This is a genomic window from Cupriavidus sp. FW305-26 (assembly GCF_058787975.1).
On record NZ_JBYTAH010000002.1, the window covers coordinates 55201 to 112026 of the forward strand.

General features: G+C 67.8%; 47 protein-coding genes and 1 pseudogene (2 of these 48 cut by a window edge). 18 read left to right on the top strand and 30 right to left on the bottom strand.

Annotated elements, in window-relative coordinates:
- Both pdxR and AC3WQZ_RS01880 read right to left on the bottom strand, forming a co-directional pair.
- Window positions 1-776 carry the beginning of a MocR-like pyridoxine biosynthesis transcription factor PdxR gene (gene pdxR, locus AC3WQZ_RS01875; RefSeq protein ID WP_011617530.1) on the bottom strand. The gene continues 787 nt to the left of window position 1, outside the view, so the window shows 776 of its 1563 coding nt (coding positions 1-776); its start codon is at window positions 774-776; its stop codon lies beyond the left edge, outside the window.
- Window positions 777-852: 76 nt separating this feature from the next.
- On the bottom strand, window positions 853-2289 hold the full coding sequence (locus AC3WQZ_RS01880; RefSeq protein WP_454749687.1) for an amino acid permease: 1437 nt from the start codon (window positions 2287-2289) through the stop codon (window positions 853-855).
- Window positions 2290-2623: 334 nt separating this feature from the next.
- Here AC3WQZ_RS01880 and AC3WQZ_RS01885 point away from each other — a divergent pair, with 334 nt between their 5' ends.
- Genes AC3WQZ_RS01885 through AC3WQZ_RS01895 form a run of 3 tightly spaced genes read left to right on the top strand, consistent with a single transcriptional unit; the run spans window position 2624 to window position 6237 of the window.
- Window positions 2624-3454: an IclR family transcriptional regulator gene (locus tag AC3WQZ_RS01885; protein WP_011617529.1), complete on the top strand. Its 831-nt coding sequence runs from the start codon at window positions 2624-2626 to the stop codon at window positions 3452-3454.
- A 48-nt stretch (window positions 3455-3502) separates the two neighbouring features.
- A complete protein-coding gene (locus AC3WQZ_RS01890; protein WP_492299948.1) occupies window positions 3503-4519 on the top strand; it encodes an AAA family ATPase in 1017 nt (338 codons plus the stop codon).
- Window positions 4516-6237, top strand: coding sequence for a cobaltochelatase CobT-related protein (locus AC3WQZ_RS01895; protein ID WP_058696514.1), 1722 nt, complete (start codon window positions 4516-4518; stop codon window positions 6235-6237). The genes AC3WQZ_RS01890 and AC3WQZ_RS01895 overlap by 4 nt, the downstream gene beginning before the upstream one ends.
- Before the next feature lie 103 nt (window positions 6238-6340).
- On the opposite strand, the gene AC3WQZ_RS01900 is transcribed toward AC3WQZ_RS01895, so the two are convergent.
- The 8 genes from AC3WQZ_RS01900 to AC3WQZ_RS01935 form a co-directional block, all read right to left on the bottom strand.
- Window positions 6341-7111 carry a TSUP family transporter gene (locus tag AC3WQZ_RS01900; protein ID WP_439669239.1) on the bottom strand — a complete coding sequence of 257 codons (771 nt, stop codon included), beginning with the start codon at window positions 7109-7111 and terminating at the stop codon, window positions 6341-6343.
- A complete protein-coding gene (gene pta, locus AC3WQZ_RS01905; RefSeq protein WP_011617519.1) occupies window positions 7108-8142 on the bottom strand; it encodes a phosphate acetyltransferase in 1035 nt (344 codons plus the stop codon). The genes AC3WQZ_RS01900 and pta overlap by 4 nt, the downstream gene beginning before the upstream one ends.
- Before the next feature lie 122 nt (window positions 8143-8264).
- The gene (gene xsc / locus AC3WQZ_RS01910; RefSeq protein ID WP_037023447.1) at window positions 8265-10031 is read right to left on the bottom strand and encodes a sulfoacetaldehyde acetyltransferase; all 1767 of its coding nucleotides are present in this window, start codon (window positions 10029-10031) and stop codon (window positions 8265-8267) included.
- Between the two features lie 402 nt (window positions 10032-10433).
- Window positions 10434-11609 carry a c-type cytochrome gene (locus tag AC3WQZ_RS01915; RefSeq protein ID WP_454749682.1) on the bottom strand — a complete coding sequence of 392 codons (1176 nt, stop codon included), beginning with the start codon at window positions 11607-11609 and terminating at the stop codon, window positions 10434-10436.
- Between the two features lie 31 nt (window positions 11610-11640).
- Window positions 11641-12519 (bottom strand): ABC transporter ATP-binding protein, encoded by an 879-nt coding sequence (locus AC3WQZ_RS01920; protein ID WP_454749681.1) that lies wholly within the window; start codon window positions 12517-12519, stop codon window positions 11641-11643.
- Window positions 12513-13571 (bottom strand): ABC transporter permease, encoded by a 1059-nt coding sequence (locus AC3WQZ_RS01925; protein ID WP_010810347.1) that lies wholly within the window; start codon window positions 13569-13571, stop codon window positions 12513-12515. Before AC3WQZ_RS01925 ends, AC3WQZ_RS01920 begins: the two co-directional genes overlap by 7 nt.
- A gap of 4 nt (window positions 13572-13575) precedes the next feature.
- On the bottom strand, window positions 13576-14592 hold the full coding sequence (locus AC3WQZ_RS01930) for an ABC transporter substrate-binding protein (protein WP_010810346.1): 1017 nt from the start codon (window positions 14590-14592) through the stop codon (window positions 13576-13578).
- Between the two features lie 41 nt (window positions 14593-14633).
- The gene (locus AC3WQZ_RS01935) at window positions 14634-15731 is read right to left on the bottom strand and encodes an LLM class flavin-dependent oxidoreductase (protein ID WP_010810345.1); all 1098 of its coding nucleotides are present in this window, start codon (window positions 15729-15731) and stop codon (window positions 14634-14636) included.
- A 228-nt stretch (window positions 15732-15959) separates the two neighbouring features.
- Between AC3WQZ_RS01935 and AC3WQZ_RS01940 the strand changes: the two genes are divergently transcribed.
- The 3 genes from AC3WQZ_RS01940 to AC3WQZ_RS01950 all read left to right on the top strand — a co-directional run bounded on the left by AC3WQZ_RS01940 (window position 15960) and on the right by AC3WQZ_RS01950 (window position 19521).
- The gene (locus tag AC3WQZ_RS01940) at window positions 15960-17171 is read left to right on the top strand and encodes an acyl-CoA dehydrogenase family protein (protein ID WP_058696512.1); all 1212 of its coding nucleotides are present in this window, start codon (window positions 15960-15962) and stop codon (window positions 17169-17171) included.
- A 113-nt stretch (window positions 17172-17284) separates the two neighbouring features.
- Window positions 17285-17902: a cysteine dioxygenase family protein gene (locus tag AC3WQZ_RS01945; protein WP_010810343.1), complete on the top strand. Its 618-nt coding sequence runs from the start codon at window positions 17285-17287 to the stop codon at window positions 17900-17902.
- A complete protein-coding gene (locus AC3WQZ_RS01950; RefSeq protein ID WP_058696511.1) occupies window positions 17899-19521 on the top strand; it encodes a rhodanese-related sulfurtransferase in 1623 nt (540 codons plus the stop codon). Before AC3WQZ_RS01945 ends, AC3WQZ_RS01950 begins: the two co-directional genes overlap by 4 nt.
- A gap of 139 nt (window positions 19522-19660) precedes the next feature.
- On the opposite strand, the pseudogene AC3WQZ_RS01955 reads toward AC3WQZ_RS01950, so the two are convergent.
- Together AC3WQZ_RS01955 and AC3WQZ_RS01960 are read right to left on the bottom strand one after the other, a co-directional pair.
- Window positions 19661-20016: pseudogene (locus AC3WQZ_RS01955) on the bottom strand (type II toxin-antitoxin system PemK/MazF family toxin).
- Window positions 20009-20239 (bottom strand): antitoxin of toxin-antitoxin stability system, encoded by a 231-nt coding sequence (locus AC3WQZ_RS01960; protein WP_058696510.1) that lies wholly within the window; start codon window positions 20237-20239, stop codon window positions 20009-20011. The pseudogene AC3WQZ_RS01955 and the gene AC3WQZ_RS01960 overlap by 8 nt, the downstream one beginning before the upstream one ends.
- A gap of 156 nt (window positions 20240-20395) precedes the next feature.
- Between AC3WQZ_RS01960 and AC3WQZ_RS01965 the strand changes: the two genes are divergently transcribed.
- The 4 genes from AC3WQZ_RS01965 to AC3WQZ_RS01980 all read left to right on the top strand — a co-directional run bounded on the left by AC3WQZ_RS01965 (window position 20396) and on the right by AC3WQZ_RS01980 (window position 26756).
- The gene (locus AC3WQZ_RS01965) at window positions 20396-20800 is read left to right on the top strand and encodes a hypothetical protein (protein WP_010810337.1); all 405 of its coding nucleotides are present in this window, start codon (window positions 20396-20398) and stop codon (window positions 20798-20800) included.
- A 215-nt stretch (window positions 20801-21015) separates the two neighbouring features.
- A complete protein-coding gene (locus tag AC3WQZ_RS01970; RefSeq protein WP_058696509.1) occupies window positions 21016-22470 on the top strand; it encodes a TolC family protein in 1455 nt (484 codons plus the stop codon).
- 2 nt (window positions 22471-22472) lie between these two features.
- Window positions 22473-23633 carry an efflux RND transporter periplasmic adaptor subunit gene (locus AC3WQZ_RS01975; protein WP_058696508.1) on the top strand — a complete coding sequence of 387 codons (1161 nt, stop codon included), beginning with the start codon at window positions 22473-22475 and terminating at the stop codon, window positions 23631-23633.
- A gap of 6 nt (window positions 23634-23639) precedes the next feature.
- Window positions 23640-26756: an efflux RND transporter permease subunit gene (locus AC3WQZ_RS01980; RefSeq protein WP_058696507.1), complete on the top strand. Its 3117-nt coding sequence runs from the start codon at window positions 23640-23642 to the stop codon at window positions 26754-26756.
- 161 nt (window positions 26757-26917) lie between these two features.
- Here the strand turns inward: AC3WQZ_RS01980 and AC3WQZ_RS01985 are convergent, their stop codons facing one another.
- Window positions 26918-27283 carry a mechanosensitive ion channel protein MscS gene (locus tag AC3WQZ_RS01985; protein ID WP_492299952.1) on the bottom strand — a complete coding sequence of 122 codons (366 nt, stop codon included), beginning with the start codon at window positions 27281-27283 and terminating at the stop codon, window positions 26918-26920.
- 115 nt (window positions 27284-27398) lie between these two features.
- Complete coding sequence (locus AC3WQZ_RS01990) at window positions 27399-29852, bottom strand: DUF3772 domain-containing protein (RefSeq protein WP_011617509.1); 2454 nt, start codon at window positions 29850-29852, stop codon at window positions 27399-27401.
- Window positions 29853-30298: 446 nt separating this feature from the next.
- Here AC3WQZ_RS01990 and AC3WQZ_RS01995 point away from each other — a divergent pair, with 446 nt between their 5' ends.
- A complete protein-coding gene (locus AC3WQZ_RS01995) occupies window positions 30299-30967 on the top strand; it encodes an alpha/beta hydrolase (protein ID WP_492299954.1) in 669 nt (222 codons plus the stop codon).
- 20 nt (window positions 30968-30987) lie between these two features.
- On the opposite strand, the gene AC3WQZ_RS02000 is transcribed toward AC3WQZ_RS01995, so the two are convergent.
- The 3 genes from AC3WQZ_RS02000 to AC3WQZ_RS02010 form a co-directional block, all read right to left on the bottom strand.
- Entirely contained in the window at window positions 30988-31713 is a 726-nt protein-coding gene (locus AC3WQZ_RS02000; RefSeq protein ID WP_011617507.1) for a GntR family transcriptional regulator, read from the bottom strand.
- Window positions 31714-31781: 68 nt separating this feature from the next.
- Complete coding sequence (locus tag AC3WQZ_RS02005; protein ID WP_010810329.1) at window positions 31782-33110, bottom strand: MFS transporter; 1329 nt, start codon at window positions 33108-33110, stop codon at window positions 31782-31784.
- 129 nt (window positions 33111-33239) lie between these two features.
- Complete coding sequence (locus AC3WQZ_RS02010) at window positions 33240-34895, bottom strand: GMC family oxidoreductase (protein WP_010810328.1); 1656 nt, start codon at window positions 34893-34895, stop codon at window positions 33240-33242.
- 130 nt (window positions 34896-35025) lie between these two features.
- Here AC3WQZ_RS02010 and AC3WQZ_RS02015 point away from each other — a divergent pair, with 130 nt between their 5' ends.
- A complete protein-coding gene (locus AC3WQZ_RS02015) occupies window positions 35026-35850 on the top strand; it encodes an IclR family transcriptional regulator (protein ID WP_492299955.1) in 825 nt (274 codons plus the stop codon).
- A gap of 18 nt (window positions 35851-35868) precedes the next feature.
- On the opposite strand, the gene AC3WQZ_RS02020 is transcribed toward AC3WQZ_RS02015, so the two are convergent.
- Entirely contained in the window at window positions 35869-36912 is a 1044-nt protein-coding gene (locus tag AC3WQZ_RS02020; protein WP_234788061.1) for a LysR family transcriptional regulator, read from the bottom strand.
- 135 nt (window positions 36913-37047) lie between these two features.
- On the opposite strand from AC3WQZ_RS02020, the gene AC3WQZ_RS02025 reads away from it, so the two are divergent.
- Genes AC3WQZ_RS02025 through AC3WQZ_RS02035 form a run of 3 tightly spaced genes read left to right on the top strand, consistent with a single transcriptional unit; the run spans window position 37048 to window position 40589 of the window.
- Window positions 37048-38037, top strand: coding sequence for a Bug family tripartite tricarboxylate transporter substrate binding protein (locus tag AC3WQZ_RS02025; RefSeq protein WP_439671996.1), 990 nt, complete (start codon window positions 37048-37050; stop codon window positions 38035-38037).
- A 26-nt stretch (window positions 38038-38063) separates the two neighbouring features.
- Complete coding sequence (locus tag AC3WQZ_RS02030) at window positions 38064-39563, top strand: M81 family metallopeptidase (RefSeq protein WP_492299957.1); 1500 nt, start codon at window positions 38064-38066, stop codon at window positions 39561-39563.
- 33 nt (window positions 39564-39596) lie between these two features.
- Complete coding sequence (locus tag AC3WQZ_RS02035; protein WP_010810323.1) at window positions 39597-40589, top strand: tripartite tricarboxylate transporter substrate-binding protein; 993 nt, start codon at window positions 39597-39599, stop codon at window positions 40587-40589.
- A gap of 43 nt (window positions 40590-40632) precedes the next feature.
- On the opposite strand, the gene AC3WQZ_RS02040 is transcribed toward AC3WQZ_RS02035, so the two are convergent.
- Genes AC3WQZ_RS02040 through AC3WQZ_RS02075 form a run of 8 tightly spaced genes read right to left on the bottom strand, consistent with a single transcriptional unit; the run spans window position 40633 to window position 49668 of the window.
- Window positions 40633-41271: a uracil-DNA glycosylase family protein gene (locus tag AC3WQZ_RS02040; protein WP_058696502.1), complete on the bottom strand. Its 639-nt coding sequence runs from the start codon at window positions 41269-41271 to the stop codon at window positions 40633-40635.
- A 3-nt stretch (window positions 41272-41274) separates the two neighbouring features.
- Window positions 41275-42099, bottom strand: a complete 825-nt coding sequence (locus tag AC3WQZ_RS02045) for an IclR family transcriptional regulator (RefSeq protein WP_010810310.1) — start codon at window positions 42097-42099, stop codon at window positions 41275-41277.
- 37 nt (window positions 42100-42136) lie between these two features.
- Window positions 42137-43294, bottom strand: a complete 1158-nt coding sequence (locus AC3WQZ_RS02050; protein WP_439669233.1) for an alpha-hydroxy acid oxidase — start codon at window positions 43292-43294, stop codon at window positions 42137-42139.
- Window positions 43295-43307: 13 nt separating this feature from the next.
- A complete protein-coding gene (gene dapA / locus AC3WQZ_RS02055; RefSeq protein WP_439669232.1) occupies window positions 43308-44222 on the bottom strand; it encodes a 4-hydroxy-tetrahydrodipicolinate synthase in 915 nt (304 codons plus the stop codon).
- 11 nt (window positions 44223-44233) lie between these two features.
- On the bottom strand, window positions 44234-46003 hold the full coding sequence (locus AC3WQZ_RS02060) for an ABC transporter permease subunit (protein WP_058696499.1): 1770 nt from the start codon (window positions 46001-46003) through the stop codon (window positions 44234-44236).
- On the bottom strand, window positions 46000-47091 hold the full coding sequence (locus tag AC3WQZ_RS02065; protein WP_058696498.1) for an ABC transporter ATP-binding protein: 1092 nt from the start codon (window positions 47089-47091) through the stop codon (window positions 46000-46002). The genes AC3WQZ_RS02060 and AC3WQZ_RS02065 overlap by 4 nt, the downstream gene beginning before the upstream one ends.
- 38 nt (window positions 47092-47129) lie before the next feature.
- Entirely contained in the window at window positions 47130-48215 is a 1086-nt protein-coding gene (locus AC3WQZ_RS02070; protein ID WP_011617495.1) for an ABC transporter substrate-binding protein, read from the bottom strand.
- Window positions 48216-48234: 19 nt separating this feature from the next.
- Complete coding sequence (locus AC3WQZ_RS02075; RefSeq protein ID WP_058696497.1) at window positions 48235-49668, bottom strand: FAD-binding oxidoreductase; 1434 nt, start codon at window positions 49666-49668, stop codon at window positions 48235-48237.
- Window positions 49669-49895: 227 nt separating this feature from the next.
- Between AC3WQZ_RS02075 and AC3WQZ_RS02080 the strand changes: the two genes are divergently transcribed.
- A complete protein-coding gene (locus tag AC3WQZ_RS02080) occupies window positions 49896-51089 on the top strand; it encodes an acyl-CoA dehydrogenase family protein (RefSeq protein ID WP_010810303.1) in 1194 nt (397 codons plus the stop codon).
- Between the two features lie 41 nt (window positions 51090-51130).
- A complete protein-coding gene (locus AC3WQZ_RS02085) occupies window positions 51131-51949 on the top strand; it encodes an IclR family transcriptional regulator (protein ID WP_010810302.1) in 819 nt (272 codons plus the stop codon).
- Window positions 51950-51966: 17 nt separating this feature from the next.
- On the opposite strand, the gene AC3WQZ_RS02090 is transcribed toward AC3WQZ_RS02085, so the two are convergent.
- The 3 genes from AC3WQZ_RS02090 to AC3WQZ_RS02100 are packed head-to-tail and all read right to left on the bottom strand — an operon-like array spanning window position 51967 to window position 54716.
- Window positions 51967-52317 carry an AtuA-related protein gene (locus AC3WQZ_RS02090; RefSeq protein WP_010810301.1) on the bottom strand — a complete coding sequence of 117 codons (351 nt, stop codon included), beginning with the start codon at window positions 52315-52317 and terminating at the stop codon, window positions 51967-51969.
- Between the two features lie 9 nt (window positions 52318-52326).
- On the bottom strand, window positions 52327-53682 hold the full coding sequence (locus AC3WQZ_RS02095; protein WP_492299959.1) for an acyclic terpene utilization AtuA family protein: 1356 nt from the start codon (window positions 53680-53682) through the stop codon (window positions 52327-52329).
- 38 nt (window positions 53683-53720) lie between these two features.
- Window positions 53721-54716, bottom strand: coding sequence for a Bug family tripartite tricarboxylate transporter substrate binding protein (locus tag AC3WQZ_RS02100; RefSeq protein WP_454749669.1), 996 nt, complete (start codon window positions 54714-54716; stop codon window positions 53721-53723).
- Window positions 54717-55198: 482 nt separating this feature from the next.
- On the opposite strand from AC3WQZ_RS02100, the gene AC3WQZ_RS02105 reads away from it, so the two are divergent.
- Complete coding sequence (locus AC3WQZ_RS02105; RefSeq protein WP_010810297.1) at window positions 55199-56203, top strand: tripartite tricarboxylate transporter substrate-binding protein; 1005 nt, start codon at window positions 55199-55201, stop codon at window positions 56201-56203.
- A gap of 517 nt (window positions 56204-56720) precedes the next feature.
- Here the strand turns inward: AC3WQZ_RS02105 and AC3WQZ_RS02110 are convergent.
- Window positions 56721-56826: the final stretch of a tripartite tricarboxylate transporter substrate binding protein gene (locus AC3WQZ_RS02110; protein ID WP_010810296.1), read on the bottom strand. The gene runs 899 nt beyond the window's last position; only the last 106 of its 1005 coding nucleotides appear in the window; its start codon lies beyond the right edge, outside the window — the gene reads right to left on this strand; its stop codon occupies window positions 56721-56723.

Below are 56826 nucleotides of genomic sequence, written 5' to 3' on the forward strand. Positions count from 1 at the left end.
CCGTCGACCGGCAGCGGCACCAGGTGGGAGGTGTGCGAGCCAAAGATATTGCGTGCGTCCGGATAGCCGGGGTCCTCGATCCCCACCGGCGTGTCGGGGCTGACCAGCAGGTCGGCCAGCAGGTACAGCGCCTGCTGCGCGCCCACGGTCACCACGATCTCGTCGGCGCCGGCCCACACGCCGCGGCGCGGCAGCACGCGGGTGCGGATCTGCTGCACCAGCGATTCGTCGTCGCGCAGGATCATGTCCTGGGCCCAGTCGTGGATGTCGAGCACGCTGAGCGCCTTCAGGCAGCATTCTCGCCAGTCCGCCGTGGGGAACAGCACCGGGTCGTACTGGCCGTAGATGAAGGGATAGGGGTAGTCGCGCCAGTTGGCGCGCTTGACGATATTGCGCTGCTGCGTGGGGCGGAACACAAAGCGCCGCTCCCAGTCCGGCTCGCCTGAGCGGGCGGGCACCGCCTCGCCGCGCAGCGAGGCCACGCCGCTCACGCGCGTGCCCAGGATCTCCGGGTTGACGAAGTAGCCGCTGCGCTCGCGCGCCACCAGGTAGCCTTCATCGACCAGCTGCTGGTAGGCCAGTACCACCGTGTTGCGCGCCACGCGCAGTTGCGCCGACAGCTCGCGGCTGCTGGGCAGCGGCTCGCCCTGCGGCAGCTGCTCGTCAAGGATGGCCGAGACCAGCATCTGGCGGATCTTGCCCTGCAGGCTCAGGCCCGAGTGGGCATGCTGCTGGAACAGCTGGGACCAGAGGGTGGTGGGAGACTTCAGGCTCATGGGGCAGGGGCGTTGCCTAGACGGCGAAGCGCGCCAGCATACCGCACCGGCGCGCCACGTCAGTCATGGTCAGTCATCAATACTCATGCAGGTCCGGGCGCGGCATCTCCGCCAGCGGCACTACCGGATCCACGCTACCGCGAAACAGTTGCCGCGCGGCGTAGGCCACCAGCAGGATGCCCAGGCTCACCACACCCAGCGCAAGCGGCGTGCGCTGGTCGGGGATGAAGGCCATCGCCACCACGATGCCGATCATGCCGACGATCGCCAGGTAGGTGAGGTACGGGTAGCACCACATGCGCACGCGCAGCTGGCCCGGCGCTTCGCGCTCCAGGCGGGAACGCAGGCGCAGCTGCGAGATCGCGATCAGGATGTAGACGAAGATCGCCACCGTGCCGTACGAGTTCACCAGGAAGGCAAACACCGTATCAGGCGAGACATAGGACATCACCACCGCACCGTAGCCGAACAGGGTCGCCACCAGGATGGCGCGCACCGGCACGCCGTTGCGGCTCACGCGGGCCAGCGACTTGGGGGCGTCGCCACGGCGGGTCAGCGCGAACAGCATGCGCGACGAGGCATAGAGGCCCGAGTTAAGCGCCGACAGCACCGCGGTCAGCACGATCGCGTTCATGATCTGCGCGGCCGCCGGCACGCCCATCACGTTCAGCGCGCTGACGTACGGCGTGGCGATGCTGTTGGAGTTCCACGGTACCAGGCAGACCACCAGCAGGATCGAACCCACATAGAAAACCAGCACGCGCGTGATCACCGAGCTGGTGGCCTTGGCCACTGCCTTCTGCGGCTCGGCGGTCTCGGCGGCGGCGATGGTGACGATCTCGGCCCCGAAGTAGAAGCCCGTGGCGGCTACCGCTCCGGTCAGCACCGGTACGATGCCGTGCGGCATGAAGCCGCCGTTGGCGGTCAGGTTGGCCACCTGCATGCCATGGGCACCGGGCGCCAGGCCCAGCACATAGACGCCGGCGACGAACAGGAACACGATGATCGCGGCCACCTTGATCGACGCGAACCAGAACTCGAACTCGCCGAAGGACTTGACCGACACCAGGTTGGTCAGCGTCAGCATCACCAGCAGCACCAGGCTGATGATCCAGTTGGGCACGTCGGGCAGCCAGTAGCGCACCAGGTCGGCACCGGCCACGGCTTCCAGCGCCACCACGATGACCCAGAAGTACCAGTACATCCAGCCGGTCAGGAAGCCGGCCAGGTTGCCCACCGCCGGGCGGTCGCGCCAGGCTTCGCGCGCATACTCATAGAAACCGCCGGTGCCGGGCATGGCGCAGGCCATCTCGCCCAGCATGCGCATCACCAGCACCACCAGCAGGCCGGTGATCAGGAAGGAAAGGACCGCGGCCGGGCCGGCGGACTTGATGACGACGCCGCTGCCGACAAAGAGGCCTGCGCCGATCACGCCACCCAGCGCGATCATGGTCATGTGGCGTTGCTTCAGGCCGTGGGATAGCCCGTTGCCGGACTCTGGTTGTTGGATCATGTTGTGTCTCCTGTGCTGCGCTAGCTGTCGGTACTGCGTTGCAGCCAGTACAGCGTTTAAGGCAGGCGCCACGGCTTCTCTTCGGTATAGATGGCAGGGCAGTAATTGCCAGCCTGGGGCCGTGGTCGTTCAGTATTTGCAATCCCGGGGAGGGATGGCCTATCCGTACATGTCGACTTGTCTCCGGTGATCGCTTAAAAACTGGAACCAGAAGTTCCGAAAAATTGTTCTTTCACTGGAATGTAGGCCGTTCGCAGGGGAAGGTCAACCAGAAGTTTCGATAATTGATATGATTTGACTCTGAAAATGAAACTTACCTATGATGGAGCCAGGCATGAACGATATGCGCCTCGCCAAAAGTGACGCCAAGCCGGATGGAGACACGCCGGCACTGCGTTTGTTCGGCCTGCTCGAAGTCATCGCGGAGAAGGACCAGTCCTTCAACCTGCAGGCGCTGGTGGAAGAAACCGGACTGCCCAAGCCCACGCTGCACCGCATGCTGCAGCAGCTGGAGGCGGCGGGCCTGATCCAGCGCAACGGCGACGGGCGGCAATACGGCACCGGCCTGCGGCTGCGCCGGCTGGCGGAGAACCTGTTGCTCAACAGCACCTCGCACGGTGCGCGCCACATGGTGCTGCGCCGGCTGGTGGAAGAGGTGGGCGAGAGCTGCAACCTGACCGCGTTCTCCGGCGGCGAGGTGCTGTACCTGGACCGCGTGGAAACGGCGGCGCCGCTGCGCTTCTACCTGCATCCGGGCTCGCGCGTGCCCGCGCACTGCTCAGCCACGGGCAAGCTGTTCCTGGCGCAGCTGGCGCCGGCGCAGCGCCAGCGGCTGCTGGCCAACGTTGAGCTGGAACGCTACACGCAGAACACGCTGACCGACCACGCGCAGCTGGAAGCCGAACTGGAGCGCGTGAAGCGCGACGGCTACGCGATGGACGATGAAGAGTTCCTGCCGGGGCTGGTCTGCATCGGCGTGCTGGTGCCGGCCGTGGACGGCGGCAAGTCCAACCTTGGGCTGGCGCTGCAGGCCCCGGTGATGCGCGTGACGCGCGACAAGGTGCTGCAATTGCTGCCCGCGCTGCAGCGTGCGGCGGGCGCGCTGGCGGCGATCGAGGCCGACAGCGCCGGCAGCTGGCAGGGCGGCGCGGAAGAGGACGAATAGCGCGCACGGCGTCACGCGGATTGCTCCGCTTGCCGCAGTGCCGATGGCATGGCAGCAAGCAACAAGGAGCATGAGGTGACGCAAGACCAGTTTGGCAAGCCGGACCGGATGATTCCGGTGCGCAGCGCGTTCGGCATCGATTCCGGCCTGATGGTGCCGGCCTTCAGCCAGCGCGACGACCACGTGCCGGAGATCGATCCGGCCTACCGCTTCCAGCCCGAGGTGACGCTGGCAATCCTGTCCGGCTTCATGCGCGACCGGCGCGTGATGGTGCAGGGCCTGCACGGCAGCGGCAAGTCGACCCATATCGAGCAAGTCGCCGCGCGGCTGAACTGGCCTTGCGTGCGCGTCAACCTGGACGGGCATATCAGCCGGCTGGACCTGGTCGGCAAGGACGCCATCGTTATCCGCGACGGGCGCCAGGTCACCGAATTCCAGGAAGGCATCGTGCCGTGGGCGCTGCAGCGCCCGGTGGCGCTGATCTTCGACGAATACGACGCAGGCCGGCCTGATGTGATGTTCGTGATCCAGCGCATCCTGGAGCGCGACGGCAAGTTCACGCTGCTGGACCAGAACCGCGTGATCCGCCCGCATCCGTCTTTCCGTTTGTTTGCGACCTCCAATACCGTCGGCCTGGGCAACGCCAACGGCCTCTACCACGGCACCCAGCTGCTCAACCACGCGCAGATCGATCGCTGGAACGTGGTCGCCACGCTGGACTACCTGCCGCATGAAGAGGAGGCCGGCATCGTGCTGGCGCGCGTGCCGGAGCTGGACCACGACGCCGGGCGCGCGCTGGCCGATGCGATGGTGGCGCTGGCCGGGCTCACGCGCCGCGGGTTTGCCGCCGGCGATGTGTCGGCGCTGATGTCGCCGCGCACGGTGATCAGCTGGGCCGAGAACTGCCAGATCTTCCGCGACCCCGCGCTCGCCTTCCGGCTGACCTTCCTGAACAAGTGCGACGAAGCCGAGCGGCCGGTGGTGGCCGAGTACTACCAGCGTTGCTTTGGCCACCTGCCGGGCGAAGCCGCCGGCGTCAGCTCCGAGTCGGAGCCCGCGCGATGAGTGCGGCCACGGTCGCGCAGCAGTTGCGCCGGCGCCAGCGGCAGGATGAGCTGTCCGGTGCCGCGGTGCGCGCGATCACTGGCGATGCGGCGCTGCATTTCCGCGACGGCCAGCTCTGGCGCGCGATGCGCCCGGTGCCGCAGCATGCGCCGCACTTGCGCACGGACCTGGAAACAGACACCGCCACCTGCCTGCGCGGCGCGGCCGATGGTGCCGCCCTGCGCCAGGCGCATTCCGACGCCGCGCTGCATCGGCAGCTGTGCCCGGCAGATGCGGTCGAGCGCCTGGTCTTCGAACTGCTTGAGCAGCTGCGTTGCGAGACCCGCCTGCCGCGCGGCATGGCCGGCGTGGCGGCCAACCTGCGCCACCGCTTCATGGCGTGGTCGCGGGCCTTCCATCGCTCCGGGCTGACCGAGGGGCATCTCGGCATCCTGCTCTATACCGTGGCGCAGGTGTCGTGGTCGCGCCTGACGGGTGAGCCGGTGCTGGAAGAGACCGAAGACCTGATCGAAGCCACGCGCGCCGCCATCGTGCCGGTGCTCGGCACCGCGCTGGCCGGCCTGCGCGCGCAACGCCACGACCAGGCCGCCTACGCCGCGCACGCACTGGCGCTGGCGCGCGCGGTGGCGCAGATGATCCGTACCGAAGCCCCGCTTGCCGGCGAAGACGACGACAACGCAGCCTCGGCTGCGCGCGCCGGGTTTGCGCTGTGGCTGGATTTCGACGAACCGCCTGCGGAAGACTTTGCACTGGCCGACAGCGGCCACAGCCGCGTGCTGGCCGACGCCACCGACGGCTACCGCGTCTTCACCACCCGCTACGACCGCGAAGTGCGCGCCGCCACGCTGGTGCGCCGCGCCTTGCTGGACGAGTACCGCACGCGGCTTGACGCACGCATCGCGCGCGCTGGCGTGAACATCGCCCGGCTGGCGCGCCGGCTGCGCGCCGCGCTGTCGCAGCCGCGCGTGGACGGCTGGTCCTTCGGCGAGGAAAGCGGCCGTATCGACGGCCGCCGCCTGGCGCAGCTGGTCTGCTCCCCCTCCGAGCGCCGGCTCTTCCGCCTGGAAGCGCACAAGGCCCATGCCGACTGCGTGGTCGGCTTCCTGATCGACTGCTCCGGCTCGATGAAGGCGCAGGCCGAGCCGCTCACGCTGCTGATCGACATGCTCACGCGCGCACTCGACCAGGCCGGCGTGGCCACCGAGGTGCTCGGCTTCACCACCAACGCCTGGAACGGCGGCCGCACCCGCGCCGACTGGCTCGCGCGCGGCCGCCCGCAGCACCCTGGCCGGCTCAACGAGACCTGCCATATGGTGTTCAAGGACGCGCAGCGAAGCTGGCGGCGCGCGCGCACCGACATCGCCGCACTGCTCAAGGCCGACCTGTTCCGCGAAGGCGTGGACGGCGAGGCGGTGGAGTGGGCCTGCGCGCGGCTGCACGCCAGCGGCAAGGCGCGCCGCATCCTGGTGGTGGTGTCCGACGGCAGTCCCATGGATACCGCGACCGGGCAGGCCAACGACGCCTGCTACCTCGACAACCACCTGAAGGCCGTGGTGGCGCGGCATGAGGCGCTGCGGGATGTGGAAGTGCTGGGGCTGGGGGTAGGGCTGGACTTGAGCCCCTACTACCGGCACACGCTGGCGCTGGACCTGTCGCAGCCGGTGGACATGGCGATGCTGGATGAGGTGGCGGGTCTGGTGGGGGCGAGAAGACGCTGAGGGGCGGTGAGGGCGCGGACACGCATCAGTGTGCGCTGTCCGATATTTCGCGATGTACGCGTTACGCGTACATCGCACGGAACACGTACGGCGGCCGCGGCCGTTACATCACCCACCCCACCATCGCCGGCAGCATCAGGCTGACCCCGATCCCGATCAGCACGCCGAACGCAAGGCGTCGCGTCGTCATCGGCGAGAACGGCGGCGGAAAACGCCGCCCCAGCAATGTGGCGATCACCACCACCGGCACGGCAATGGCGGCCTGCACGCACACGGCGGCATCGAGCTGCCCCTGCCAGGCCGAGAACAGCGTGCGCACGGTGGAGGTCACGGTAAAGACCAGGATCAGCGCGCAACGGATTTCAACCGGCTTCATCGGCTGGCGGTAGAACTGGAAAATCAGCGGCGGGCCGGAGACGCCGAACATGCCGCTCAGCAGTCCGCCGAATACCCCGCTGACGAAGAAGGTGCCATCGCCGGAGCGTTGCGCCAGCGGCGCGGGCTTGAGTGCGGCGCTGAGGCCGCCATACAGGATCACGGCGCCCAGCAGCAGTTGCAGCAGGGTGGCTGCGCTGGAACTCAGGTACTCCAGCACCAGCACGCCGACCACTACCGACGGCAGGATGCCGATGGCTGCCGCGGCGACGGCGCGCCAGTCGATATGCTGCAGCTTGCCTGGCAGCGCGCAGGCGCTGTTGGCCAGCGTGACCAGGCTCACCACCGCGGCCACGGTGGCCACGGGCGCCAGCCCCAGTCCGCTGGTGACGCCCATCACGATCATGCCAAGGCCAAAGCCGGTCACCGTCTGGAAATAGGTGCCGGCACCGAGCAGGGCCTGCAGGCCCAGCAGCGGCAACAACAGTTCTGCCTTCATGCCGCCGCCTGCTCGCCCTTGCTGGCCTGTTCCGCGGTGGCTTGCGCCTGGACCACGGTGACGGCGATGACATGGAACACATCGTCCGCGCTGCAGCCGCGCGAGAGGTCGTTGGCGGGCTTGTTCAGCCCCTGCAGCATCGGCCCGATGGCCTTGGCGCCACCGACCCGCTCGGCCAGCTTGTAGCCGATATTGCCGGCTTCCAGGCTGGGGAACACCAGCACGTTGGCGTGGCCGTTCACCTGCGAATGCGCGACCTTGCGCGCGGCGATCTCGGCGACGATGGCGGCATCGAGCTGCACGTCGCCATCGATGGCCAGGTCCGGGCGTTGCGCGCGCACGCGCTCGGTGGCGGCCACCACCTTGTCCACTGCCGCATGGCTGGCGCTGCCGCTGGTCGAGAACGACAGCATGGCCACGCGCGGCTCTTCCATCAGCAGCGTGCGTGCGCTGTCGGCCGCGGCCATGGCGATATCGGCAAGCGCATCGGCATCCGGATCCACCACCAGCCCGCAGTCGGAGAAGATCAGCCCGCCCTTGAGCGTGTGGAAAGGCTCGCACAGCATCATCAGGAAGAAGCTCGACACCAGCCGGAAGCCGGGTGCCAGCCCGATCAGCTGGATCGCGTTGCGCACCACGTCGGCGGTGGTGTGGTCGGCGCCCGCCACCGAACCGTCGGCGTGGCCAAGGCGCACCATCAGGTTGGCGAAGCACAGCGGATCGAGCACGGCGCGCTTGGCTTCATCGAGCGTCATGCCCTTCTTCTGGCGCAGCGCAAAGAGTTGCTGCGCGAACGAGGGCGTGAGCGCCGAGGTCGATGGGTCGACCAGCGTCATGCCGTCCAGCCCGATGCCGTGGATGGCCGCGGCGGCGTTGATCTGGCGCGTGTTGCCGACCAGCACGATGCGCGCGATGCCTTCCTGCGACGCGCGCTGCGCGGCCTGCAGGATGCGCGGGTCTTCGGCCTCGCACAGCACGATGCGGCGAGGCGCGGCGCGGGCGCGGTCGATGATGCGGAGGATGGCTTTCATGGTGGTTGGCTCGGTAAAACTGAAAAAAGGGCCAGCGACCTGCGCTATGCCCTTGGTGTTCTCCCCTCTCCCGCAAGCGGGAGAGGGAGCACGCCGTCAGCTGGCGGTGTGCAGTACTTCGATCAGACGTAGTCCTTGTACTTGTCCAGGTAACGCACCGGCTTGGCCAGCGCATCGCGCCGGAACGGGTCGCCCAGTTCACGCGTGCACATGATCTCGATGATCGTGGTCTTGCCATGATTCATCTGCAGGTCGATGGCGCGCTTCAGGGCCGGGCCGACATCTTCCAGCCGATCCACCACGATGCCTTCCGCACCCATCGCCTTGGCGATGCCGGCAAAGCTTTGGTTGTCCAGCTCGCCCGCCACAAAGCGGCGGTTGTAGAAGTCCACCTGGTTCTTCTTCTCCGCGCCCCACTGGCGGTTGTGGAACACCACCGCGGTCACCGGGATGTTGTGGCGCACGCAGGTCATGGTTTCCATCAGGCTCATGCCCCAGGCGCCGTCACCGGCGTACGACACGGCCGGGCGGTGCGGTGCCGCGACCTTGGCGCCGATGATGGTCGGGAAGGCGTAACCGCAGTTGCCCCAGCTCATCGCCGCGAAGAAGCTGCGCGGCTTCTCGAAGCGCAGGTAGCTGTTGGCCACCGAGTTGATGTTGCCGATGTCGGTGGACACCATCACATCTTCCGGCATGGCCTTTTCCAGCTCGCGCAGCACCTGGCGCGGATGCAGGTAGTGGCCGCCAGTGGGTGTGCGCTCCTGCTTCTGCTCTTCGATCATGTCCAGGCTGTACGGGTCGCGCTCATGGGTCCAGTCGTCCAGCTCCTTCTCCCACGCGGCCTTTTCGTTGGCGATTTCGGTGGCGCGGGCCTCGCGGCTGGCGTCGCAGGCCAGCGTGCGGCCGGCCAGGCGCTGGCTCAGCGCGACCGCGGCGGCCTTGGCGTCGCCGCAGATGCCCACCGAGATCTTCTTCACCAGGCCCAGCATCTTGTGGTCGGCGTCGATCTGGATGATCTTGGCGTTCTTCGGCCAGTAGTCCATGCCGTGCTGCGGCAGCGTGCCGAACGGCCCCAGGCGCGAGCCCAGCGCGATCACCACGTCGGCGCGCGAGATCAGCTTCATCGCCGCCTTCGAACCCTGGTAGCCCAGCGGGCCGCACCACAGCGGGTGGCTGGCCGGGAACGAGTCGTTGTGCAGGTAGCTGTTGACCACCGGTGCGCCCAGGCGCTCGGCCAGGGCCTTGCACTCTTCGATCGCATCGGCCATCACCACGCCGCCGCCCGAGATGATCACCGGGAATTTGGCGTTGGCCAGCAGCTCGGCCGCTTCGTTCAGGCTCTGCTCGCCGCCGGGGCCGCGGTCGAGGCGGCGCGGCTGCGGGATCTCGACGTTGACCTTGCCGTAGAAGTGGTCACGCGGGATGTTCAGCTGGGTCGGGCCCATTTCCGCGGTGGCGCGGTCGAAGCAGCGGGCGGTGAACTCGGCCATGCGGGCCGGGTTGGTGACGTGGCCCTGGTACTTGGTGAACTCCTGGAACATCGGCAGCTGGTTGGCTTCCTGGAAGCCGCCCAGGCCAATGCCCATGGTGCCGGCCTCGGGCGTGACGATCACCACCGGGCTGTGGGCCCAGTAGGCAGCGGCGATCGAGGTCACGCAGTTGGAGATGCCGGGGCCGTTCTGGCCGATCACCACACCGTGGCGGCCCGACACGCGGGCGTAGCCGTCGGCCATGTGGCCGGCGCCTTGTTCGTGCACCACCGGGATCAGGCGGATGCCCGCCGGCGCGAAGATGTCCATCGCATCCATGAAGGCCGAGCCCATGATGCCGAACATGTCGGTCACGCCATTGGCGGCCAGCGTTTCAACGAAGGCTTCCGACGGGGTCATGGTCTGCGGGCCGGCCGGGACCTGGCTCTCCTTCGCGGCGGCCGAGCCACCGGAAACGGCGGGATTCGAGGTGGTATCGAGGTCGCGCATGGCGTTGTCTCCTGATGAGGGTCTTATAAAGTGGAACAGGACGTTCCGGAAAATTGCTTGTTGGAGGAAATGTAGGCGGAAGACTTCGGTTGGTCAATAGGAAGTTTTGTTTTACGGAATGAAATTGATGAAAAATTGAGACAAGATGCGGTTTTGAGTGCCTCGTACGGCATTTATAGGGGTCCGTTGGCCGTTCCAGAGCGGCGACGGAAGGTGCGCCGCGGGCGAGGGCTCACCTGCGGTGGCGGAAACAAGGGGGAGGAGGGTCAGGCGTGCGGCACTCGGATGGCTGCGTGCCGGCCTGGGGGCGGTTCAGTGAATGAAGCCGCCCTTGACGAAGCGCACCGGCTCGGCGTCCATGCGCAGGAGCAGCGCAGTCAGCCCGTCAGCCGCGGGCGAAGGCGCGCGCTGTGCGCCGGCGTCCGGTCCCGAGACGCAGACCAGGTCTGCGTCGGACCATTGCCGCCCCGGCGTGCCGCGGGCGCGCAGCCAGCCGCCGCGGTCGGCCAGCAGCTGGGTGCCGGCCAGGCGCGAAGGCGATTGCCCGGCGATTGCCGCCACGGCCTGCCAGGCATGCGAGGAGACCGCGGCGCAGCCGGCACGGAAGCGCGGCACCTGCGCCGGCGGTTGCCCGTCAGGCGTGACCAGCACGGTCAGGAAGCGGGGATCCTCGAACGGCAGCGATGCCATCCCGTCCACCGCCACCAGCCGCACGCGCTGGTCGCCGCGCCATTGCGACAGCGCCAGCGGCGCGGCATCGGCGCAGCGGATTGCCATCTCCGGCAGCCGCAACGGCACCGGCCAGTTGCCCTCGGCACCACCGCCGGCCGACAGCGCTTTCATGTAGTCGATCACAGCCCAGGCCTCGCGGAGGCCGAGCACATTGCCGAAGGCCGGCATGGTGGGCTGGCCGTGACGGTCGCGCATGCCGGCCAGCACATGCCAGAACAGCTCGCCATCGACGCGGCGCGCCAGCAGCGGGCTGACCAGCGTGGGCGGCCACTGCGCCAGGCTGGCGGCCAGCGGCCCTTCTCCGCGCCCGTCCGCGCCGTGGCAGCTGGCGCAATGCTGCGCATAGACCCGGGCGCCGAGCGCGATGGCATCGACGGAGAAGCGGGTAGGGCTGGCGTGGAAGCTGGTCGGCGCAGCCGGCACCAACAGCAGCGCTGCGCTGGGCCAGGGGGCCGCCACCAGGGCGAGCGCACCGGCGGCCAGCAGCACGCCGCGATGGCGTCGCCAGGCCAGCGCGGCGGTAATGGCCAGCACGGCAAAGACAAGGGCGCACAGGCTCAGGCCGACCTGGCGCGCGAGGCCCAGGTCGATCAGCAGGGTTTCGCCCGCCACGCGCCGTGCCCACGGCCAGGCTGGCTGGCCGTGGCTGTCGCCGGTCAGGCCAAGGGCATGCCATAGCGACAACAGGGCCAGCTGGAATTTCTCGATCAGAACCAGCAGTGCATTGAGCCATGCCTGCGGCGGCGGGCCGTTCATCTGGCGGCCCGCGAGGTGAAGCGCAACGCCATTACCAGCTCGCGTCCAGCCCCAGGTGGCGCAGCGCTTCGTGCCGCAGCCCGGTCAGCCGCGGATCGCCGCGATGGCGCGGGTAGGGCAGGTCGACCCGGATCTCCGCCGTGATGCGTGCCGGACGCTGGCTGAAGATGATCACGCGCTGCGCCAGGAACAGCGCTTCCTCCACGTCGTGCGTGACCAGCAGCGCCGAGAAGCGCGAGCGTTGCCACAGTTCGACCAGGTCGCTCTGCATTGCCAGCCGCGTCAGCGAATCCAGCTTGCCCAGCGGCTCGTCCAGCACCAGCAGGCGCGGATCGTTGACCAGCGCGCGCGCCAGCGCCACGCGCTGCGCCATGCCGCCCGAGAGCTGGTGCGGGAAGGCGCGGGCGAAGGTCTCCAGCCCTACGCGCCGCAACGCATCATCCACGCGCGGGCGCTGGCTTGCCAGCACGCCGCGTGCCTGCAAGCCCAGCGCGACGTTGTCCCAAACGCGCCGCCACGGGTACAGCGTGGGGTCCTGGAACACCACGATGCGCGACGGGTCAGGCTCGGCGATCGAGGTGCCGTCCTGCAGGATCTCGCCGGAGGAGGGCTGGTCCAGCCCTGCCACCAGCCGCAGCAGCGTGGACTTGCCGCAACCGCTGGGCCCCAGCAGCGCGACGAATTCGCCCGGTGCGACGCTCAGATCGACGTCGTCCAGCACCTGCAGCCCGTCGCTGCCGCTGCCGAACCAGTGGCTGACCTGATGGATGTCGATGCGGGCACCGGTCTGGGCTTCCGCGGTGTCGTCTGCCGCCGCGTTAACTCCCCTCTCCCGCGTGCGGGAGAGGGGAGCCTTCTTCACGTGCGTGTAGGGTCTCGATGCTTTCAACCGCTCAACAACACTCACCATTTCACCGTCCCCTTCTGCCACGACAGCACCCGGTCACGCGCCACGAACAGCAGCGTGATCACGCCCGAGAACAGCAGCGCCATCACGATCAGCGCCGCATACATATTGACGTAAGAAGCCCAGCCCTGCGCCCACGTCAGGTACCAGCCCAGGCCCGACTTCACGCCCATCATCTCCGCCGTCACCAGCACCGAGAACGAAGCGCCCAGACCCATGAACAGGCCGACGAATACCTGCGGCAGCGCCGCCGGGATCGCCACGCGCAGCACCAGGAACCAGCCCGAGGCGCCCATGGTGCGCGCCACGTCGTAGTAGCTCTTGTTGACGCCGGCCACGCCTGACCAGGTCAGCACCGCCACCGGGAAGGCGGTGGCCAGCGCGATCAGGAACACCGCGGCGGAATAGCTCGACGGGAAGAAGTAGAAGGTCAGCGGCAGCAGCGCGGTCGACGGCAGCGGGCCCAGCACGCGCAGCACCGGATGCACCCAGTAGCCGATGCGGCGCGACCAGCCGATCGACACGCCCACCAGGAAGCCGGCCAGCCCGCCATAGGCCACGCCCAGCCCGAGCAGCCTGAGCGTGTTCAGCGCGCTGTCGCCGAGGCGCCGCCAGTCGTCGGCATAGACCTCGATCAGCGCCTGTGGCGGCGCGAAGAAGGGCGTGGGCAGGATGGCGGTCTTGGCGGTCAGGATTTCCCACGCGGCCAGGGCCACGGGCAGCGCCACCAGCCACGGGCCGGCGGCGCGCAGCGTGGCCAGCGCGCGTTGCGCGGCCCGGACCCGCTGGCCGGCCAGCGCAACCAGTGCCAGCAACGCGGCGCCTGCCAGCGCCGCAATCCCCAGCTCTGTCGTATAGGCCCAGTCGCTGAAGCCCACCGCCTGGTTGGGCCACAGCCATGTCAGCGCGCCGAACGCGGCCCACGCCAGCGCGGCGAGGATGCCGGTGGCCCAGACCGGGCCGGACGCGCGCGCGCTTGCGGCGGCATGCGGCACGGGGGCCGCGGCTGGCTTGCGCGCAAGCCCGGCGTCGAATGCAGGTTGGCTTGTCGTCATGGCATCACCCCAGCACATTGGCGTAGACGTGCTGCGCCAGGCGTTTGGCATCGGTGGTCTTCTTCAGCACGCCGATGCGGCGGAAATCATCGGCGTAGAAGGCGATCTCGTCGCGCAGGTCGACGCCGGTCGGGTGGTGGGTATAGGTCAGCGTGGCGTAGAGCTTGCGCAGGTCTTCCGGATTGATCTTGGGCGAGTACCTGGCGAAGACCCTGGCGGCCTCGTTGGGGTTCTCGTTGACATAGTCGGTGGCCTGCACGATGGCGCGCGCCAGCGACGTGGCCGCGGGGCGGTCGTTGCGCACCAGTTCGCCGCGGGCGCCGACCACGCAGCAGACCTTGCGTGCGTACTCGCCGGTGAGGTTGGTGGCCAGTTCCACGTAGGCGCCGTTGGTGCGCTTTTCCAGCAGGTAGAGGTTGGGGTCGCCGTCGGCGATCGCCTGGATCTCGCCCTTGTCCACCGCCACGCCCAGCAGGTCGGCCGGGTACTGGCGCCAGGTGATGTCCTTGTCCGGGTCGATACCGTTCTTGGCCAGCAGGATGGTGAAGAAGTGTTTGCCCGGTGCCGCCAGGTCGCTGACGCCGACTGTCTTTCCCTTCAGCTGCTGCAGGCTGGTGACCCCCGCCGCTTTCGATCCCACCAGCCGCACGCAGCCGCCGTGCGAGCTGCCGATGATCTTGACGTCGAAGCCGGCTTCCAGCGGCTTGAGCCAGCGGTGGATCATGCCGACCGCGGCATCGGCCTTGCCGGTGGCGATCGATTCCAGCAACTGGTCGGTCGAGCCGCTGTAGTTGATCAGGTCGACCTGCAGGCCGTTCTTCTCGAAGAAGCCCTTCTCCTGCGCCACCACGATCGGCGTCAGGCAGAAGGCGTTCTGGTTCCACGCGAAGGTCAGCTTGCGCGGCGCCGACCAGGCCTGTCGGCCCAGGATCAGCGACGGCGCGGCGATGGCCGCGGCACCGGCCAGCCGCAGCACGCTGCGCCGGCGCGGGTCGGCGTGATTGTTGTTGTCCTGGCTCATGGCGAGACTCCCCGTCTTCGTTGTGTGGTGTGGCGAGGCCATCAGGCGGCCTTGCGCTCCGCCTGCTGCGTGGCATCGTGCTGCGCCACCAGCTCGCGCACGCGCGGGATCAGCTCGCGGCCATAGTCGATGGCGTCTTCCAGCGGATCGAAGCCGCGGATCAGGAAGGTGGTGACGCCCAGTTCGTAGTACGCGAGCAGGGCCTGCGCCACCTGCTCCGGCGTGCCGATCAGCCCGGTGGAGTTGGAGCGCCCGCCGGTCTCGCGCGCGATCGCGGTCCACAGGCGCTGGTCGACCCGGTCGCCTTGGTCGGCTGCAGCGAGCAGGCGCCGTGCGCCTTCGCTCTGTTGCGGGCCGCCGCGGCTGTAGCCGGCCTGCACGCGCAGGGCGCGGGTGTGCTCCAGGATGCTGTCGGCGCGGGCCCAGGCTTTTTCTTCGGTCTCGGCCAGCACCGGGCGGAACGACACCGAGAAGCGCACCGTGCGGCCGTGCTGCGCGGCTTCGGCACGCACGCGGCCGGTCAGCTCGCGCACCTGCTCGAGCGACTCGCCCCACAGCGCGTAGACGTCGGCATGCTTGCCGGCGACGGCCAGCGCCGCTTCCGAGGCGCCGCCGAAATAGATCGGCACATGCGGCTGCTGCGCGGGCTTGACCTCCGAGAAGCCTTGGGTAAAGCGGTAGAACCGGCCTTCATGGTCGAACGGCGCGGGCTCGGTCCAGATGCGGCGCAGGATGTGCAGGTACTCGTCGGTGCGCGCATAACGCTGGTCATGGTCGAGGAAGTCGCCGTCGCGCTGCTGCTCGCTGTCCGAGCCGCCCGAGATGAAATGCACCCCGAGGCGGCCGCCGCTGAACTGGTCGAGCGTGGCAATCTGGCGCGCGGCCAGCGTCGGCGCGGTAAAGCCGGGGCGGTGCGCCAGCATGAAATGGATGCGCTCGGTCACGCTGGCCGCGTAGGCGATGGTCAGCGTGGCCGACGGGCCGGTGGAATGGTGCGGCACCAGGATGCGGTCGAAGCCGGCCTGCTCGTGGGCCTGGGCAAACGCGCGCACATAGTCGCGATCGATCACCGGGCCTGACGGCGGATGGATCTCGGACTGCTTCTGGCTCTGGATCATGCCGATGAAATCGACGCTCATGCGCGTTCTCCTGTATTCGGTGAGGGCGGCAGCGTGACCGCCCGGATGGTGTTGGGCTGAGGCAGAAAGTACGACAGGCGCGCGCGCTCGCTAACGAATAAAAACGACGGTCCATATTCAATAAGCGTCGTTTTCGTAATGCGGTGCCGGCGCTACGCTAGGCGGCATTCGGTGCGGGCCGCGCGCCGGCAGCGCGCCTCGTCGTTGTCCTTCCCGGAGTCTTTTTCCATGTCATTAACGTCCACCCTGCGCAGGCTGCCCAGCAGCGAAGCGCGCCTTGGCGAGGTGCTGGCCGGGCTCTGCGCGCGCTTTGCCGCCAGTGCCGGCGCGCACGATGCCGCTGCCAGCTTTCCGCACGACAACTTTGCGCAGTTGCACGCCAATGGCCTGGTTGCGCAGGTGGTGCCGCACGCGCAGGGCGGCGGCGGGGCAGGCCTGGCGCAGGCGCGCCGCATCGTGGCCGCGGTGGCGGGCGGCGATGCCGCAACCGCGCTGGTGCTGACCATGACCTACCTGCAGCACCGCGCGATCGCCCGCGCCGATTCGCACTGGCCACAGACCGTGCGCGACCAGGTCTTTGCCAGTGCGGTGCAGGACGGTGCGCTGATCAACGCGCTGCGGGTGGAACCGGAACTGGGATCGCCGGCACGCGGCGGCCTGCCGGCCACGGTGGCCACGCGCGTGGCCGACGGCTGGCGCATCAGCGGGCGCAAGCTGTACAGCACCGGCATCCCGGCGCTGCGCTGGCTGGCGGTCTGGGCGCGCACCGATGAGCCTCAGCCGCGCGTGGGCGTGTTCCTGGTGCCCGGACCGGCGGCCGGCATCGCGGGCGTGCGCATCGTCGAAAACTGGAACCACCTTGGCCTGCGCGCTTCAGGCAGCCATGAGACCGTGCTCGACAACGTCTGGATCCCCCCTGACCACGCGGTCGATATCCGCCCGCCGTCAGCATGGGCGCCGACCGGTGCCAGCCAGGCCGACATCGACGCCAACGCCGACCAGCAGGGCTGGATGATCGTGCTGCTGGGCAGCCTCTATGACGCGGTGGCACGCGCTGCCGCCGCATGGATCGGCGATTTCGTTCGCGAGCGCGCGCCCGGCAGCCTGGGCGCACCGCTGGCCACGCTGCCGCGCGTTCAGGAAGCCATCGGCGAGATCGCCGCGTTGCTGCGGGCCAATCAGGTGTTGCTGGACGATGCCGCCGCGCGCACCGACGCGGGCGAGGCGCCCACGCCGGCCGACAGCGGGCTGCTCAAGTACACGGTGACCGGCAATGCGATCCGCGCGGTGGAACTGGCACTGCAGCTCTCCGGCAACCACGGCTTGAGCCGGAACAACCCGCTGGAGCGCCACTACCGCGACGTGCTGTGCAGCCGCATCCATACGCCGCAGAACGATTCCATCCTGGTCGCCGCCGGGCGGGCGCAGCTTGGCCTGTAAGCGCGGGCCTGCCTGGCCGTGCTATGTTTGCAGCAGCACCGCCCCGCGGAGGGCCGCAGCGCAGGCGCCCGCCGCGCCGGCAAACCAGAACGAGACACTCCGGAGTCATTCCCATGGGCAGCACCCCCACCCCCAACCCGCTCGCGCCGCTGCGCGACTTCATCACCGGCCTGGCCGCGCTGCTGGACCAGCAGCCGGACGAGCCCCGCATCCTGCGCGAAGGCGGGGCGCTGCTGGCAAGGCTGGTTGCGCGCGACGACTGGCTGCCCGATGCCTGGGCCCAGCCGCATCCCGAGTACTACCAGCAGCACCTGCTGCATTGCGATTCCGCCGAACGCTTCTCGGTCGTCAGCTTTGTCTGGGGACCGGGCCAGCGCACGCCCATCCACGACCACACCGTATGGGGCCTGATCGGCATGCTGCGCGGCGCGGAAGACTCGCAGCCATTCGTGCTCGACGCCGGCGGCCGGCCCGTGCCGCATGGCGACGCCGTGCGCCTGCTGCCCGGGCAGGTCGAGGCCGTGTCGCCCACGGTCGGCGATATCCACCGTGTCAACAACGTGCATGACGACCGCGTCTCGGTCAGCATCCACGTCTACGGCGCCAATATCGGCGCGGTGCGCCGTTCGGTCTATGCCGAGGATGGCACGCGCAAGCCCTTTATCTCCGGCTATTCCAACCAGACCCTGCCCAACCTGTGGGACCGCTCCCGCGAGGTTGCCCAGTCATGACCAAGATTACTGCTACGCAAGCTGCATCGGTTTTCCCGACCTATTCGCCCGAGGACGTGCGCAAGGCCCTGCTCAACCACGACGAAGTCGCACTGATCGATGTGCGCGAGGAAGACCCCTTCGCGCAGGAACACCCGCTGTGGGCGGCCAACTTCCCGCTGTCGAAGCTTGAGATCGAAGCGTGGGCGCGTATCCCGCGCCGCGACACGCTGATCGTCGTCTACGGCGAATACGCCGGCACCGACCTGGCGCCACGCGCCGCGGCCGTGCTGCGCGAGCTGGGCTATACGCGCGTGCATCTGCTGGAAGGCGGACTGCGTGCCTGGATCGACGGCGGCGGCGAGGTGTTCCGCGACGTCAACGTGCCGAGCAAGTCGTTCGGCGAAGTCGTCGAAGCCAGGCGCCACACGCCGTCGCTTGCCGCCGAGGAAGTGCAGGCATTGATCGACACCAAGGCCGATGTGGTGATCGTCGATGCGCGCCGCTTCGACGAGTACCAGACCATGAGCATTCCCACGGCGACCAGCGTGCCGGGCGCCGAACTGGTGCTGCGCGTGCGCGAGCTGGCGCCCGATCCGAACACGCGTGTGATCGTCAACTGCGCCGGGCGCACGCGCAGCATCATCGGCACCCAGTCGCTGGTCAACGCGGGCATTCCCAACCCGGTGGCGGCGCTGCGCAACGGCACCATCGGCTGGACCCTGGCTGGCCAGCAACTGGACCATGGCGCCAGCCGCCGCGCGCCCGCCGCGGTCAGCGATGCCAACCGCGACAGTGCCCGCCGTGGCGCGCGCGAGATCGCCGACCGGGCCGGCGTTCGCCGCATTGCGCTGGCCCAGATCGAAACGCTGCAGCAGCCCGGGCGCACTGTGTACCGCTTCGACGTGCGCACGCCTGAGGAATTCGCAGACAGCCACCTGCCGGGCTTTGTCAACGCGCCGGGCGGCCAGCTGGTGCAGGAGACCGATCATTCCGCTCCGGTGCGCGGTGCGCGCATCGTGCTGGCGGATGATGACGACGTGCGCGCCAGCATGACCGGCTCATGGCTGGCGCAGATGGGCTGGGACGTCTGGGTGGTGGAACCGGCGACAGCGGCGGAACGTAGCGAAACCGGCGCGGTCAGCGCACCGGTGCCGGCGTCAGCGCCGGTATCGACCGTCACTGCAGCCGAACTGGCCAAATGGATTGACGCAGGCGACGGCAGCACCGCTGTCCTCGACTTCACCACCAGCGCCAACTACGTCAAGCGCCATATTCCCGGCGCCTACTTCGTCATTCGCGCGCAGCTTGCGGACGCGCTGCCGCGCATCCCGCAGCCCAGGCGCTACGTGCTCACCTGCGGATCGAGCCTGCTGGCGCGCTTTGCCGCGGCCGACCTGCAGCGCCTGACGGATGCGGAAGTGCTGGTGCTGGAAGGCGGCACCCAGGCGTGGATTGCAGCGGGGCTGCCGCTGGAAAGCGGGGAAACGCGCCTGGCCTCGGAACGCACTGACCGCTACCGCCGGCCGTATGAGGGCACTGACAACCCGCGCGAGGCGATGCAGGGCTACCTGGACTGGGAGTTCGGCCTGATCGCGCAACTGGAGCGCGACGGGACGCATGGGTTCAGGGTGGCGTAGGGCGCGGTGGCAGGTCATGTTTTGAGCATGCCCGGGTAGTGCTCTTGCAGCCAGTTGTGCATGGCTGCCTCCCCATCCATCGCTGCATATCATGCACTGTCACTGCATGATATGCAGTGGTGCAGAGGCGAAAGGGAGCTCAAAGCTTAAGGAGGAGTCGCAATGCCTCCTCCACTTCACTCATGTAATCAGTCCCCAATCTCGCGACCGGCCGCCGATGAACCGGCGATTGGACACCGCTCGGACCTGATCGATCAGCAGGTCCGTCTCATAGGCCAGGCCAGGCAGCTTGCCCAGCGCGACCCGCAACGGAAAGCAATCCTCGCGCTCGATTTGTGATGTGCCCGGCACGATGATCGTGGTCGGGTGGCCGGCGTCGTTGAGCAAATCCGTCTGGATGACCAGCGCCGGCCGGTTGCGCTTGGCCGGCTCTTCCCGATGGGTCTGTGGGTTGAGGTCGACCTGCCAGATCTGCCCGCGTTTCAGCTCAGTCAAGCCCGTCTCCGGCCGATGCGTCCATTTCCTCGCTGGCGGCCAGGTGCTTTGCCGAGAGCTTGCGGGAAAGCACGGCGATACGGGAGGCTATTTCCCGTTCGTTCTTCTCGCGCACGGCGTCGCGGATGTAGTCGGAGGTTTTTTGTCCCGATGCCTTTGCCAGCGCGCGAGTCTGGTCGGCCAGTTCTTCGCCGGCGCGGAAGGACAAGGTCGTTCCTTGCAAGCCCTTTCAGGCGCCCGATCTCTCTACAGCAAGGGAACGAACGTAACGATTCCCTGTCAATCGTAATCGTTCAGTTACAATGCTGTCCTGCAGCATCCTGCCGGCCAGGCCCCCGACTGGGGACGGCCGGCGGATGCCGTCAATGCCCCCGATTCAATGCGACTGTTGTTCCTGCTGCTGACTGCCATGTGCCTGTCGCTGCTCTCCTTCGGAGCAGTGGCGGACGCGCGCGCGGCGCTGCAGGCGCAGGCCAGCGTTGACCTGGTGGACCTGGCGGCGGCACAGCCTGTCGACGACCTGGGCCGCATCATCGTGCCCGGCGACGACGGCTTGCATGACGACGATATCTGCGACGACCCGCCCCCCGGGTATTGCAATATCTGGTCGGCGGACCTGCTCGACCCCCTCGACCTGCTCGACGAGATCGAGGAATCCAGTGCCCTGATTGCCTTGCCGCCAGTGAAGCTGCTGCTGCCCTCCGGCGATGTCGCCCAGCATCCGCCTGGCCGCGCCGAGCCGCCGCCTTCGGCCTTCTTCCGGCCACCCATTTCCCGCGCCTGAGCGTTTCCTGCGCCCGCACCGCACGCGCTGCAGCATGCCGCCTCCGTGCCGCGGGCCGCGCCCCCTTGCCTGATATCGCCAGCCTGCCTGTTGCCTGACCGCGCGGGCAAGCCGCTGCCGTTGTGCGTCCTGCCGTGATCGCGTCCAAGCGACCGCTCGCCCGGGGCGGGCGGCAGCATGGCGACAGGCAGCCGTATTGCTTGCTTTCCCGACTCATGACAACAACCAAGCTGACCCTGATCGCGTCGCTTTCACTGATCGCGCTCGCCGCTGCACCGACCCATGCCGGCGCACAAGGCGGGGTGTCCCCGAAGCCAACGGACGCGGCCGGTGCCGCGCCAGCCGCCCCCGCGCCCCTGACCAAACCTGCTGCCGCACCCATGCCGGGCTCCGCCATCCTGGCGGCTGCGGCGGTGCCGAAGCCCGCATCCGCCGCAGCGGCCGGCGCCCAGGCGGGACCCGCCTACTCGCTGCCCCAACTGCTCGAGCTGGCCCAGTCCACCAACAAGGGCGTGGCCGCCGCCGAGGCCGGTGTCGATGCCGCCAGCGCGGCAATCAGCAGCGCACGTGCCTATCCCAACCCGCAGGTGGAAGTGATGTACGGCCGCTTGTCCGGCAAGCAGCCAGGCGTGACCAGCGGCAATGCGCCCAGCTACGCCGTGGTGCAGAAGCTGGACTACCCGCACCAGCGCAGTCTGCGCGAGGCCATGGCCACCCGCGGGCTGGAGTCGTCGCAGGCCATGCGGCAAGGCTTCCGGGCCGACCTGGCCGCCCGCGTGAAGACTGCCTACTACGACGTGCTGCGCCGCGAGAGCGAGCTGCATGCCGCCGAGGAAGACCTGGCGATGATGCGCCAGATCCATTCGCGGGCGCGCCTGCGCGTGGAGGTGGGCGAGGCGCCGCGCTATGAACTGATCAAGGCCGAAACCGAACTGCTGGCCTCGCAGAAGAGCCAGCAGACTGCCGGGCTGCGTGTCAACCAGGCCAAGGCAGCGCTGCGCCAGCAGGTGGGCGGTGCCATGCCGGGCCAGTTTGCGCTGGCCGGCACCCTGGGCCAGTCGCCCGACGTGCCGCCGCTGCCGGTGCTGCGCGACACCATGACCGCCAGCAATGCCGAGCTGGTCCAGCGCCGCATGGAGCTGGAGCGCGCGCAGCTGGGCGTGAACTACCAGAAGTCGCTGCGCTGGCCCGAGGTAGCGGTGCGCGCCAGCACCGACCGCCAGCCTGACAACAACGTCTCGCAGATCGGGCTGGTCCTGACCATTCCGCTGTGGGACCGCCGCAGCGGCCCGGTGGGCGAGGCCACGGCGCAGGCCACGCAGGCGCGCAGCGCCCTGGAAGCGCGCGAGTTCGAGCTGACGCAGGAGCTGGAAGCCGCCTACCGCCAGTACGAGATCAACCAGGCCCAGGTGACGGCGCTCGAGTCCGGCATCGTGCGCGAGGCCGAGTCGGCGCTGGGCGTGGCCGAGTCCGCCTACCGCTTCGGCGAGCGCGGCATCCTGGACTACCTCGATGCCCAGCGCGTGCTGCGCGGCGCGCGCAATGACCTGATTGCCGCCCAGTACGACCTCCAGGTGGCCGCCATCCAGATCGAAAAGCTCATGTCGACCGCCCCGGGCGCTACCGCAGCGCCGGGCCTGCAGCCGACCTCCACCATCGAACAGAAATAACCATGCGCCCCAATTTCCTGCTTTCTCTGACGGCCGCTGCTGTCCTGACGTTCAGCCTGGCGGCCTGCTCCGACAAACCTGAACCCGTCGCCGAAGCGCCCAAGCTGCCGCCTGGCGTGATCCAGCCCGAGGGCAACCTGCAGAAGGGGCTGAAGGTGGCGCCGGTGGCTACTTCCCCGTTCAGCGAGATGCTGCGCGTGGCCGGCCGCGTCGACTTCGACGAGCAACGCGTGGCCCGCATCGGCGCCAGCGTGACCGGCCGCGTGACCGACCTCTATGCCACCCTGGGCCAGGAAGTGAAGGCCGGCCAGGTGCTGGCGCGCCTGCACAGCAGCGAGCTGGGCGCGGCGCAGATGGCCTTCCTGAAGAGCGAGGCCCAGACCGAGCTGCAGGGGCGCAACGCCGAGCGCGCGCGCCAGCTGTTTGCCGCCGACGTGATCGGCCGCGGCGAGCTGCAGCGCCGCGAGAGCGAACTGGCGATTGCCTCGGCCGAGATGCGCGCCTACCGCGACCAGTTGCGCGTGCTGGGCATGTCGCAGGCATCGATCGCCGAGCTGGCCAGGAGCGGCAGCATCAACTCGCATTCGCCGGTGTTTTCCAGCATCAGCGGCACCGTGGTCGAGCGCAACGTGGCGCAAGGACAGGTGGTGCAGCCGGCCGATGCGCTCTACACCGTGGCCGACCTGTCGCGCGTGTGGGTGGTGGCCGAGGTACCCGAGCAGCAGGCCGCCCAGGTGGCCGAAGGGCAGAGCGTCGACATCGAGGTGCCTTCGCTTGGCAACGGTGCGGGCAGCAAGAGCATCACCGGCAAGCTGATCTACGTCGGCCGCACGGTCAACCCGCAGTCGCGCACGGTGCTGGTCCGCACCGAGCTGGAGAACCGCGAAGGCCGCCTCAAGCCTGCCATGCTGGCCAGCATGCTGATCGCCGGCAAGCCGGTCGACCAGCTGGTGATCCCGGCCGCCTCGGTGGTTCGCGACGGCAACGACGAGCTGGTCTATGTCGAGATGCCGGGCAACAAGTACCGCCTCACCAAGGTCAAGCTGGGCGCCGAGAGCGACGGCATGCGCGTGGTGCAGAACGGTGTGAAGGCCGGCGACCGCATCGTGGTCGATGGTGCCTTCCATCTCGACAACGAGCGCAAGCGCCTCGAGCAAGGGTAATCGGCCATGATGAAATCCCTAGTCGAAGCCGCCATCAAGCAGCGGCTGGTGGTGTGCGTGATTGCCGTGGTGCTGTTCTTCTTCGGCCTGCGCGCTGCCACCAAGCTGTCGGTGGATGCTTTCCCCGATGTCACCAACGTGCAGGTGCAGATCGCCACCGAAGCCGCGGGCCGCTCGCCCGAGGAAGTCGAGCGTTTTGTCACCGTGCCGGTGGAAATGGCCATGACCGGCCTGCCCGGCCTGGAAGAGATGCGCTCGCTGAACAAGGCGGGCCTGTCGCTGATCACGCTGGTGTTTACCGACGCCACTGACGTGTACTTTGCCCGCCAGCTGGTGATGGAGCGCCTGATCGAAGTGGGCGGGCGCATGCCGGAAGGCGTGTCGCCGGTGCTGGGCCCGGTTTCCACCGGCCTGGGCGAGGTCTACCAGTACACGCTGGACCGTGCCGACGACGGCAACCGCGAACTGACGCAGGAAGAGCTGGCCGAGCGCCGCATCGCCCAGGACTGGGTGGTGCGCCCGCTGCTGCGCTCGATTCCGGGCGTGGCCGAGATCAACTCGCAGGGCGGCTACGTGCGCCAGTACCAGGCGCTGGTCAACCCGGAACGCATGCGCCACTACCAGATCTCGACCCAGCAGGTGTATGAGGCGCTGGCGCGCAACAACGCCAACTCCGGCGGCGGCGTGCTGCCGCATTATGCCGAGCAGTACCTGATCCGCGGCGTGGGCCTGGCCCGCGGCGTGGATGACCTGGGCAGCATCGTGCTCAAGGAGATCAACGGCACGCCGGTGTACCTGCGCGACGTGGCCAACGTCACCATCGGGCATGAGGTGCGCCAGGGCGCGCTGGTCAAGAACGGCCAGACCGAGGCGGTCGGCGGCATCGTCATGATGATGCGCGGCGGCAATGCCAAGGAGGTGGTCAGCCGCGTGAAGGCGCGCGTGGCCGAGATCAACGAGCGCGGCATGCTGCCGGGCAAGCTGCAGATCGTGCCGTACTACGACCGCAGCGAACTGGTCGACTCCGCACTGTGGACCGTGACCAAGGTGCTGCTGGAAGGCGTGGTGCTGGTGGTGATCGTGCTGTTCCTGTTCCTGGGCGACGTGCGCTCGTCGGTGATCGTGCTGGCCACGCTGGTATTGACGCCCTTGCTGACCTTCATGGTGATGAACGAGGTGGGCCTGTCGGCCAACCTGATGTCGCTGGGGGGGCTGGCCATCGCCATCGGCCTGATGGTGGACGGCTCGGTGGTGGTGGTCGAGAACGCGTTCGAGCGGCTCGGCCACAAGGAGCCGGGCCTCACCAAGACCGAGATCCTGGTCAAGGCCGTGCAGGAGGTGGCCACGCCGGTGATCGTGGGCGTGGGCATCATCATCCTGGTGTTCCTGCCGCTGATGACGCTGTCGGGCATGGAAGGCAAGATGTTCGCGCCGCTGGCGTTCACCATCTCGATCGCGCTGGCGATCTCGCTGTTCCTGTCGCTGACGCTGTCGCCGGTGCTGTCGTCGTACCTGCTCAAGGGCGGCGCCGAGCACGACACGCATGTGATCGCCTTCATGAAGCGCCACTACCTGCGCCTGCTGCACTGGGCGCTGGGCAACAGCCGCAAGACGGTGATCTGCGCGGTGGCGGCCTTCGTTGCCACGGTGGCGATCGTGCCGCTGCTGGGCACCTCGTTCATTCCGGAGATGAAGGAAGGCTCGATCGTGCCCGCGATCGATCGCGTGCCCAACATCTCGCTGGAAGAGTCGATCAAGCTGGAGAAGGAAGCCAACAAGCTGGTGCTGAGCGTGCCGGGCGTGAAGTCGGTGGTGTCCGGCGTGGGCCGCGGCGAAAGTCCGGCCGACCCGCAGGGCCAGAACGAGTCGACTCCGATCGCCAGCCTGAAGGACCGCGGCGAGTGGCCCGACGGCTGGACCCAGGACGATATCGCCAACGCCATCCGCGAAAAGCTCAAGGCCATTCCCGGCGTGCAGATCGTGATGGCGCAGCCGATCTCGGACCGTGTCGACGAAATGGTCAGCGGCGTGCGTTCTGACGTGGCGGTGAAGGTGTTCGGCGACGACCTGGACAAGCTGCGCGAGCTGGCGGGCGAGATTTCGCGCGTGGCCGGCGGCATCCAGGGCTCGCAGGATATCCGCATCGAGCGCGTGTCGGGGCAGCAGTACCTGTCGATCGAGATCGACCGCCAGGCGATTGCGCGCTACGGGCTGAACGTGTCCGACATCCATGACGTGATCGAGATTGCCATCGGCGGCAAGCGTGCCACGGACATCTTCGAAGGCGAGCGCCGCTTTGCCGCGGCGGTGCGCCTGCCGGAGGAGTTCCGCAACAACGAGCAGGCCATCCGCCAGCTGCTGGTGTCCACCCCCAACGGCACCCAGGTGCCGCTGCAGAGCGTGGCCAAGATCGAGGTCAACGACGGTCCGGCCCAGATCAGCCGCGAAATGGCCAAGCGCCGCGTGGTGGTGATGATCAACGTGAAGGACCGCGACCTCGGCGGCTTCGTGGCCGAGCTGCAGCAGGCCACCGACGCCAAGGTGAAGTTGCCCGAAGGCTACTACCTGGAGTGGGGCGGCCAGTTCCAGAACATGGAACGCGCCATGGGCCACCTGAAGATCATCGTGCCGGTGACCATCGCCGCGATCTTCTTCCTGCTGTTCCTGCTGTTCAACTCGCTGCGCTTTGCCACGCTGATCATCACGGTGCTGCCGTTTGCCTCCATCGGCGGCATCATCGGGCTGTTCGTCACCGGCGAATACCTGTCGGTGCCGGCCTCGGTGGGCTTTATCGCGCTGTGGGGCATGGCGGTGCTGAACGGGGTGGTGCTGGTGTCGTATATCCGCACGCTGCGCGACTCGGGTTTGTCGCTCGATGAAGCGGTGGTGCAGGGCGCGACCCAGCGTTTCCGCCCGGTGATGATGACCGCGACCATTGCGATGCTGGGCCTGGTGCCGTTCCTGTTCTCGACGGGGCCGGGCTCGGAAGTGCAGCGTCCGCTGGCGGTGGTGGTGATCGGCGGGCTGATTACGTCGACGCTGCTGACGCTGGTGATGGTGCCTACGCTGTATCGCTGGTTTGACGATCGCAAGCCGGATCCGACCAGGGATGTGCCGGTGTAAGGCAGCACAGACCTTCAAGTCCCGCTGGTTTGCTCCCTCTCCCGCAAGCGGGAGAGGGAGCACGCAAGTGGTCATTCAGAACCCTGCGCGCTTGCCAGCCGTTACAAGACAAACGCCCCATGCTTGGCATGGGGCGTTTCTTTTTTGCACAGCCGCCTTATTCAATAGCCGTAATACGGCTGCTGCTGTTCGTAATACCCCGACGGCTGCGGGCCGCAAGGCACATAGGCACGGTCGTAGTCGCGGTAGCAATACCCCGGCGGCGCTGCCGGCGGTGCGTATGAGACGGGAGCCGGCGCGTAGGTCACCGGAGCCGGTGCGTACGTGACGGGGGGCGGTGCCGCCATGACCGGCGTCGAGGCCAGGGCCGCGCCAAAGGCCAGGCCGACCAGCGCGCCGACAGCCAGCACCGCTCCGGCATTCGAGCCGCCGCCGTGGTGGTGGCGGCCGCGCGCGGATGCCGGGCCGGCTGCCACCAGCGCCACGCTCAGGGCAACCGCTGAAACGATTCGGGTGGAGGGGCGCATATCGGACTCCTTCTGATGCAGCTTGTGTGCATTCATGATGCACGCAAAGCGCCCCTCAAGGTGTTTCTGCGCGGCCGGCGACTTGTTAGGGTTGTAACGGCTGCTTTAATGCCGGTCAGCCGGCGGCCAGCGCGCGCTCGGGCTCCTGCCCGAATGGCGGCATGTTTTCCAGCCGCAGCGATTGCGGCACCGACAGCGAGATGTCCGCGGCGCGCAGGCGCTTGAGGATTTCGAACAACAGGTCGCTGCGCGTGTTGGCGGCGATGCGCGGGCTGCCGACATAGCCCGTCACCGACAGCGTGATGCCGTTGGGCGCCAGCTGGCTGAACATGACCGAGGGTGCCGGCACGTCCAGGATGCTCTCGTTCTCGCGGTAGACGTCCAGCAGCAGGTCGCGCAGCTGTTCGGGGTCGGTATTCAGGGGGAAGGTAAGTTGCAGCGACGCCACTCCCTGGGTGCTGTTGCTCATGGTCACGTTGCGCAGGTTCTGCGAGATCAGCTGCGAGTTGGGCACGATCACGGTGGAGCGGTCGCCCAGCTGGATTTCGGTAGCGCGCACGTTGATGCGGCGGATATCGCCCTCCACGCCGGCAATGCTGACCATGTCGCCCACCTTGACCGGACGCTCGGTCAGCAGGATCAGGCCGGAGACGAAGTTCTTCACGATCTCCTGCAGGCCGAAGCCGATACCCACCGACAGCGCGCTGACGATCCACGCCAGGTTGTCCCAGCGCACGCCCAGCAGCGACAGCACCAGCAGCACCAGCAACACGTAGCCGACATTGCTGTACAGCGTAATCAGCGAGGCGCGCAGGCCCGGCTCCTTGCAGACCTTGGGCAGCAGTTCTCCATCGAGCCAGCGCCGCACCGAGCGCAGCAGCCAGATGCCGACCCCGAGAGCGACCAGCGCATTCAGGATGCGGTCGGGCATGATGTTGAGGCTGTGCAGCTTCTCGCCGCCCAGCACCATTACCAGGCTGTTGAGCAGGTCCGCGGGTGTGGTGCCGAAGCCGCCGGTCAGCAGCGCCAGCACCGCCACCAGCAGCAGCACGCTGGCGCCGATGCCTGACAGGATGGTGGAGGCCTGCTCCAGGTGCGAATCGTCCACGCCGAACAGCTGCTTGATGACACGGCCGCTGGCGTAGTTGGTCGAGAGCAGGCTTTCGCAGACGTCGCGCGTGACCTGGGTCAGCAGGTACAGGCTGCACAGCACGATGTCGAACCAGACCAGCTCGTAGGTCAGGAAGCGCGCAAAGCTGATGTAGCCGGCCAGCAGCGCCACCACCGACACCAGCACGATGACCGACACGCCGGCGTGGATCATGCCCGCCAGCGTGGCGCGCGCCTCGGGCCGCTCGCCGGCGGCCGCCAGCAGGTTGCGCACGCGGTTGGCGCGCAGCAGCGCGGCGCCGATGGTCAGCACCACCACCAGCGAGACCAGCCCGCGTCCCAGCAGCGTGACCTGCACGCTGGTATCGGCAATGCGGTTCAGCTGCTCGAGCGTGCCGGCCAGCAGCAACAGGCCGGCCAGCACGGCGGGGAACGGCTTCATCGCCAGCGCCACCGGATCGGCCAGCGCCGGCAGGCGCCAGGAGGGATGGCGCGTGCACAGCAGCGCGCGCCCCAGGCCCGCGATCAGCGCGCTGGTCAGCGTCAGCTTGAGCAGCTGGCCGTACAGCTCGACCAGGTCCGGCGGCAGTTCATAGCTGCGCGTGAAGGCGTTGTAGACCAGCTGCACCGCCAGCCCGGTGGTGCACACGGTGGCCAGCGTGGTGGACAGTGCCAGGGCGCTGCGGCGCAGGCGCGTCTCCGGCAGCTTGTGCAGGCAGAACCACGCCAGTGCCCGTTCCGCCAGGCGCCGGCCCAGGGTCCATACCGCCAGGGCCAGCAACAGCAAGGCGATGGTGGCGGCGCGCTGTGACGGCTGCCAGGCCAGTTGCGCCATCGGCACCACCTGGTCGGTAAAGGTGGCCAGGCGCGCCTGGTCTTCCTGTGTCGGGCTGACCAGCGGCTTCCAGAACTGCGGGTTCAGGATGCTCTCGGAGCGCAGCGCGAGCTGGTCCTTCATCTGACCGCGCTGCAGCCGCGCCAGCTGGTCGCTCAGGTTGGCGATGTTCGCCTTGCTCTCTCCTGCCTGCTTGAGTTGTGCGTCAAGCTGGGCACGGCGCGCATTCAGATCGGCGCGCTGCCTGACCACCGCCGGCGCTTCCTTGGTGGTGGCGGCCGCCGGTGGCGGGCCCAGCACGTCCAGCTGCGCCTGCAGCTGCGCCCGCTGCGGCGTCAGCGCCGAAGACAGCTTGTCGACGTCGGCATCGAGCTTCTGCAGCGTTTCTTCGAGTTCATGCAGCCTGGTGTTGCCTTCCGGGTCGGAGGCCTGCTGCTTGATGCGGTCCTGCTCGGTCTGCAGGCGCTTGAGTTCGGCGGCGGCCTCGCCGTGGCTGATGGCGGGCGCCTGCTGGGCGCCGGCCTCGGAAGCCGCTTCTGATGCCGGGGCGGCCAGTGCGGCCGGCGTCAGGTGGCATAGCGCAGCGAGCGCAAGGCCCAGTGCGAGCCGTGAAACTTTGCTCATGGCGGAATCTCGTCGGATGGTGACTTGCGGCGGCCCCGGCATCGGCAACGGCATCGCGCTGGCACGCGTCGGGTGCGGCGGCGATGGGATGCGGGAACGGCCGGAGCACCGGCAATGAACACGGGAAGGGAGCCGCTCGCTGGCGCTCCCTTCAGCGAAGTCTGGTCAGGGCACGAAGCGCGGCGGGCTGCCTGGCAGGCCGGTGTGCGGGACACGGGACGTGCTGACCGATGGCGGCGGGACCAGAGGACACGAAAAACGGCCTTGCCGCGGTTCGCGAAATTATACGAAAGCGGATACGCCACCCAGCCGTTCCTTGTGTCGGATAGCGCACGGGGTGACATTTTGATACGGATACGCGCGCGGTGGCGCGTGGTCTGCGGGAATCGCATTACCATCACGGTCTTTCGGGCCGCAGGCGGCCCATTTCATTACCAGGAGATGGCATGGCTGTTCCGTCAGGCACGGAAAAGGCGCAGCTCGGCGGCGAGGCCGGGCAGATCGAAATGTTGGTGGACCGTCCCGCCGGCGCGCCGCGAGGCATCGCCGTGGTCGCGCATCCGCATCCGCTGCTGGGCGGCTCGGCCACGCACAAGGTGCCGCACCAGTTGGCCAAGGCGCTGGTGGCACGCGGCTTCCTGACCGTGCGGCCGAATTTCCGCGGGGTCGAGGGGTCCGCGGGGCAGCATGACCAGGGCAGCGGCGAGGCGCAGGACATGCTCGCCGTGGTCGCCCATCTGCGCGAGGCCCATCCCGGCCTGCCGCTGGCACTGGCCGGCTTTTCCTTTGGTGCGTTCGTCATGGCCAATACCGCCGCCACGCTGGCGGCGCGGTCCGTGCCGATCCGCCACCTGGTGCTTGCCGGCACGCCTTACGGCACCGTCAAGGCGCACCGCAGCTATGACACGCCGGCCGTTCCCGCTGATTGCCTGGTGGTCCACGGCGAGCGTGACGAGCGCGCGGAACTCGGCGCGCTGTTCGACTGGGCGCGCCCGCAGGGGCTGCCCGTGGTAGTGGTGCCGGGGGCGGACCACTTCTTTACCGGCAAGCTGCCGCTGCTGGTCCGTATCGTCGGCGGCTACCTGGATCGTCCCGAGGCCGGGGCGGCCGCCTGACGGCTTAAGGGCGCCAGGCCTCAGGCGTTCGGCATCGCCGGTGCGCCGCCGATCGGGTCGGGATGGATCTGCATCAGCGCGGCGCGCTTCTCCAGCAAGTGCTGGCGCAGGATGGCCGCCAGCCGCTTGCCGTCGCGGGCTTCCAGCGCGTGGATCATCTCTTCGTGATCGTGCACGGCGCGGTCCCATTTGTCGGTCTGGTGGTTGGAGCGGAAACGCATCGCCTTGAGCCGCCGGTTGAGCGTCAGGTAGGTCTGCTGCAGCGTCTGGTTGCGCGCGGCACCGGCGATGCGGTCGTGGATCTCCTGGTTGCGGGCGTAGTAGCCGGGCAGGTCGTTCTGCGCGCGGCAGGCCAGCATGGCGTAGTGCAGCGCCTTGATCTCGGCCAGCTCCGGCGGCGTGATGCGCTCGCACGCCAGCTCCCCGGCAAACGCCTCCAGGCCGCTCATCAGCTCGAAGGCTTCCCAGGCCTCGGCCTCGCTCATCCGTGACACGCTCGCGCCGCGGTTGGGCGAGATCTCGATCAGCCCCTCGGCGGCCAGCACCTTCAGCGCCTCGCGCAGCGGCGTGCGCGAGATGCCCAGCGTTTCACACAGCTCGCGCTCATTGAGCTTCATGCCCGGCGGCAGCACCCCCTCGACGATAAAGTTGCGCAGGTGGTCGACCACGGTGTCGTGCAGCCGCTGGCGCACGACCCTGGGCAGGAGCGGGGCGGCGGCTGCACCGGTGCCGTCCGGAGTTTGCATGCAATGTCCCTGTCATTGGCGTTGCGCCATTCTAAGACATTGCTGGCGGGCGGCGGCCCGCTCCTCGCCTATCGCGCCGGACCGCGCAGCGGCATGCCGTTTTCACGCGGCGCCTGGGAGCCTTCGCCCCGTCCGATCAGCGCCACCGACAACGCCGACACCACCCCCGCAAAGGCAACGTAGGCGCAGATCTGCCAGGGCTTGCCGCCGCCCGACTTGAGCAGTGCCGTGGCGATGATGGGCGTGATGCCGGAGGCGAAGATTCCCGAGAACTGGTAGACGAACGAGATCCCGGTGTATCGCACCCTGGCATCGAACAGCTCGCAGAACAGCGCAGCTTCCGGGCCGTAGACCGCGGCGTAGAGGATGCCGAACGGCACCACGATGGACAGCCACAGCAGCATGGTGTTGCCGCCGCTGTTCAGCATCAGCCAGAACGCCGGGAAGGCGGACAGCGCCGTGATCAGCGAGCCCCAGAAATACACGCGGGTGCGGCCGATGCGGTCGGACAGGTGGCCGAAGAACGGAATGAAGAAGCACATCGCAATGGCCGCCGCCATTACGCCGACCAGCGCTTCAGTCCGGCTGATATTGATGGTCTGGGTCAGGTAGGTGATCGAGAACACGCCGAAGATGTTGAAGAAGACCCCGTCGATATAGCGTGCGCCCATGCCCTTGAGGATATTGCCCGGGTAGCGCCGCATCATGTCGACAAAGGGAATCTGGGTCTCGGCATTGCGCTGCTTGATCACGGCGAATTCAGGTGTCTCCTTGACGTTGAGGCGGATATACATGCCCACGAACACCATCCCCGCCGAGATCAGGAAGGCCACGCGCCAGCCCCACGCCAGAAACTGCGCATCGGTCAGGGTCAGCGACAGCAGCGCCACCACGCCGGATGCCAGGCACAGTCCGATCGCCAGCCCGATCTGCGGCAGCGACGCATAGAAGCCCCGTTTGCCCGGCGGTGCGTACTCATAGGCCATCAGCACCGCGCCGCCCCATTCGCCACCCAGGCCGATGCCCTGCAGCACGCGCAACAGCAGCAACAGGATCGGCGCCAGGATGCCGATGCTGTCATAGGTCGGCACCAGCCCGATCAGGAAGGTGGACACGCCCATGATCATCAGCGTGATCACCAGCATGCTCTTGCGGCCGACCTTGTCGCCAAAGTGCCCGAAGATCACGCCGCCCAGCGGCCGCGTGACAAAGCCCACCGCAAAGGTGGTGTAGGCCAGCATGGTGGCCACCAGCGGGTCATTGCCGGGGAAGTACAGCTTGTTGAAGACCAGGCCGGCGACCACGCCGTACAGGAAGAAGTCATACCATTCGATGGTGGCGCCGATCACGGACGCCAGCGCGACCTTGCGGATCGCCTGTTCGTTGGGGCTTGTCATGCTTGTCTCCTCTGGTGATGGGCGGCGTCCTCTGGAAGGATGGTTATGGACGCCGGATGCACTGCAGGGTTTGGCCTTGTTATGGATGCCTGGCCTTGGTTGTTCGCAATCAGGATTGGCGCAGGCCGCTCAGGCGGCTGCTGCCATCTTGGTTGCCACGTCGACGGGATGCACTTCCCGCCGTGCGTCTTCGCGGATGAAGTCGGCCGCGCGCTCGGCCATCATCACCACCGGCACGTTGGTGTTGCCCGAGACCAGCGTAGGCATCACCGAGCAGTCCACCACGCGCAGCCCGCCCACGCCATGCACGCGCAGGCGCGCATCGACCACTGCCAATGGATCGGCGGCGGGCCCCATTTTCGCGGTGCCCGACGGATGGAAGATGGTGGCACCGTACTCGCGGCAGAAATGCAGGATCTCGTCGTCGCTGCGCACCTCGTCGCCCGGCCGGAACTCGCGCTTCATCAGGCCGCGCATCGGTTCGGCCTGCGCCACGCGCCGGGCGTAGCGCACCGCTGCCACGGTGCAGCGCCGGTCCAGCTCGGCCGACAGGTAGTTGGGCTGCATCGACGGCGGCTCATACGGATCGGTCGAGCGGATCCGCACCGTGCCGCGCGACTCGGGCCGCAACTGGCATACCGAATAGGTGCAGCCGGAGAAGGGATGCACCGTGCCGCCCGCCATGTCGGCGGACAGGGTCGAGAAATGGAACTGCGTGTCCGGCGTGGCGCTTTCCTGCGGCAGTGCGCGGCAGAACATCGCGCCCTGGTTGATGCCGATCGCCAGCGGCCCCTTGCGCATCAGCAGCCATTCCAGGCCCATGCGCGCCTTGCCCGTCAGCGAGCGCAGCTGGTCGTTGGTGGTGATCGGCTTGGCCACCTCGTAGATCAGTCGCACCTGCAGATGGTCCTGCAGGTTCTCGCCCACGCCCGGCAGGGCATGCACCACCGGTACGCCCAGGTCCTGCAGCAACGGCGCCGGGCCGATGCCCGACAGCTGCAGCAACTGCGGCGACTGCAGCGCGCCCGCGCACAGGATCACCTCGCGCCGCGCCCGCAGGATATAGGGCTGGCCATGCTGGGTGTAGCGCACGCCCACGGCACGCTTGCCTTCGAACAGGATCCCGGTGGTGTGGGCATCGGTCTCGACGCGCAGGTTCGTGCGCCCGCGCGCCGGGCGCAGGTAGGCCACCGCGGTGGAGCAGCGCCAGCCGTTGCGGGTGGTGAGCTGGTAATAGCCCACGCCCTCCTGGTCGCCACCGTTGAAGTCGGTCTTGCGGGGCAGGCCCAGCGCCTGGCCGGCGCCGATGAAGGCATCGACCAGCGGATGCTGCCGGTCGATCGAGGTCGCGTTCAGCGGGCCGTCGGTGCCGCGCGTGGGGCCGGCGCCAAGGTCGTTGTTCTCGAGCTTGCGGAAGTAGGGCAGGCAGTTGTCCCAGCTCCAGCCCGGATTGCCCAGCGTTTCCCAGTGGTCATAGTCCTCGCGCTGGCCGCGTACGTAGATCAGGCCGTTGATGGCGCTGCTGCCGCCCAGCGTGCGGCCGCGCGGCCAGTAGATGCGGCGATCGAGCATGTTGGGATCGGGATCCGTATAGAAGCCCCAGTTCACTTGCTTGTGGAACATGGTCTTGCCATAGCCGATCGGGATATGGATCCACGGGTAGCGGTCGGGCGGGCCGGCCTCCAGCAGGCAGACCGAATAGCGGCCGTCTTCGCTGAGCCGGTTGGCCAGCACGCACCCGGCCGAGCCGGCGCCTACCACGATGTAGTCAACGGTTTGCGACATCGTCGCTGTCTCCTTTTTTGGCCGGCAGGCACGTAACCACCCGGCTTGGATCTATAATCTGAAACATTCTGTTCCGGATTTTATTTTTCAAAGCCGGAATGGAAAGCTCAATCGCGAGGAGACGCCGGTTGTGAAACAGAACGTGCAATTCCCGTTTCAGAATCGCACTGCAGCAGAAGACGGGGCGGTGGAGGACGAAGCACGCAGCCTGCGCGTGCTGATGGTGCTGTCCAGCCTGGCCAGGGCGCAGCACCCGCAGACGTTGTCCCAGCTTTCGCAGCGGTTGCATGTGCCCAAGGCGACACTGATGCGCCTGCTGGCCGCCATGGAGCGCACCGGCTTCGTGGTCCGCATGCCCGCCGAGCGCGGCTATGTGCCCGGCCCGGGCGCCGCGTCGCTGGCACTGCAGACCCTCAGGAGCCCGCCGATGCTGCGCGAGTGCCGCGCCATCCTGGCCAGGCTGGTGGCGAGCCTGGGCGAGACCTGCAACCTCACCGCGCTCGACGGCGACCGGGTCCTCTATGTGGAGCGGGTCGAGACGCACGAGCCACTGCGCCTGCAGCTGTCGCCCGGCATCCACGTGCCGCTGCACTGCACCGCCAGCGGCAAGCTGTTCCTGTCAGTGATGAACCGGCTGGAGCGCCAGCACATGCTCAGGCGGCTGGACCTGGCCCCGCACACGCCGCGCACGCTGTCCGATGTGCCGGGACTCAACACCGAGCTGGACCGGCTGGGCGCGCGCGGCATCGGCGTGGACCACGAGGAATTCGTGCGCGGCATGTGCGCGGTGGCAGTGCCGGTGCGCGAGCCGGATGGAGAGGGTTCAGGCCGGGTGGTGGCCGCGATTGCCTGTCATGCGCCGACTGCGCGGGCTTCGCTTGAGGCGCTGCTGCAGGCGGTGCCGACGCTGCAGGGCGCGGCGAGGGAGATGGCTGCGGTGCTGTGCGCGCACTGAGCCGGGCCGGCTTCCCGTTCAGCGCTTGCGAACGCCAGCCGCCGCCACCGCGCGCGCGGCCAGCAACGGCACTGGCTCGGCCACGAGGGTCTCGCCGGCGCGACGCATGACGAGCTCGCGAAACAGGCGCGCCGGCGTGCGTGGCGTGAGTTCGTCGTTCCAGACCGCGACCACCGGCTCCACGCGGCTGCCGAGTTCGAAGCGAAGCACTCGCGCCACCTTGGCCAGGGTGAGCTGCGCGGCAATGCGCTCGGGGAACACCGCGAGGAAATGACCCGCCTGCAACAAGCTGGCCGTGGCGGCCACATCGCTGGTGCGGATGCCCAGCGAGGGCGCCGGCGCCCCTAGGGTATGAAACGCCGTGTGCAGCAGGTGAAGCATGCGCGAGCCGGCCACCGGAATGCACCATTGCTGCCCGGACAGTTCCCGCGCCGCCAGCTTGCGGCGCGTGAGCAGCGGATGGTCCAGGCTGGCGACAATCACCACCTTCTGCGCCGGGACTACCGGTGCCGTGCGCAGCGCGGGTAGCGACAGGCGCGGATCGTCATAGGCGAACAGCAGGTCCAGCGAGCCATCCACCAGTTGATCCGCCAGTTCGCCGATGCCGCCTTCGATCACGCTGATCTCCACGCGCGGATGGTCACGGTAGAAGTCGCTCATCGCCCGCGCCAGGAAGGGCTGCACCGACATCGTCCGGAACGCGATGCGCAACGCTCCCTGGCTGCCGGCACGCACTGCCTGCAGCGATTCGGCGAGCCGTTCGAGCTGCGCCAGCAAGACCGCCGCATGGGCTGCCATCTCCCGTCCGGGCTCGGTCAGGTGCAGGCCGCGGCGGCTGCGCTCGAACAGCGGCATGCCCACGATGTCTTCGATCTCGGCCAGGGTCTTGGACACCGCGGCGGGGCTGACATGAAAGCGCGCGGCGACGGCTGCGGCGGTTGGCATCTCGCTCAGCGCCAGCATGATGCGCAGGTGGCGCAGCTTGAGGCGGCCAAGCAGGGTATGGGCGAAGGCTTCGGCGGGCATGGGGCAGGCGACGATCGGCGGGGCCGGGTGGCTCATTCTACAAGTTAACCATTTGCTCAACAAACAGCGATTTTTATTCGCTTTTGGTATCGGAGCCGATCCCATATAGTCGGCGCATCACCTGATTCATTCCAAGCCATCACGAGGCAATCAGACCTCAGGAGGAGACCCATGGAAGCCATGAGCCATTTGCGCTCGATCATGCGCGGCATGCTTGCCGGCGCAGCCTTGCTCGCAGCCACTTGCGCAACTGCCGCACCCGCGTGGCCCGACCGGCCGCTGCGCCTGGTGGTGCCGTTCCCGGCCGGTGGTTCCTATGACATCATCGGCCGCACACTCGCGCGCAAGCTGGAACAGCGGCTGGGGCAGCCGGTGATGGTGGAGAACATCGCCGGTGGCGCGACCGTGCCGGGTGTGTCGTCGGTGCTCAAGGAGAAGGCCGACGGCAACACGCTGCTGCTGGCCAGCGACGGCACGCTCAGTATCAATCCGTTCACAATCAAGGGCCTGCGCTATCGCCCCGAGACCGACCTGACGCCGGTGACCATCGTCAGCACCGTGCCGCACTGGATCATCACGCGCGCCGACCGCAAGGAGATGACGCTGGGCGAGCTGAAGACGCATATCCAGCGCAATCCCGGCAAGGTGTCGATCAGCATCAACGTCGTCGCGGGGGCTGCGCACCTCGGCCTGGCCGACTGGAAGCGCCGCAATGGCCTGGATTTCACCATCGTTCCATACCGCGGCTCGCCGCCGGCCATGGCGGACCTGATCGGCGGCCAGACCTATGCGCATGTCGATGTGATCGGCTCTTCGGTCAATTACGTCCAGGATGGCAAGGCCAGGCCCCTGGCCACGCTGCAGGCGGAGCCCGTCACGCAGTTTCCCAGCCTCGAAACGCAGAAGGCGGGCGGCACGGATGTGCTGCAGGTACGCGGCAACCTGGCGCTGGTGGTCAAGGCGGGTACGCCGGCCCCGGTCATCGACCGGCTCTACAGGGAAGTGAAGGCCAGCGTGCAGGAAGCGGACTTTGCCGCGCGCCTGCAGACGCTTGCCTATGAGCCGGTCCTTTCCACCCCCGAGCAGGCCCGCCGCTTCCTGCAAGCGGAAACGATCCGCTACGGCGCCATTGCGCGCGCAGTCGATCTCGAATCCAACTGAACCCTTCACGCTGTCGGAGCCAGTCCATGCGTTTTGTCATTGCCCTGATGCGGCATGAAACCAATACCTTTTCGCCGATTGCCACGCCATTGAGCGCGTTCAACCGCGGCAGCACCGCTGGCCCGCTCTACGGCGACGACGCGGTGCGTGCGTGCCAGGGCACCAACAGCGCCGCGGCCGCGTTCATCGACCTGGTACGCCACCAGGGCGACGAGTTCGTGATGCCCCTGATGGCGAACGCGGTGCCCAGTGGCATGGTGACCGCACAGGCATTCGAGTCGATGGCGGCCAGCATTGTCGAGGCGGTGGGCGCAGGCTGCGATGCCGTGATGCTGGACCTGCACGGCGCCATGGTGGCCGAGGGCTATCCGGATGCCGAAGGCGAACTGCTGGCACGCATCCGTGCCGCCGCGCCCGAGGTGCCGATCGCGGTATCGCTGGATTTCCACGCCAACTTCAGCGCTGCGCTGGTTGACAATGCGACCGTGATCGCCGGCTACTGCACCTATCCCCACGTGGACGTGTACGAGACCGGCGCACGCGCCGCCCGTACCCTGATGGCGGCGCTGCGAGGCGAGGCCCGCCCGGTCCTGTTGTGGCGCACGCTGCCGATGCTCACCCACATGCTGCGCCAGACCCCGCGCGCGCAACCCATGAAGGACATCATGGAGCGTGCGATGGCGGCCGAGCGCGATGGCGAGGTGCTCAACGCCTCGGTGTTTGGTGGTTTTCCGCTTGCCGATATCCCGCATACCGGCCTGGCCGTGGTGATCGTGGCGGATGCCGCCAGGGTCGACGCAGGGCGGCGCCTGCTCGACGAGCTCTGCGGCATGGCGTGGGAACGCCGGGCTGATTTTGTTTTTCCGATCGAGCCGATGGAGGAATCCATCGCGCGCGCCAAGACGCTCACGCAGGGCCCGGTCGTGCTGGTCGACCATGGCGATAACTGCGGCGCTGGCGGGCCGACGGATGAAATGACGGTGCTGGGCGAAGTCCTGCGCCAGGGGCTCGAAGGCGTGGTCGCCGGGCCGTTCTGGGACCCGGGCGCGGTGGCGGAACTGATTGCCGCCGGCGTCGGGCAGTCCGTCACACTGGATGTGGGCGGCAAGACCGACATGCCCGCGCTGGACCTGAAGGGCCGTCCGTTGCGGCTGAGCGGCCGGGTGCAGTGCATTACCGACGGCAACTACCAGGTCACCGGCCCGATGTTCACAGGCATGAAGCTGAGCCTGGGCCGCACCGTGGTGCTGGATGTCGCCGGCACGCTGGTCGTGATCTGCGAGAAGCCGCAGGAGCCGTTCGATACCGGCGTGTTCACGCATGCGGGCATCGACCTGTCGCGCCGCAGGTACATCCTGATCAAGTCGCGCCAGCACTTCCGCGCAGGGTTCGAGCCGATCGCCAGCGAGATCGTGCTGGTGGCCGGCCCCGGAGTCTGCAGCTCTGACTACAGCCAGTTCCCGTTCCGCAACCTGCGCCGCCCGATCTATCCGCTGGAAGTGCACACTGCGCTCGAGGCCGCCTGAGCGCATCCGCCGCCGTCAACCGGAGTAATCCGTATGCTATTTCCGAACCCCTTGCGACGGCTGGCCGCCGCGCTGGCATTGGCCCTGGGTGCCAGTGCCGTTCCTGCCATGGCTGCCCCCGCCAGCGGCGACGCGCCCGTGCGCATCGTGGTCGGCTTCGCGGCCGGTGGCGCGCTGGACATCTTCGCGCGCGCGCTTGCTGAAAAGCTGCGTGTTTCGCTCGATACGCCTGTCCTGGTCGAGAACCGCCCCGGCGCATCGGCGCGGCTGGCGCTGGAGAACGTCAAACGCGCGCCGCCGGACGGCAAGACGGTGCTGATCTCGCCCGCGCCGCCGTTCACCATCTTTCCGCTGACCTACAAGCGCCTGGCCTATGACCCCGACAAGGACCTGGTTCCGGTCGCCTACCTGGCCGACGTGCCGCTGGTGGCGTCCGCCAGCGTCAACCAGCCCTATCGGACCATGCCGGAATACCTGGCATGGGTGAAGCGCAACCCGGACAAGGGCGGTGTCGGGCTGGTCACGCTCGGCGGCAGCATTCATTTCGGGGTGCTGTCGCTCAGCAAGTCGATTGGCGTGCCGTTGCTGCCCACTGCCTATCGCGGCGCCGTCATGATGCTGACCGATGAGATCGGCGGCACGCTGCCGCTGGGTATCGATGCGGTGGGGGGGCAGATGGAGCTGTACCGGGCGGGCAAGATCCGTTTCCTCGGCGTCACCGGGACCCGCCGGTCGGCGCTGCTGCCTGATGTGCCAACGCTGGCGGAGGCGGGCGCGCCGGGTTTCGAGGCGGCGTCAGGCTGGTACTCGGCCTTTGTGCCGGCGGGGACGCCGCCGGCTGCGGTGGCGAGGATCGAGAAAGCGCTGCTCGACGCCGTCAAGGATCCCGTGGTGCGCGACAGGATGTCGGCGCTGGGCATGGAGATGAACGGCAAGCCGGGGGATGCCCTGCGCAAGCTCATCCAGGCGCAGCGCATGCAGTGGGGACCGGTGGTCGCGGCTTCGGGCTTTACGGCCAGCGAATGAGGCGAGCGGGCCAGGCGACGGTGGCGCGGGTATCGCTTGCTGCCTACCCTGATTGCGCAGGGCCGTGCCGCAACAGCCGGCCAACCCGCTCACGCAACATCGGCAGCACCTCGTCCTCAAACCAGGGATGCTGCTTGAACCACGGCTGGTTGCGCGGTGACGGATGCGGCAACGGCACGAAGCCGGGCGCGTAGTCCTTCCATGCCCTGACGGTCTCGGTCAGCGTCGGCTTGCGGCGCGCCCCGAGGAAATGGCGCTGCGCGTACTGGCCGACCAGCAAGGTCAGCTCGATCGACGGCAGTTGCGCCAGCAGCCGGTCGAGCCACAATGGCGCGCACTCGCGGCGCGGCGGGTTGTCGCCGCTCTTGCCGCGTCCGGGATAGCAGAACCCCATCGGGATGATCGCGAACTGCGATTCGTCGAGGAAGGTGGCGGCATCGACCCCGAGCCACTGCCGCAGGCGGTCGCCGCTCGCATCGTTCCAGGGAATGCCGGTTTCATGCACGCGTATCCCCGGCGCCTGGCCGACGATCAGGATGCGCGCGTCGGCCCCGACGCGCACGATCGGGCGCGGGCCCAGCGGCAGGTGTGGCGCACAGGCGCGGCAAGCCCGTACCTCGGTCAGCAGGGTATCGAGCGAGGAGCGTTGGCCTCCCTCAGGCGTTGGCTTGGATTCCCGCATCGCTCATGCCGTCTGGAAACTCATCCGCTTCGCCTGCGAGATCGACATGGCCGCCACTTGCACATGCGGGGCCAGCTTGGCCTGGGCGGTTTCCAGCGTCCAGCGCGTGGACGGGACTGAGATATTGATGGCCCCGACCGGCAGCCCGCGGTGGTCGGTGATTGCGGCTGCGACGGAGATGTCGCCGACCACGGTCTGGTTCATGGCCACGGCATAGCCGCGTTCACCGGCCTCGCGGATCGCCGTCATCAGCTTGTCGGGGTCGGTTTCAGTGAACGGCGTGATGGGGTTCAGTGCGGTCGCCCGCACCACCTCCAGGCGCTGCGCTTCGGGCAGCTTCGACAGGATCGCAATCCCGGACGCGGTGTACACGGCCGGGAGCCGGTACCCGACCCCGAAATCGACGTTGATCAGGTGCTGCCCGGGGAAGCGGGCCAGGAACACGATTTCGTGCCCGTCGAGTTCCTGCAGGTTGGCGGTTTCTCCCAGCGTGCGGCTGATATCGAGCAGGTAGGGCGATGCGCGCTCGACCAGGTCGTTGGAGCGCAGGTAGTTGTACGACAGGCCCAGTGCCTTCGGCGCAAGCCCATACATCGCCGAATCGGGCAGGCGCCGGATGTAGCCCAGCTGTTCCAGTGTGTGCACCAGCCGCTGGGTGGCGCTGCGGTCGAGATCGGCCGCCCGGGCGATTTCCGCCATCGACATCAGGCGGCGGTCCGGGCCGTGGAAGGCTTCCAGCACCTGGAAGGCCTTTTCCACCGAACCGACGAACAGGGACGAACGCTCGCGCCTTGTGCGCAGCCCGTTGCCTTCATTACCTGAATCCACACAACCTCCTGCTCGTCCTTGTCATTGTTTTCATGGCTTACAGTGCGGCCAGCCGCGCGGCATGGTCGTCCGAGAGCGCGGCAGCGTCCAGCCTGGCTGCCTGCGGAACGCCGAGCAGCCGCAGCGTGGTCTCGAATTCTCCACGCAGGATGGCCAGGACTTCCGCCACGCCGCGGGGACCGCGCGCCGCCAGCCCGTACAGCGGTGCGCGCCCCACCAGCACGCCGCGGGCGCCCATTGCCAGCGCCTTGGCGATGTCGGCGCCGCGGCGCACGCCGCCATCGACGAATACGTGCATCCCGCCCGCCGCCGCGACGATGGCGGGCAGCATCTCGACCGCGCTGGGCGCGCCTTCCAGCTGGCGGCCGCCGTGGTTGCTGACCACGATGCCATCCAGGCCCTGGCGGGCGGCGATTTCCGCGTCGGCCGGCGTAAGGATACCCTTGATGATGACGGGCCCGTGCCAGTGCCGGCGCAGCCAGGCGATGTCGTCCCAGCACAGCGACATGTCCATCTGCCGGCTCAATCCCGCCGCCTGCGCCTTCAGGTCGTTGGACATCCCGCTGCTGCGGGCCAGGTTGACCAGCTGCGGCGAGCCGCCCTGGCGCAGCATGCGCAGGCACCAGCGCGGATGGGCCGCCAGGTCGGCCAGCAGCCGCGGCGTCCACGGCACCGGCATGCGAAAGCCGTTGCGGATGTCATGGTCGCGCTTGCCGTGCACCATGGTGTCGACGGTCAGCATCAGCGTGCTGAAGCCGGCGGCGCGTGCGCGCGCCATCATGCTCTCGGAGATGGCGCGGTCGCGCTGCACGTAGAGCTGCAGCCACAGGTCGCCGTCGCTGGCTGCGCGCACGTCTTCGATCAGCGAGGTCGATGCAGTCGACATCACGAAGGGCAGTCCTTCAGCGTGTGCGGCCCGTGCCAGCGCCTCTTCGGCCTTCGGCCAGTACAGTCCGTTCAGCCCCGTGGGGCCCACCAGCAACGGCAGGCGGTACTTGCGGCCGAAGATCTCCATGCCGGGATCGATCTCCGTGACGTCGCGCAGCACGCGCGGCCGGAACAGCAGTGCCTGGTATGCGGCCAGGTTGCGTGCCAGCGTGCGCCCGTCCTCCGCGCCTCCCTCCAGATAGTCGAAGGCGAAGCGCGACAGCCGGCGCCGCGCCAGGTCCCGATAGTCCTTGATGGCCGGCAGCATGATCGTCGGCGCCTCAGGCGAGGGCGGCCTCGGCTTGCAGCCGCTGCGTCAGTTCGGCACGCAGCTGTGCCTGCAGCCCGGGTGCCGGCGCTACCAGCGGTGCCAGCACCTTAGGCGCGGTCACGCCCACCAGGTCGAGCACGGATTTCAGCGGCCCAGGATTGGTTTCGGAGAAGGCCAGGTCCAGCAACGGAATCAGCTGGCGGTGCAGGCGTACCGCTTGCGCGGTATTGCCGGCCACGCCGAGCTCATAGATGGCGCGCCAGGTGCGCGGCAGCACGGAGGCGGTCACGACCACGCCACCCCTGGCACCCGCCGCCATGTGCAGCGGGAACAGGCTGTCCTCGCCGCTGAACACGCTGAAGCTGTCGTCGACACCCGCCACCACCTTGAGGAAGTGGTACATGTCGGTGTTGCAGGCTTTCATGCCGATGATGTTTTCGTGGCGCGACAGCTCGTGCAGCACCTCGGGCGCGATCGCGATCCGCGTGCGGTAGGGGATCTCGTAGATCATGACCGGCACCGGCGAGGCGTCGGCATAGCGCAGGAAGTAGTCGCGGATGCCTTGCTGGGTCGGCGAGGTGTAATAGGGCGTCAGCACCATCAGGGCAGAGGCGCCGACGCCGGCAAAGGCCTTGCCCGCATCCAGCGCATCGTGGAACCCCGGGTCGAGCACGCCGGGAATGACGGGAACCTGGCCAGCCGCTGCTTCGACACAAAGGGCTGCCATGCGGACGCGCTCCTCGCGCGACAGGGCACCGTATTCGCCGGTGCCGCCCAGCGGCACCACGCCGGCAACGCCGTTGGCCAGCAGGTAGGCCATCAGCTTGCGCGTGGCGTCCTGGTCGATCCTGTCGTCGGCCGTCACGGGCGTCGGGATGGCGGGGAAGATGCCGCGCAGGTCGGCGGCGGTAAGCTTGTTGTTCATGGATAAGGTTCTCAGCGCCCGGCGCTCTTGCGGCGCAAGCGCTCGGCGCAGGTGATCAGGAGGGTAACGAAGACGAACAGGCAGGTAGACACCGCGGCAATCACCGGTGAAAGCTGCAGCGTCACCTCGTCCCAGAACTGCTTGGGCAGGGTGGCGCTCAGTCCGCCAGAGGCAAACAGGGCGATCGTCAGCTCATCGAACGAGGTGGCGAAGGCGAACAGGAAGGACGAGAACAGGCCGGCGGCGAGGATCGGCAGCGTCACGTAGCGCAGCGTCTGCCAGGGCCTGGCGCCCAGGCTTTGCGCCGCCAGGTCGAGCCGCGTGTCGTAGTTGCGCAGCACCGCCATCATCGTCATGACGACGTAGGGCACGGCAATGACGGTGTGGCCGATCATCAGGCCGAGCGAGGTGCCGACCAGCCCGACCCTGGCGAAGAAGTAGAACATCCCCACCGCGATGATCATGCGCGGGATGATGATCGGCGACAGCACGAACGCCAGCAGCAGCGACTTGCCCCGCATCTGCGAGCGCGCCAGCAGGAACGCCACCGGCGTGCCGACCAGCAGCGCCAGCACCGCGGCGCCAAGGCCGACCAGCAGCGAGCGCAGCCCGGCCTGCATCCACAGCGGCGAGGCGAGCATGTCCTGGTAGTGCTGCAGCGTGAAGCCGCGCGGCGGCCAGTTCAGCCCCGACTTGTCGGCGAACGACAGCGGGATCATCAGCAGCGCCGGCACGCTCAGGAACAGCAGCACCAGCAGCACGATCGTGCGCAGCGGCAGCGAGTCGCCCGGCTGCGGCTCGCGCCGGCCGCGCGGCACCAGTGCCAGCAGCTTGTCGCTGACCGCTCCCAGTGCGCCCAGCACGCTGTCACCGAGCCGATGCAGCACGCCATCGTGCGCGGCCGCGGAGCGGGTGCGTTGCTCCGCTCCGCCTGCCATCGACGAGAGCCCGAGCACCTTGTCATACAGGGCGAACACCGCCAGCACGACCAGCAGCAGCAACACCGAGATCGAGCCGGCGAAACCCCAGTTCATGGTCTGCTGCACCTGGTCGATGATCAGCTGGGCGACCATGATCTCTTTGCGTCCGCCCAGCAGCGCGGGCACGATAAAGAAGCCGACGGCGGTGACGAACACCATGATGGCGCCGGCCGCCACGCCCGGCATCGAGAGCGGGAAGTAGACGCGCCAGAACGCCGTGCCAGGCCGTGCCCCAAGCGTAAGCGCCGCGCGCGGGAGGTTGCGGTCGATGTTCTCCATCACCGACAGCATGGTCAGCACCGCCAGCGGCATCAGCGCGTGCACCATCGCCACCAGCACGGCGCCGAGGCTGTACAGCAGGTTGGAAGGCGCATCCTGGATGCCGGCGGCGCTCAGCAACTGGTTGACCACACCGTTGCGGCCCAGCATCACGATCCAGGCAAAGGCGCGCACCAGGAAGCTGGTCCAGAACGACAGCAGTACCCAGAACAGCCACTTTGCCTTCCTGTCCTTTGACAGCGAGGAGATCAGGTAGGCCACCGGATAACCGGCGACCACGGAGAGCAGCGTGGTCCAGAGCGAGATCTTCAGCGTGATCAGCATCACGTCGACGTAGACCGACGACGCAAACAGCTGGCGGTACTTGGCCAGCGTGAAGGCACCGTCGCTGTAGACGCTCAGCAGCAGCAGCTGGCCGACCGGGTAGACCAGCAGCACCACGAACAGGAGCACCAGCGGCGCGGCCAGCAAGGCGGGCCGCAGCCAGGGTAGGGGTCGGCGTTGCAGGGCGACGGCGGTCATAGCGAATCCGGGACGGCGACAGCGTCGCTGCGCTGCCAGGTAAGCGTGACTTGCTGCCCGACCGCATGCCGGGAAGCGCCCATCGAGGTGGGGTAGGACAGCACCACCGGGGCCTGGCCGGCGGCATCGGATTCCACGTACAGTTTGGTCAGGCTGCCGGTGATCATGCTGTCAAGCACTTTGCCGCTGACCGCATTGGCGGCGGTGACGCCGTTGGCCATGGCGATGTTCTGCGGCCGCACCATGACCCGCACCTTGCCCCCGGCGGCCACCGGCGCATTGGTGACCGCGTGGGCGACGGCGCCGCCCTGTGCCAGCGCCACCTCCACGTGGTCGCCGCGCACTTCCGTGACGGTGCCCTCGAACAGGTTCGATTCGCCCAGGAAGTCGGCCACGAACAGCGTGCGCGGGCGGAAGTACAGGTCCGACGGCGTGCCAAGCTGCTCGATCTTGCCGCCGTTCATCAGGCAGATGCGGTCAGACATCGTCATCGCCTCTTCCTGGTCGTGGGTGACATAGACGATGGTGGTGCCCAGCTCGCGGTGGATGCGCTTGATCTCCAGCTGCATGTGGTCGCGCAGCTTCTTGTCCAGGGCGCCCAGCGGTTCATCCATCAGGATGATCGATGGCTTGTAGACCAGGCAGCGGGCCAGCGCGATGCGCTGCTGCTGGCCGCCCGAGAGTTCCTTCGGGAAGCGCGCCGCGACGTGGGGCAGGCGGACCATCTCCAGTGCTTCCAGTGCCTGGCGCCTGGCCGTGGCCGCGTCGACCCGGCGCATCTTCAGCGGGAAGGCGATGTTCTCCGCGATCGTCATGTGCGGGAACAGCGCGTAGTTCTGGAACACCATGCCGATATCGCGCTCGTAGGGGGCGCCATAGGTCACGTCCTTGCCATTGATCAGCAGCTGGCCGCCGTCCGGCACGGCCAGCCCGGCGATCAGGCTGAGCAGCGTGGTCTTGCCCGAGCCCGAAGGGCCCAGGAGGGTAAGGAATTCCCCCTCGGCCACTTCAAGGTCGGTCGGGGCCAGCGCGACGAAGTCGCCATAACGCTTGGTCAGCCCGGAAATCTTGAGTTTGAAATTCGGCATCGTGTCGTTGCTTGTGGTGTCTGGTGAAGAGGTTCAGATCACTTGAGGATCCAGCCGTTGAACTTCTCCATCACCGCGGCCTGGTTATCGAGCCAGTACTTGGCGTTGATCTGCACGCCCGACTTGATGTTGTCGGGGTGGGTCGGGCAGTTCTTCGCAACCTCGGGCTTGATGTACTTGAAGGCATCCGGCTGGGTCACGCCTGCCGGGAAGTACTCCACCAGCGAGGCCATGCGCTTGGGGTCGGACGCGAACTTGATGAATTCGCGGCAGGCTTGCGCATTCGGCGTGCCGGCCAGGATGGACCAGTTGTCCACGCCCCACAGGTTCTGGTTCCAGACGATGCCGACCTGGGCACCGGAGGCGGCCGCGCTCTGTGCGCGCGACACCCAGGTGGCCACCATGTCGACCTCGCCGGACTTGAGCATCTGCTCTACCTGGGCGCCGGAGTTCCACCACACGTCAACGTTGGCCTTGATCTTCTCCAGGTTGGCGATGGCCTGGTCGATATTGAGCGGATAGAGCGCGGAGGTCGCCGTGCCGGCGGCCATCAGCGACTCTTCCAGCGTGTCGAACGGGTGCTTGCGCAGGGCGCGGCGGCCGGGGAAGTCCTTGACGTTCCAGAAGTCGGCCCACGACGACGGTGCCTTGCGGCCCTTGAAGGCGTCGGTGCGATAGGCCAGGACCGTGCTGTAGACGTTGGTGCCCACGCCGTAGGGCGACATGAAATGCGCCGGAATGGTCTTGATGGTGGCGTCGCCCTCCAGGCCGTGCTTCTCCAGGTAGACCTTGCCGCCCTGCGTCAGCAGCAGGATGGCCGGCTGGCTGATCTTGGCCATGTCCCAGGTGTAGTTCCTGGTCTCGACCATGCTGCGGATCTGCGCCACCGGTTCGGCGTTGGCCTGCACGCCCACGACCTCGATGCCGGTCTTCTCGGTGAACGGCTTGTAGTACACCGCGCTGTAGGCCTTGGTGTAGATGCCGCCGTCGTCGCGCACCACGATGCGCTTGGACTGCGCGCGCGCATATTGCAGCACTGCGGGCGCGGCAAGCGTGCCAAGGCCGGCAGCGGCGACCTTGAGGGCACGCCGGCGAGAAGAGTTGATGGGGCTGTGGTCGTTCATGCGAGCTCCTTGATTGCCGTTATTGCTGGGAAGGTGGGGACGGCAGCAGCCGGCCGGGGTTGAACAGGTCGCGCGGGTCGAGCATGCGCTTGATGCCGTGCATCATGGCGATCTCGACCGCCGGCTTGAACTGCGCCATTTCCTCGGTCAGGACCTGGCCGATGCCATGTTCCGCGCTGAAGGTGCCGCCCAGTTCGTAGGCCACCTGGTCGATGGCGTGCTTGATGCGGGCGGCCACGGCATCGCGCTCTGGCAGCGCTTGCCACTGCGGGAAAGGCACCAGCGGGATGAAGTGGACGTTGCCATCGCCCAGGTGGGCCACGACGATGATCGGCAAGTCCGGCAGGACCGCATGCGCCGCCGCGGTGGCGCGCTCAATGAACTGCGGCACCGCCGAGACCGGCACGGCGCAATCGGTGTTCAGGCCCAGGCCCGCCTTCTTGTTGCCTTCGGAGACGCTATGCCGCACCTGCCACATGGCTTCGCGCTGCGCGCCGCTGGCGGCCACCACGGCATCGTCGACCAGGCCTTCGGCCACGCCTTGCTCCAGCACTTCCTGCAGCACCTCGTCGAGCAGCTCGCGCCGGCCGGTGTCGGCAAGTTCCACCAGCACGTGCCAGGGATGGCTGGCAGGCAACGGCGCACGGCGGCCGGGCACGTGATCGAGCACGATCTGCAACTGCACGTCATTGAGCATTTCAAACGCGGACAGGGTGGCGCCACAGCGCTGCTGGAAGCGTCCCAGCATCTCCAGCGCCGCCTGCGGCGTGCTCACCGCCAGCCACGCCATGGCGTGCGCGGTGGGCAGCGGGTGCAGCTTGAGCGTGGCGGCGGTGATCACGCCCAGCGTGCCTTCGGAGCCGATAAACAGGTGCTTGAGATCGAGGCCGGTGTTGTTCTTGCGCAAGCGGTACAGGCCGTTCCAGACCTGGCCGTCGGGCAGGACCACTTCAAGGCCGAGCACGTTGTCGCGGGTGTTGCCATAGCGCAGCACGCCGGTGCCGCCCGCATTGGTGGCGATATTGCCGCCGATCTGGCAGGAGCCTTCGGCGCCCAGGCTCACGGGATAGAGGCGCCCCTGTTCCGCCGCCGCCTGCTGGATCGCGGCCAGCACGCAGCCTGCCTCGACTTCCATCGAGTTGTTGGCCGCATCGATGGCGCGGATGCGCCGCATGCGTGCCAGGCTGATGACGATGGGCGGCGTGCCGTCCGGGGCCGGCACCGCGCCGCCGCACAGGCTGGTATTGCCGCCTTGCGGCAGCACGGGCACGCTGGCCTGGACCGCGGCCTGCACCACCGCGGCGACTTGCGCGGTGGAGGCCGGCAGCACCACGCACAGCGCCGGGCCCTTATAACGGCCGCGCCAGTCCTCGATGTAGGCGGCTACGTCCGCGGGTTCGGTGAGAACCGCATCGGGTCCCAACAGGTCTTTCAGCTTCAATACAAGTGACATCGCTTTGTGCCCTCGTGCTCGATTGAAGCCATACTAGTCGATTGTCATGAGCATAGGTATAGGTGAAATCCACATACTAGTAATCGCAATGCGATTACTTTGTCGAACGACAGGCAATGGGCTGCAGACCAGATGTCGGGGGTTCCTTGTGCGAACGGCCTTCCGTGACAGCGGCCCGGCGGCGTGCCGCCCTACAATCTGATCCTGTCCTGACAACGAGGCTCACCATGTTCACCGCCTGTCCCACAGAAAGAAGCCGTGTCATTGCCGATCGCGTCGAGCGCTTTGTCCGCGACGTCGTGGTGCCCTATGAGCGCGACGTGCGCTGCGAAGCCCATGGCCCGACGGCCGGGCTGGTCGCCGAGCTTCGCGACCTGGCGCGCGCGGCCGGCGTCATGACGCCACATATCCTGCCCGACGGCTCTCACCTGACCCAGCTCGAAACCGCGGCCGTGCTCAAGCGCTCGGGCTTGTCGCCCCTCGGGCCGGTCGCGGTCAACACCATGGCCCCGGACGAGGGGAATATGTTCCTGCTGGGCAAGGTCGCCACGGAGGCACAGCAGCAGCGCTTCCTTGCACCGCTGGTCAGCGGCGAGGCCCGCTCCGCATTCTTCATGACCGAACCGGCGGAAGAAGGCGGGGCCGGTTCCGATCCGTCGATGCTCCAGACCACCGCGGTCAGGGACGGCGACGAATGGGTGATCCGCGGCCGCAAGAAGTTCATCACCGGAGCCGAAGGGGCCAGCGCCGGCATCCTGATGGCGCGCACCGGCGATGGTGAGCGCGCGCAGGCCACCATGTTCCTGGTCGACCTGCCGCATCCGGCGATCCGCATCGAACGCCTGCTCGACACCATCGACAGTTCCATGCCGGGCGGACATGCGCAGGTCCTGATCGACGGCCTGCGCGTGCCGCAGGACCAGGTGCTGGGCGAGGTGGACGAGGGCTTCCGTTATGCGCAGGTTCGCTTGTCGCCGGCGCGGCTGTCGCATTGCATGCGCTGGTTCGGGGGTGTGGCGCGTGCCGACGAGATCGCGCGCGCCTACGCCACCACGCGCAAGGCTTTCGGCAAGCTGCTGATCGACCACGAGGGCGTGGGCTTCATGCTCGCCGAGAACCTGATCGACCTGCAGCAGGCCGCACTGATGATCGACTGGTGCGCCGGGGTGCTCGACGGCGGTTCCCTGGGTACCGCCGAGAGTTCGATGGCCAAGGTGGCCGTGTCCGATGCCTTGTTCCGCGTGGCCGACCGCTGCGTGCAGATCCTCGGCGGCATGGGCGTGTCGCGCGACACCATTGTCGAACAGGTCTTCCGTGAAGTGCGTGCGTTTCGCATCTACGACGGCCCGACCGAAGTCCACAAGTGGTCGCTGGCAAAGAAGATCAAGCGCGATACCCTGGCAGCATCGCATCATGGCTGAGCGCCGCCCTGGCGCCGGGCCTGCCTGAGGGGGCCCGGCAGGTGCCATCGCGCCCATCCCCGATCCAGCGCGCCCTGGCCGTGCTGCGCGCGCTGTCCGATCCGGAAGTGCGCCGCATGAGCGACGTGGCGCGCGCCACCGGGCTCGATCCGGCCACGGCTTCGCGCATGCTCGACCTGCTGGTGCAGGAGGGGTTCGCCACGCGCGACCAGGCGCGCCGCTACGGCATCGGGCCCGAGATCTTCCAGCTGGCAGACGTGGCGCAGCGGCGCGTGGACTTGCGCAAGCTGGCGCGTCCGGCGCTGGAACGGCTGGTGGAGGCGTTCGAGGATACCGCCGTGCTGACCGAGGCCAGCCGTGGCGAGGCGGTGTGCACCGACCTGGAACCCGGCACGTATGCGATACGGGCGAACTACGTGACGGTCGGCACGCGCCGGCCGCTCGGCGTGGGCGCCGGCAGCCTGGCGGTGCTGGCATGGCTGCCCGCGCCCGAGCGCGCGCGCCGGCTGCAGCAGACCACGCGCAAGCTTGGCAAGCACCCGCGGCTCGATGCCGCGTGCATCGCCGCGGAAATCGAGGCAGCCCGGGCGCGCGGGCATGTGCTGTTTCTCGATTGGGTGGTCGACGGCATGGGCGGCATTGCGGTGCCGATTCTCGACTATGAGGGCCGGCCGATCGGTGCCTTGAGCGTGGCGGCGACGAGCGCGCGTATCCGCTCGCGCGAGGCCGCGCTGGCACGCAAGCTCAAGCAAGAGGCGCGACGCATCACCAGCGCCTGGACGCGCACCGTGATACCGCCGCGGGCCGACGCATGCACCGACGGCCGGCGTGCCAGGGGGCGCCAGTCCGGCGGTGGCTGACGCCTACCCCGGCGAGCCTATGACGCCGGCCCGCGCAGCAGGCCGGCCAGCGCGTCAGGTATCTCGACTTCGAAACGCAGCACGGCACTGGCCAGCGCCTTGCCGTAGTTGTCGATCGCGAGGCTGCGCGACACACCGCCGCCGAGCGCGCCCTCCGCGACGAAGTTGAGCACCTGCAGTCCATCCACTTCATGGCGCGTGACCGCGCCTGTGATCAGCGTGCCGTACAGCGCCTTGAACGCGGGTGCCGTCAGCTGTGCCTTGATATGCGGGTAGAACTCCGGCGCGTAGGCGATGACCGCCGTGTTCGAAGTATTGCCCTTGTCGCCGGAGCGGCTGTGTGCGAGACGTCGCAGTGGTACACGCATGGCGAATCCTCAGAGATAGTGGACCTGGGAGGTGATCAACGCGCGCGGCACCAGCGCCGACCAGACGCCGATGATCTCGCGCGTGCGCTCCTGGTGCGGCACGCGCTTGCCGGTGGAGGCCAGGCCGCAGACCGCCATGCTGTCGATCTCGCGGCCAACCTTGGCGGCTTCGTCGCGCGTGCGGGTGCGCGCGGCGACGCGGACCGCGATTTCGTTGGGCTCGCAGACAGGTTCGGGCGAGGCCGCGCCGTGCACGGCGTTGACGCCGAGGAAGTCGATGCGCACCTCATCCGCCTGCAACCTTGCCATGGCAAAGCGCGCTTCGAGGATGCGTTTGGCCAGCCTGGCCTTTTCCAGGCAACCCGGCCCCGCGTAGAAGAACATGTCTTCACCGATATGCCCTTCGGTGCAGCCCAGCGACACCTTGAGCGTATCGGTGCGCGGCTGCCCGCTCACACCGCTGATGCGCACGCGGTCCGGCCCTACCTGTTCGAGCACCGCGGTCGAGAAGTCGACCACCACGTCCGGCGTGATGTAGCGGCGCGGGTCGTGGACCTCGTAGAACATCTGCTCCTTGACGGTCTGCTGGTCGATGCGTCCGCCGCTGCCATCCACCTTGCCGATCACGGCGCTGCCGTCGGCCTCCACCTCGGCGATCGGGAAGGCCAGGTTCCATGGTTCCGGCACATCCTTGTAGCCGGGGTCGCCGAAATATCCCCCCGTCACCTGCGCGCCGCACTCGAGCAGATGGCCGATGGCGCTGCCGCGCGCAAGCCGAGTCACGTCGTCCGGCGACCAGCCGAAATGATGGATCATCGGCGCGAGGAACAGCGACGGGTCGGCCACGCGCCCGGTGATCACGATCTGCGCGCCCGCGCGCAATGCGGCGACGATCGGTTCGGCGCCTTCGTATGGTTCGGCGCTGATCAGGGTTTCACGCAGCGAGGAAACCGGTGCGCCGCTTTCCAGCAGGGTGAGATCCAGCTCGCAGATGCTCCCGGTCAGGTCCGTGGTGGTGACCGCGGCGATTCTGACGCCGGGCAGGCCCAGTTCCTCGCAGAGCTCGGCCACGCGCCGGGCCGCGCCGAGCGGATGAATCCAGCCCTGGTTGCTGATGATGCGCGTGCCATTGGCGATGCACGGGGGCAGCACTGCGCGCATGCGTTCGTCGAGATAGGTGTCGTAGCCGGCGAAGGCCGGGTCGCGCCGCTTGCGCACCTGCGCGGCGGATACCGTGGCCTCGGCCATGGTCTCGAAGCACAGGTAGTCGAGCTTGCCCAGGCGCGCCGAACGCTCGGCCGGCTCGACGCGGTCGCCCCACCAGCCCGATCCCGAGCCGATGCGAAGGGTGTTGGTCTTGGTCATGATTGTCCTGTGTCAGGGGTTGGCGCTGCCCAGCCGCGTCATTGCGGCTTGATGCCGGCGGTCTGGATCACGCGCGACCATTTTTCCGTATCGCTCCTGATCTGCGCCGCGAACGCGGCGGAGCCTTCGCCGCCCGGCTCGGCGCCAAGCTGTTCGATGCGCTTGCGCACGTCGGGCGTGGCCAGCACCTTGTCCACCGCCTGCTGGAGCCGGCGCACGCGCTCGGGCGGCGTGCCGGCCGGCGCGAGCAGCCCGAACCAGGAATTGACTTCATAGCCCGGCAGCCCCGACTCGCGCACGGTCGGCACGGAAGGCAGCACCGAGGCCCGCCTGGCACTGGTGACCGCCAGCGCCGTCACCTTGCCAGCCTGGATCTGTGCGAGCGCGGACGGCAGGTTGTCGAACATCAGGTTGACCTGGCCCGCGAGCAGGTCCGTCATGGCGGGGGCGGCCCCTTTGTACGGCACGTGCTGCATGCTGACGCCCGCCATCATGTTCAGCAACTCGCCTGACAGGTGGGGCGACCCGCCGGTGCTGGTCGAGGCATAGTTGATCTTGCCCGGCTCGCGCCTGGCCAGCGTCACCAGTTCGCCCACCGACCTTGCGTTCAGCGTGCTGTTGACAAGCAGCACGTTGGGGGAATTGGCGACCAGCGTCACGGGCACGAAGTCCCGGGTGCTGTCGTACGGCATGCGCGGGTAAATGAACTGGTTGGTCACCTGCGTGCCCAACGTGCCCATCAGCAGCGTATAGCCGTCAGCTGCACTGCGCGCCACGGCCTCAGCGCCGATGTTGCCGCCCGCGCCCGGACGGTTGTCGACCACGATCTGCTGGCCCAGCGCCTCGCCGGCCTTCTGCGCAACCAGGCGCGCCAGGATGTCAGTGGTGCCGCCGGGCGTGAAGGGCACCACCAGCCGGATCGGACGCGAAGGAAATGCCTCTGCCGCGCAGGCCGGTGCGGACCAGGCGCACAAGGCAGGCAGGGTGGCGAGCGCCGCAACTATGGCACGCCGCGGGCGGGAATGACGCTGCATCGGGTTGTCTCCTGGGCGCGAGGCGGTGCGCGCGCATCTGGTTTCGTTGAGGGAAACTCTGTGCGGGAGATCTTAGGGAGGGGAGCGAACGAGCGTCAAACGAATGCCATATATTTTCATTGGTTGAAAATTTCAGGCGATTTCAAGCGGACCAGTGCCGTGGGCGCGTGGCGATGGAGAGCTGAACATGAAGCCTCGACCTGCGCCGGAAGATGCACCATGGTGGCGGGCGGATGCCGCCATCTGCAAGAGTGACCAGCGCAGCAAGCTTGTGTCGTCCATCGCCATGCTGGCCCGGGAGACCTGCGACTTCGGGCAGAAGTTCCCGACCGGGTGGTCGGCTGGCGTGCGTTCGGCCTGGCCGTATGGCCCGTTCGATAAATCCGGATTGTCCTTCGGTGCCGCTATCTCGCACTCTAGCGCTGTTTGATAAACCGATCGGCGCGACACAGTCAGCGTGCCGGCGACATGGAGACGGTGATATGTGCGTTCAAGCGGGCAAGGCCACGCTGGCCGGTATGAAGTGGATCACGTGCGGAGCGCTTGGACTGGCGTTTTCCGCGGGGGCGCTGGCAGCGGATGCCTATCCGTCCAAGCCCATCACGCTGGTGGTGCCGTTCTCGGCCGGCGGCCCGACCGATGTGGTGTCGCGGGCCCTTGGCCAGGCCATGTCGAAGGATCTGGGACAGAGCGTTGTCGTGGAGAACAAGCTCGGCGCCGGCGGCACGGTGGCGGCCGCATTCGTGGCGCGGGCGCAGCCCGACGGCTACACCATCCTGATCCACCACAATGGCATGGCAACGGCGCCGGCGCTGTACAAGAAGCTCTCCTACAGCCCGATGAAGGACTTCGAGTACATCGGGCAGGTGGCGGATGTGCCGATGACGCTGCTGGGCCGCAAGGACCTGCCGCCGGCCAACGCGGCGGAGCTGATCAAGTATGTCTCGCAGAACAAGGAGAAGGTCTCGCTGGCCAATGCCGGCCTTGGCGCGGTTTCGCAGCTATGCGGCCTGCTGTTCGAGGAGGCAGTCAAGGTCAAGATGACTTCCATTCCCTACCAGGGCACCGGCCCCGCGCTGACGGCATTGCTGGGCGGGCAGGTGGACCTGCTGTGCGACCAGACCACCTCGACGCTGCCGCATATCAACGCCAACCGCGTCAAGCTGTATGGCGTGACGACGCCTAGCCGCATCAAGGCACTGCCCAATGCGCCGACGCTGCAGGAAGGCGGCCTGAAGGGCTTCTCGATGAAGGTGTGGCACGGGATCTATGCGCCCAAGGGCACGCCGCCCGAGGTCACTGCCAGGCTGACCAGGGCGCTGCAGCAGGCACTGAAGGATCCCGCCGTGGCCAAGCGGCTTGACGACCTGGGTGCGGAGGTTGTGCCGGTAGACAAGCAGACGCCGGAAGGGCTGCGCACCTGGCTCAAGTCGGAAAGCGACAAGTGGCAGCCGCTGCTGAAGACGATGAAGGTGGAGGCCGACTGACATCCTGCAGGCGGCAAGCGCGCCAGCGCTTGCGTTCCGTTGCACCCTGAATGTACGCCGCGCGACGATGGCTGCGCGGCGTACTTGCGCTTACGCGGCGCCCGCGGAGCAAGCTTCGGGTTAACACCGCAGTAGAAGCCCCAGGCATGCCGCCCCTTGATAGCAGCAGCGGAATTTTCTATTTCACCGTCGCCACGGTTGCTCGCTACCATCGTTTCAAAGGGTGTCGACGCGCAATGCGCCACCCAATCAAAACTATCTTCGTGGAAGAGACATGAAACGCTTGCTTGCTCAAGTAGGGATCGGTGCGCTCATTTCGTTCAGCGCGCACGCCTAGGCTGCTTATCCTGACCATCCCGTCCGCCTGGTCGTACGCTTCGCCGCCGGCGGCAGCACCGACATGGTGGCGCGCATCGTGTCGAACAAGCTCGGCGCCTTGCTCGGGCAGCCAGTCGTAGCCTGGAGATTCCGGCGGAGAACCTGATCGGCGAGGAACCCCCAGCGTTTGCAGCAAAGCTCAGTTCTCCTGCCACGGCATCTCTTTCCACAGCTGACGGAAGCCCGTCTCCCCGCGCTCCAGCTCCGCGCTGTAGGCGGCCGGCGCCAGATAGTGCAACGGCGCA

Excerpts from the sequence above, each read along its gene's own strand:
- AC3WQZ_RS02030 (WP_492299957.1), top strand. The coding sequence starts at position 38,064 with ATGCGTTTTGTCATTGCCCTGATGCGGCATGAAACCAATACCTTTTCG.
- AC3WQZ_RS01880 (WP_454749687.1), bottom strand. The coding sequence starts at position 2,289 with ATGATCCAACAACCAGAGTCCGGCAACGGGCTATCCCACGGCCTGAAG.
- AC3WQZ_RS02105 (WP_010810297.1), top strand. The coding sequence starts at position 55,199 with ATGTGCGTTCAAGCGGGCAAGGCCACGCTGGCCGGTATGAAGTGGATC.
- AC3WQZ_RS01925 (WP_010810347.1), bottom strand. The coding sequence starts at position 13,571 with ATGACGACAAGCCAACCTGCATTCGACGCCGGGCTTGCGCGCAAGCCA.
- AC3WQZ_RS01975 (WP_058696508.1), top strand. The coding sequence starts at position 22,473 with ATGCGCCCCAATTTCCTGCTTTCTCTGACGGCCGCTGCTGTCCTGACG.
- AC3WQZ_RS02090 (WP_010810301.1), bottom strand. The coding sequence starts at position 52,317 with ATGCGTGTACCACTGCGACGTCTCGCACACAGCCGCTCCGGCGACAAG.
- AC3WQZ_RS02050 (WP_439669233.1), bottom strand. The coding sequence starts at position 43,294 with ATGCTGCCGGCCATCAAGGACTATCGGGACCTGGCGCGGCGCCGGCTG.
- AC3WQZ_RS01940 (WP_058696512.1), top strand. The coding sequence starts at position 15,960 with ATGTCATTAACGTCCACCCTGCGCAGGCTGCCCAGCAGCGAAGCGCGC.
- AC3WQZ_RS01990 (WP_011617509.1), bottom strand. The coding sequence starts at position 29,852 with ATGAGCAAAGTTTCACGGCTCGCACTGGGCCTTGCGCTCGCTGCGCTA.
- AC3WQZ_RS01930 (WP_010810346.1), bottom strand. The coding sequence starts at position 14,592 with ATGAGCCAGGACAACAACAATCACGCCGACCCGCGCCGGCGCAGCGTG.
- AC3WQZ_RS01950 (WP_058696511.1), top strand. The coding sequence starts at position 17,899 with ATGACCAAGATTACTGCTACGCAAGCTGCATCGGTTTTCCCGACCTAT.
- AC3WQZ_RS01885 (WP_011617529.1), top strand. The coding sequence starts at position 2,624 with ATGAACGATATGCGCCTCGCCAAAAGTGACGCCAAGCCGGATGGAGAC.
- AC3WQZ_RS02020 (WP_234788061.1), bottom strand. The coding sequence starts at position 36,912 with ATGAGCCACCCGGCCCCGCCGATCGTCGCCTGCCCCATGCCCGCCGAA.
- AC3WQZ_RS02000 (WP_011617507.1), bottom strand. The coding sequence starts at position 31,713 with ATGCAAACTCCGGACGGCACCGGTGCAGCCGCCGCCCCGCTCCTGCCC.
- AC3WQZ_RS02035 (WP_010810323.1), top strand. The coding sequence starts at position 39,597 with ATGCTATTTCCGAACCCCTTGCGACGGCTGGCCGCCGCGCTGGCATTG.
- AC3WQZ_RS02080 (WP_010810303.1), top strand. The coding sequence starts at position 49,896 with ATGTTCACCGCCTGTCCCACAGAAAGAAGCCGTGTCATTGCCGATCGC.
- AC3WQZ_RS01995 (WP_492299954.1), top strand. The coding sequence starts at position 30,299 with ATGGCTGTTCCGTCAGGCACGGAAAAGGCGCAGCTCGGCGGCGAGGCC.
- AC3WQZ_RS02010 (WP_010810328.1), bottom strand. The coding sequence starts at position 34,895 with ATGTCGCAAACCGTTGACTACATCGTGGTAGGCGCCGGCTCGGCCGGG.
- AC3WQZ_RS02040 (WP_058696502.1), bottom strand. The coding sequence starts at position 41,271 with ATGCGGGAATCCAAGCCAACGCCTGAGGGAGGCCAACGCTCCTCGCTC.
- AC3WQZ_RS01965 (WP_010810337.1), top strand. The coding sequence starts at position 20,396 with ATGCGACTGTTGTTCCTGCTGCTGACTGCCATGTGCCTGTCGCTGCTC.
- AC3WQZ_RS02065 (WP_058696498.1), bottom strand. The coding sequence starts at position 47,091 with ATGCCGAATTTCAAACTCAAGATTTCCGGGCTGACCAAGCGTTATGGC.
- AC3WQZ_RS02005 (WP_010810329.1), bottom strand. The coding sequence starts at position 33,110 with ATGACAAGCCCCAACGAACAGGCGATCCGCAAGGTCGCGCTGGCGTCC.
- AC3WQZ_RS01915 (WP_454749682.1), bottom strand. The coding sequence starts at position 11,609 with ATGAACGGCCCGCCGCCGCAGGCATGGCTCAATGCACTGCTGGTTCTG.
- AC3WQZ_RS02070 (WP_011617495.1), bottom strand. The coding sequence starts at position 48,215 with ATGAACGACCACAGCCCCATCAACTCTTCTCGCCGGCGTGCCCTCAAG.
- AC3WQZ_RS01920 (WP_454749681.1), bottom strand. The coding sequence starts at position 12,519 with ATGGTGAGTGTTGTTGAGCGGTTGAAAGCATCGAGACCCTACACGCAC.
- AC3WQZ_RS01970 (WP_058696509.1), top strand. The coding sequence starts at position 21,016 with ATGACAACAACCAAGCTGACCCTGATCGCGTCGCTTTCACTGATCGCG.
- AC3WQZ_RS01900 (WP_439669239.1), bottom strand. The coding sequence starts at position 7,111 with ATGAAGGCAGAACTGTTGTTGCCGCTGCTGGGCCTGCAGGCCCTGCTC.
- AC3WQZ_RS02060 (WP_058696499.1), bottom strand. The coding sequence starts at position 46,003 with ATGACCGCCGTCGCCCTGCAACGCCGACCCCTACCCTGGCTGCGGCCC.
- AC3WQZ_RS02025 (WP_439671996.1), top strand. The coding sequence starts at position 37,048 with ATGGAAGCCATGAGCCATTTGCGCTCGATCATGCGCGGCATGCTTGCC.
- AC3WQZ_RS01895 (WP_058696514.1), top strand. The coding sequence starts at position 4,516 with ATGAGTGCGGCCACGGTCGCGCAGCAGTTGCGCCGGCGCCAGCGGCAG.
- AC3WQZ_RS01985 (WP_492299952.1), bottom strand. The coding sequence starts at position 27,283 with ATGCGCCCCTCCACCCGAATCGTTTCAGCGGTTGCCCTGAGCGTGGCG.
- AC3WQZ_RS01945 (WP_010810343.1), top strand. The coding sequence starts at position 17,285 with ATGGGCAGCACCCCCACCCCCAACCCGCTCGCGCCGCTGCGCGACTTC.
- xsc (WP_037023447.1), bottom strand. The coding sequence starts at position 10,031 with ATGACCCCGTCGGAAGCCTTCGTTGAAACGCTGGCCGCCAATGGCGTG.
- dapA (WP_439669232.1), bottom strand. The coding sequence starts at position 44,222 with ATGAACAACAAGCTTACCGCCGCCGACCTGCGCGGCATCTTCCCCGCC.
- pta (WP_011617519.1), bottom strand. The coding sequence starts at position 8,142 with ATGAAAGCCATCCTCCGCATCATCGACCGCGCCCGCGCCGCGCCTCGC.
- AC3WQZ_RS02075 (WP_058696497.1), bottom strand. The coding sequence starts at position 49,668 with ATGTCACTTGTATTGAAGCTGAAAGACCTGTTGGGACCCGATGCGGTT.
- AC3WQZ_RS02095 (WP_492299959.1), bottom strand. The coding sequence starts at position 53,682 with ATGACCAAGACCAACACCCTTCGCATCGGCTCGGGATCGGGCTGGTGG.
- AC3WQZ_RS01980 (WP_058696507.1), top strand. The coding sequence starts at position 23,640 with ATGATGAAATCCCTAGTCGAAGCCGCCATCAAGCAGCGGCTGGTGGTG.
- AC3WQZ_RS02100 (WP_454749669.1), bottom strand. The coding sequence starts at position 54,716 with ATGCAGCGTCATTCCCGCCCGCGGCGTGCCATAGTTGCGGCGCTCGCC.
- AC3WQZ_RS01935 (WP_010810345.1), bottom strand. The coding sequence starts at position 15,731 with ATGAGCGTCGATTTCATCGGCATGATCCAGAGCCAGAAGCAGTCCGAG.
- AC3WQZ_RS01890 (WP_492299948.1), top strand. The coding sequence starts at position 3,503 with ATGGCAGCAAGCAACAAGGAGCATGAGGTGACGCAAGACCAGTTTGGC.